This is a genomic window from Paenibacillus sp. NPDC058898 (assembly GCF_049316025.1).
Classification (GTDB): Bacteria; Bacillota; Bacilli; order Paenibacillales; family Paenibacillaceae; genus Paenibacillus_AQ.
This window is the reverse complement of sequence record NZ_JBMOSM010000002.1, coordinates 692057-749727: the sequence shown is the minus strand read 5'-3', so window position 1 is coordinate 749727 and position 57671 is coordinate 692057. Positions and strand designations below refer to the sequence as shown.

Sequence of the window (57671 nt, the reverse complement as noted above, 5' to 3'; positions counted from 1 at the left end):
GAGCTGAATGAACTGGTTGTGACCGATTACGATCTGGGTCCGCTGTCGGATAAGATCGGGATTGATCTAAGGGGATATCCCCTGGAGGATCCGCTGCCGGATGTATCCGCTTCGGAAACGGCGTTGCACTGGGCCGACCTGGCGAGAAAGGCCAACGGACGCGAGGATATTACGATCAGGGATCTGTTCTATTTCTTCACCGTCACCGTCCGCGGGCATCTGCTTGTTGTCGGCAGCGCGACGCAAGTGGCGGATATCATCGAGGAATGGTTCCGGGATGAAGCGGCCGATGGATTCAATGTATGCCCGCCTTATATGCCGGGTGGACTGGATCTGTTCCTGGAGCTGGTTGTACCCGAGCTTCAGCGTCGGGGTTTATTTCGTACCGAATATGAAGGCAGCACCTTCCGGGAGCACTTGGGACTAAGCCGTCCGGGGAACCGCTATGATCTGATTGCAAAGGGGTGAGCCTGATGGGAACGAGGAAAGCCAAGAAATTTCGCGGCATCTGGGCGGGGCAGGCGATTTTGCTGCTGATCATACTGGGCATCTGCGAGCTTCTGGTTCGCACGGAGACCGTCAGCAGCTTGTATCTGCCTGCGCCCTCCAAGGTATTCCAAGAGCTGTTCAAACTGTTCGGTGACGGGGAGATTTGGAAGCATCTGTACGTTACGCTGGCCGAATTCGTTGCGGGCTATGGAATTGCGGCACTTGGAGGCCTGGCCGTGGGCATGGCTCTGGTGCTGATTCCTTGGGCGGAGCAGTTCTTCAGGCCCTATCTTTCGGCGCTGATGGCGATTCCAAAGGTGACGATTGTGCCGCTGCTTGCCCTCTGGCTCGGGATCGGGATCACGCATAAAATATCGATTGTGTTCCTATTCTGTTTCTTTACGATCACGGTCAATACGATGACAGGGATTAAGCAGACGGCGGACAACCATCTGAAGGTCGCCCAAGTATTCGAGGCCACGCAGTACCAGACCATCATGAAGGTGATTTTGCCATCGGCTGCGCCGACCATTTTTGCGGGTCTGCGCCTATCGGCTGCAACCGGACTGGTCGGGGCTCTGTTTGGGGAGATGCTGGCGTCGAAGGATGGTCTTGGAAATATTCTCGTGAAGGCAACATCGCTGTATAATACCGCGCAGGCCTTTGCTATTGTAGCGCTGGTTACTGTCGTATCCGTACTTATTATTTCATTAATCGATTTGTTGGAACGCAATGTGTTTTTGAAATGGAAATCATCATAGACCATTGGAAAAAGCGTCACTTACAGAGGAGAGATCCATATGACCAGAAGAGGAATACGTTCATACATGATTGCATTTGCAACGATATGGCTGATCGCCATGACGGCCGGCTGCGCAAGCGGCACGGATAGCGGCAAGGGAGCAGCTCCGTCCACAGTGGGCGGAGAAAACGCTGCGGGAAACCAGCTGGAGAAGATCCGATACGCACCGCTTAGCGGTGCCAGCGGATTGGCGGTGTCCTTCGGGGCGGAGAAGGGATTCTTCGAGGAAGAAGGACTCGACGTCGAGTTTATTACCACCAAGGACCCAATTGCCGGCTTGACTAGCAAAGACATCGATGTGGTCGACGTAGCCACAACGACAGCGATTGTAGCTGCGGGCAAGGGCGCCCCCGTCAAAATTGTCTCCTCCATGTTCCGGACCAAAGGCCCATTCTACCTGATTGCCTCGCCGGAGATCAAGACGGTGGAAGACCTGAAGGGCAAGAAGGTAGGCATCGCTGTGTTTGGCAGCGGGCTGGAGGTATATACACAGGTCATCCTGAAGGAGCATGGATTGAAGTCGGAGGATGTGACCTTCATTGCTAACAGTACGCATCAGGCGGCATACGCGAGTCTGGAAACAGGACAGGTTGATGCCACCATCATCCATGAGCCGTTCGCTTCTCTCGCGGAGAAGCAGGGAAAAGGAAATATCATTGCTACAGGCTGGGATTACCTACCGACCTTCCACACCGGGGTGCTGGCGGCGCGTGAGGGGGTTCTGAACGAGAAGCCGGAATTGGTCGAGAAGCTGCTGCGGGCCTATTTTAAATCGCAAGAATATGCGAAGAGCCATCCGGACGAGTATAAGGCTTACTATCTGAAGAACATCGAGATCGATCCCGAGGTGCTGGATCTGGCGCTGGAGCGCGAAGAAGTTCTGTGGGAGAACAACCCGGATGTGGACATCAACGCGCTGAATGACACCCAGCAGATCCAAAAGGAATTGGGCTTCCAGGATGAGATCTACAAGGTGGAGGACATTCTGGACCTACGGTTTATTCCGAAAAAATAAAGTGTGGCAGGAGGAGTTCATATGTCTGGCTTTACGGTGAAAAATGTCTCGATGGTATATGACGGTGATCTTCCTACGATCACGCTTCAAGATATAAGCATGCAAGTCCGAGATGGCGAATTCCTGTGCATCCTTGGGCCGAGCGGCTGCGGGAAAAGCACGCTGCTCGAACTGCTGGCGGGGTTGCAGCTCCCAACGGAAGGCGAGATTTGGCTGGATGACGCGAAGATTAAGGGACCCACCCGGAGCTCGGGGGTTGTATTCCAGGATGCATCCTTGTATCCATGGCGTACGATCTCGCAGAACGTCGGCCTTGGGCTGGAGCTCGGCGGCATGAAAAAAGCAGAGCGGCAAGCGCTCGTAGACAAATATTTGAATATGGTCGGTCTGCAGGGATTCGGTTCCAAATATCCCCATCATCTGTCGGGAGGCATGCGGCAGCGCGCCGGGATCGCACGGGCGCTTGTGAATAGTCCCAACATCCTCCTGATGGACGAGCCTTTCGGCGCGGTGGACCATCTTACCCGGCTCCAGCTACAGCAGGATCTGCTCCGCATATGGCAGGAGGAGAAGAAAACGGTGGTGTTTGTTACCCATGATGTATCCGAAGCCGTCTTTCTCGCAGACCGAGTCGTCCTGTTATCTCCGCGTCCTGGGCGTATTCACCATATTTTCGACGTTCCCTATGAGCGTCCGCGCAAGCGGGAGGATGCCAGTCTGCTGAAGATTCAGAACGATATCTACTCGGCGATTTATGACGTGAAGACAGAAGAGGATTTGGAATTTACGATTTAAGAACAGCCGCTTGAAAACAGAAGGGACGTGGAGTTATTGTCAAATCTCGTAAGCAAGGAATGGGTGCTGGAACAGCTGGAGTCGAAACCGGGTCAGCTGGTTATCGCAGATGTCCGATTCAGCCCGGGTGATGCCGGTTACGGCTTTGAGGCTTACCAGCGTGAGCATGTGCCTGGTGCGGTATTCGTTGATTTGAAAAAGCATCTGATGGATCTGCCAACCGAGCATGGCGGCCGGAGTCCGCTCCCGCATCCGGAGGAGCTTGCGCGGCGACTCGGCAAGCTCGGGATCGATGCAAATACGCCTGTCGTTGTCTATGACGGTGACCTCCGCCCGGAAGGAGCGCGGTTATGGTGGATTTTGAAATACTTGGGCCACGGGTCGGCATATATATTGGATGGAGGGTTCGCAAGCTGGAAAGCAGCCGGATATCCGCTTACTTCGGAGGAAAGCGAAGTGACGCCGCGTTCTTTCCAGACAAATGTCCAACAGGACTGGCTGGCTGATGTGAACGAGGTGAGGGTGAAGCTTGGCGCAGCCGGCGTGACCCTGCTCGATTCAAGGGACTGGAAGCAGTTCACGGGAGAAACCGCGCCGCTGGATCCGGTGGCCGGACATATTTCGGGAGCGGTGCATGCTTTTTGGAAGGACGGGATGAATGAAGACGGGACACTGAAGGGAGCAGAGCGGCAGCAGGAACGTTTTGCTGAAATTTCTCCCGAGGATGAAGTAATAGTGTACTGCGGCTCGGGGTTGTCGGCTTGTCCGAACGTACTGGCATTGCAGGAAGCTGGATACCGCAAGGTGAAGCTGTACGCAGGCAGCTGGAGCGACTGGATCAGCTACAAGGACAATCCGGTAGCCACTGGGAACGTGTAAAGCGGAAGAGCCTGCTTCTGATGTGGGTTCCGGTGATAAAGCGGTGCAGCACATATATGCCTTTGAACTCTCCTTATCTATTCTCCTGTTTTTTCTCCACTAGCGAAACACTATTCGGCGAAAATAAAACATCTTGTAAGAAACAGGAAAAAGGATTATTATATTTTTAATGACTGCATAATGTATTTATAGTCATTAAAAGGAGAGGGATTATGCCTAAAATTGTCACCGAACATGAAAAAGATATGGTGAGAGAAGCGATGTTTACACAAGGGATTGAACTGATTCGCAAGAAAGGCGTAAAGCGGATTACAGTAGAGGATATCACCAGTGCGACCCATATCGGCAAAGGTTCCTTTTACTCGTACTACAATTCCAAAGAAGAACTTCTCTATTCGATTATCAAAAAGAGCGAGAGCAGAATGTTTGAGAGAGTGGAGGCCGTATTATCTGAAAACGCAAATTTGAATGAAAGGCTTGCAAAAGTATTAAAGGAAATTTATCTGGCGGCTGACAGTATCGTGCTCTACGTTTCCCCATCGGATATAGAGCTGCTGCTTCGTAAGCTCCCAGCTGAGGTAGCGGACCGGGAAGCGTCAAAATCAAACAACTATTTTAGCAGGACGCTGTCGCTTTGCGGCATTGACGAATCGAGATGCGAAATGGATGTGCTTGCCTATTTAATGAATGCACTCCATTTTGTTGGGTCGACAGATATGTCTTTTGGTGAGCGGGGAAGAGAGAAGGCCTTGGATTTACTCGTCCATGCCATTGCCGACTATATGACGGGAGGAGCCGAGCAATGAGAGAATCCTTAGAGAAATACAAACCGTTGTATGGGATTGCCCCTAATGGCTCTGCTTCTGCTCTGCGTAACCCAGGTCCTAACGTTTACCGGAGGACACGATGAGCGTTATATGGATCGTATTAGCCGGGTTGCTCTTATTCACCGTCAGCTTCGTTATGTTTGCCCAGTACAAGAAAAAGAAGATTGCACATCAAATTCGGATCAATCCCATGAGTAATGGCATTGATTGCAGAGAATTCGTAACCATCGGCGGCATTTCGCAATATTTGCATCATCGGGGCAAGGACATGGATAATCCAGTGATGCTGTTTTTGCACGGCGGTCCAGGAGAGCCTATATTGCCGTTTGCCCAAGAGTTTCAGATCCCGTGGGAGAAGCATGTTACGATCGTACATTGGGATCAAAGAAACAGCGGCAAAACCTATTTTAACAATGATCCGAAACAAGTTGCCCCAACAGTTACGGTTGACCGTATCGTTCAGGATACATATGAAATTGTGAACTATTTGAAAGAAAAGTATCACAAAGAGAAGATTATCATTTTGGGGCATTCCTGGGGCTCAGTGTTAGGTAGCCTGTTCAGCAAACAATATCCGGAGCTTGTGCAGGCTTATATCGGCGTTGGGCAGGTTGTGAATATGATGGACAATGAACGCGTCGGCTATGAAAAAGTACTGGAAGCGGCGAAAATGGCCGGAAACGACAACGATTATCGGGATCTTCTTCGTTTGAAGCCTTATCCTCCGCCAGCATTCGATGACGGCATGATCAGCAACCTTATGAAGGTTCGAAAATTCCAAAGAAAATATAAGTTATCGGCTGGTCCAACAACAGAGCTTATCCTCAATGCGTTAAGTTCACCATTTTATACGCTTAAGGATATGAGATATTTTTTCATCTCCGGAGCATTTGGCGAAGGACAGCGCCCTATTTGGGAATATTTATGGGAATCGTTCGATCTGTCGTCTATGGGCGCTGCATTTGATATTCCAGTCTTTTATATTCATGGAGAGCGGGACTGGCAAACCCCCTATCCGCTGGCACAGGAATTTTTTTCGACGATCAAAGCCCCGCTCAAGCTGTTTTACTCCATTCCGGAAGCGGGCCATGTTCCCATGCTGGAGCGGAAGGGGCAATTCAACGAGGCCTTATTTGATATTTTGGAGCGAACGAATGTTACGGCGAATGGCAAGTGAGTCTCTGTACAGGGCTGCCGTTGATACATGCGGATAGCCAAGCCAGCTTGTGCAACTGGATCAGCTGCAGGGACAATAAGGGAGCAGGGGATAGATAAATACGAAGGTTTGTCGACCAGATCACTGGAGGCACAGCTATGGGGCTGTGTCTTTTTGTTGTTTTTTATCTGATAAAGTCAGGCGCAACAATACCAGGATTCTGCGGCAGCAGGAAACATTCTTTTTTTGTGAGGGAGGGATTTCATGTGAAGGGGATGGCATTCGAATATGCCGAAATGAAGTACTGCATACCTTCGGAGATGGAAAGAAAGGGCGGAATTTGGATTCTCCGCACAGGCCGCAGCATGGCGAAGCCCCATTATTACGTGGGCCCCAAAGTATCTGAAAACTATGCGCTGCATTTTGTTCTAAACGGAAAGATCACACTGGCTTATGGGGATGAGGAGGTCACCTTGTCGGAAGGGGATGTCTTTTGCCTGTTCCCTCATACGAGGTTCAGTTACTGGGAACCGAACCCCCATTCGGAGCCGACGCTGCGCACGCAGTGGGTCGTCCTGGATGGTGAATTAATCGACAATGCGTTGACCCGAATCGGGTTATCTCCGCGCAAGCCCTTTATGTTTGCCGGGATGAAGGGGGAGCTGCAGGCGGTGCTGAATCATATATACGGGTGCGTGGATGACGACACCGTTGGCAACGAATTTGGACGACAGAAATGGTTATATCAGCTGTTTGAGCTGCTGGCTGCCGCCACGGTCAGAAAAGGGAGCAAATCGAACTGGCTCGAGCAAAGCGTGTTTTATATGGATTCCCATTATATGGAGGGGATTACGGTTATGGATGTTGTCGAGTATGCCGGCGTACACCGGACGCATCTGTATTGTGAGTTTATCCGGGCGTATGGCATCAGTCCGAGTCATTATTTAATGAAGCTGCGGATGGAGCGGGCAGCGGTGCTGCTGACCGAAACCGATGTGTCCGTGACGGAGGCTGCTTTTTCGCTGGGATATTCCAACCTCCACACGTTCTCGAGAGCATTCGCGAAATATTACCGCATGTCGCCTACCTCGTATCGGCAGCAACATATGCCGGTGCCACTCTAAAGCGAGCTGCCTGGATTATATCCAGCATCGACCAACATCTCCCATAAGGAGCACCATATTAAGAGCAGCAAGAACAAGCCAGGAACTTCACATTCCAGGCTTGTTCCTGTGGCATCGACACCCCCTAGTCGGTTGTTGCATTTCGTATAAAGGACATGCTGGATTCCCTGACGATGAGCCTCGGTTCGAAGTGCACGCGTTCGTATTGGCCGGACTTTTGCTCGCGAAGCCGCTTGAGCAGCAATTCCGTAGCCAGCCGGGCTACTTCATCGCCCATGATAGACACCGAGCTGATCTGAGGCGTCGTGACGGTGGTCCATACATTGTTATCGATGCCGACGACGGCCACATCATCGGGAACCCGGATCTTCAGCTCTTTAAAACGGTTGACGATGCCGATAGCAACCATATCGTTTACCGCATAGATGGCGTCCGGCATATGTTTCAGGCCATAGAAATAGTCCGCTGCACGAACCCCTGTTTCAAACGAGAAATCCTCCCCGAAATAGACAAGCGACGGATCGACTTGCGTCAGCGATTGCTCATATGCCCAATACCGCTCTTCGATTTTATCCTTGGGCGCACCGGCATAGGCGATTCGGGTCCGTCCGATTTTCAGCAGATGCTCCATAACAAGCCTGCCCTCCTGACGTGCGAGGCCTACGATATCGGCTCTATACTCATCTCCCAGCTGTTTCCCGTAATTAATGATTGAGACGGGGAGGCTCGATTTGTTGATCAGGTCGCCCAGTGTTTTGGGATAGGCCAGCGGCATGATAATCAAGCCGTCTACGTGCAGCTTCTTGATATCTCTTACGATTTCAAGCTCGTTTCGGGCATTCCCGGCTGTATTGATCTGAACGACTCGATATCCGTGCTGCTTGGCGGTCTGTTCCACCGACCAGGCGATTTCTGGGATGATCGCATTTCGAATGTCAGGCACGGCCAAGGCAATTTGATTCGTCTGCCGCACCTTCAGGCTTTGAGCCGATGTATCCGGACTAAATCCGATTTCTTCGATCACCTGCAAGACCCGTGCTTTCGTTTTCGGACTGATTCCCTTGCTGTTGTTGATGGCTCGGGACACGGTTGCTATTCCAACGCCCGCTTGTTTGGCGACATCTTCAATCGTCACTTTTTTGGGATTCACCATATTCAAAAGTCCTCTCTATATCGGAAACGTTTCCTGTTCTTGTTCTGATTTGAGATCTTAATGAAGCAATATCTATATTATACCATTAAGAATACCTTTAAATCATAGAACACCTCGACGAAGAAAAGAGGTGCAGGGTGCGTTCTGTATACATTGCTGATAATCACTGAAAAAGAGGAGGAGCTTAGATCTCGGGTTGTCCATGATTTTTAGTACATTTTAGTCAATGGTGTTTGACATATTGTCGAAAATGTGACATATTTGATTTCGGAAACGTTTCCTGTTTTATTTTTATTTTTTTCGAACTCATAAGGAGATGAAGACAATGCAAGCATTGCGCTGGCATGGAGTAAAGGATCTGCGTTTGGAGACAATTGCAGAGCCGCAAGCAACGAGTGGAAAAGTGAAAATCAAGGTCGAATGGTGCGGGATTTGTGGCAGTGATCTCCACGAATACGTAGCTGGGCCTATATTTATACCTGAGAATACGCCTCATCCCCTTACCGGAGAACAGGCTCCGGTGGTAATGGGCCATGAATTTTCTGGCCAGGTGGTAGAGGTTGGCGAAGGCGTCACGAAATTCAAGGCTGGTGACCGCGTGGTTGTTGAGCCAGTATTTGCATGCGGAAAATGCGAAGCTTGCAGACAAGGCAAATACAATCTGTGCGAAAAAATGGGCTTTCTCGGCCTTGCCGGCGGGGGCGGCGGATTCTCCGAATATGTAGCTGCGGATGAGCATATGGTTCACAAAATTCCGGACAGCGTCTCCTATGAACAAGGGGCTTTGGTAGAGCCATCGGCAGTCGCCTTGTATGCCGTACGCCAAAGCCAGCTGAAAGCAGGGGATCGGGCAGTTGTATTCGGTGCGGGACCGATTGGTCTGCTCGTTATCGAAGCATTGAAGGCAGCAGGGGCGTCCGAGATTTACGCAGTAGAACTGTCTGCTGAGCGTAAACAGAAAGCCGAAGAATTGGGGGCTATCGTCATTGATCCCAAGGCTTACGATGTCGTAGAAGAACTTCATCGTCGCACCGGCACCGGGGTAGATGTGGCTTTCGAAGTAACGGGTGTTCCACCTGTACTGAATCAAGCCATCAATTCTACGAAGATCGGTGGTCAGATTATGATTGTCAGCATATTCGAAACCTCCGCTCCGATCGTGCCGAATGACATCGTGATGAAGGAGCGTAATATTACCGGAATCATCGGTTATCGCGACGTATTCCCGGCTGTCATCAGCCTGATGGAAAAAGGATTCTTCCCTGCGGATAAGCTGGTAACTCAGCGGATCAAACTGGATGAGATTATTGACCGGGGCTTTGAGGCCTTGCTCAAAGAGAAGAACCAGGTGAAAATCCTGGTGAGCGCTCACTAATAAAGCCGCTGCGTGACCGCAGTTGCACAGCTTATGAAAGACCGCGTAATGCGGTCTTTTTGTTTTGCGGAATAAAAAGGTTACCTCCGAGCTGAGTCAGAACAGTGCACAGCACTCGCTCATGTGCGCCAATCAAGCTTTTAGCGCATGACACAAAACAACGGCGATGACCTCCAAATGGATTCGGGAGGTCATCGCCGTCTTTTTTAAACTCATTCAATTAATCCTTGATCAACAAATAAATAAAGTAGGGTGCTCCGAGACATGAAACGACTAATCCTACAGGGATCTCGGAAGGGGCCATCAGGTTCTTGCCGATCATATCAGCCACAAGAAGTACAAGAGAGCCGAGAAGTGCAGAGACAGGCAGCATTCCCTGATGACGGGGACCCACCAGCTTACGCGCCAGATGCGGAGCAACCAGTCCAAGAAACGCGATGCCGCCGCCTACGGCCACGCAGGCGCCTGCCAGGGCAACAGAGATGAACAGGAGCGTTCTTCGCTCGCGTTCTACCGTGACCCCAAGTCCCGCTGCCGTGTGGTCCCCCAGGTTGAGCACATTCAAATGTTGCGATTTATACACCGCCCAGGGAATCAGCAGAAGAATCCACGGAAGGATCGCAACGACATATTCCCAGCTTGCTCCCCAGATGCTTCCGGACAGCCAGATGGTGGCCTGCATAAAATTGTTGGGGTCCATCATGAGCTGAAACACGATAATAAGCGCTCCGAAGGCCGCGTTGATGCCAATCCCCACTAAAACAAGCCGAATCGGCGTCACGCCTTGCTTCCAGGCTATTGAATATATGAGAAAGGCAGCGAGAAATGCCCCAAATAGCGCGGCAAAAGGCATGATATAGACGGACCATATGCCGGAACTGAACGAGCTGCCTTGAAAATAAAAGATATACAGCACGACAGCCAGTCCTGCTCCGGAATTAATGCCGAGAATGCCCGGATCTGCCAGCGCGTTCCGCGAAACACTCTGCAGAATAGCGCCGGAGACGGCGATTCCCGCACCGATCAGAATGGCAATGACCATGCGGGGTAAACGAAAGTGCATTAGAACGGTATAATTCTGCTCAGATCCTGTTCCTTTGAACGCTTTGATGACCTCAGCGAGCGGGATTTTCATCGTGCCCATATTCAGGCTGACCAGAAACACGGCTAATATGGCCAGCAGCAGGATCATCGACACGGACATCACTTTTCTTGTTGTATTCATCGTTACAGTCCCCTCCCTTCGCGTCGTGCAAGATAGAGGAAGAAGGGAACGCCGATGACCGCCGTAATCGCACCGACAGGCGTCTCGAACGGAGGGTTGATCATCCGCGCCCCCACATCGGCAAACACCAGCAAAAGTGCTCCCATGACAGCGGAGCAAGGGATGATCAGTCGATAGTCGGGACCTACGATGAAGCGAACGATATGCGGGATGACAAGCCCCACGAATCCGATCGTTCCGCCCACAGCTACCGCTGCGCCCGTGAGCAGCAGCACAACGAGTGTGCCCAGGAACTTCACGACTCCCGTTTTTTGGCCAAGCCCGGTAGCGACCTCTTCGCCCAGGCTCATGACGGTAATGGATCTGCTGAGCGCCAGCGCAATCAGCAGCCCGACAATCGCGACGGGGATCAGAAGCTTCACGTTTACCCATTGCACGCCCGATACGCCTCCGGCATACCAGAAGCTGATATCCTTGGCAACGTTAAAGCGGATGGCAATGGCCGAGGAAATCGAGCTGAGGAGCGCGGTTACGGCAGATCCGGCCAGCGCCAGCTTGACGGGCGTCAGGCCCCGTTTGGATAACGAGCCGATGAGAAGCACGAGTCCGGCCCCAAGGCCCGCACCGGCAAAAGATAGCAGCATGAGCACGGTGTTGGACGGCGACTCCATAAAGGCAAACCCAATCGACATCATGAAAGTGGCACCTGCGGTGACTCCCATAATGGAAGGGGAAGCGAGCGCGTTTCTTGTCATGCCCTGCATGATGGCTCCGGAAACGGCCAAGGAACCGCCGATCAGCGCAGCTGCCAAGGCCCTCGGCATGCGCAGTCTCTGGATAATCTGGTGCGAGGTGGAATGGGCATCGAAGTGGACAAAAGCCTCCCATATGGTGGACAATTGGATGTTCGACGCACCATAGATAATCGAGGATGCCATAGCGACAGCCAGGAGGCTAAGTCCCAACAGAATGACGACCGCGGCCGTCTTGGGGCGGTAGATGGATTTTGCGGTTGTTTTGTTCATGGGCTGATTTGCTTGCATAGTCACCTAAACCTTCATGTTGATAAAAAATTTTAAATAACGTATTGTAATTGAGAATGAATTTCATTATCATGGTTATTATTATATCACTTCATCCTAAGATTGCTAGTGATCTAGGCAGAAAAAATATACATAAAGGGGATCTGTAACAATGAATCGGTTCAAGAAAAAAATATGGATAATCGCAGGACTATTGGCAGCTTTCACGCTGCTTGCAGCTTGTGGAAATAGCAAGGAAGCAGCCGGGAACGAGCCAACGGAGGCCCAAGCGCCAAGTGACCAGAACAACAGCACCGAAGCCAAGTCGGACGAAGGAAGCACAGAAGCCAAGACAGAACGCACATTGACAGACGCTATGGGCCATGAGGTAAAAATTCCGGCGGAGCCGAAACGAGTGATAGCTTCTTACTTGGAGGATAACCTCGTGGCATTGGGTATTACTCCGATTGCGCAGTGGTCGGTCAAAGGCGGAAGCGTCCAGGATTATCTGCAGGACTCATTGAAGGATGTGCCTACGATTGAGCATGATCTTCCCTTTGAAGCGGTAGCGAGCTTCCAGCCGGATCTATTGATCATGGACTCGGCATCCATGGTCGAAGGCAACAAGTACAGCCAATACGAGAAGATTGCTCCAACCTACGTCATCGGCAATGAGGTCAATAACGATTGGCGCGAAGAGCTGAAGAAAGTGGGAGAAATTTTTGGCATGGAGGAGGAAGCGCAAGCGGCGCTCGATAAATACGAGCAGAAGGCCAAAGATGCCAAGGAGCAAATCCAGCAATCGATCGGCGGTGAATCTGCTGCAGCGATTTGGCTTGTCGGCGGTAAATTGTTCGTCGTTAGCGAGACGTTGTCCAGCGGAGCCGTTATGTACGGTGACTTGGGTCTCACGGTTCCGAGTGTGGTGAAGGAAATTTCGGCATCGGCTACGGGCAACTGGTCATCCATTTCCCTGGAAAAATTGGCGGAGCTCGACGCGGATCATCTGTTCTTCATTAATAGTGACGGCGAAGGGGCCGAAGTGCTTCAGGATCCGCTCTGGGCGAATATTCCGGCTGTTAAGAACGGCAACATCTATGAATATGGAAAAGATACGAGCTGGTTGTATACAGGCACGATTGCCAACAGCCAGATCATTGATAACGTGCTGGAGAGTTTGGTGAAATAAACGCTATCAGATTGAATGTGCAGCCGTCTTCCCGGTGTTGATCGGGGAGGCGGCTATTTTGTTTGGATACTTTAACCTGCGCTTTGTCACTCTTATAAAAAGAGCAGGATATAGCAATAGCAAAAAACACCCGTTACATTGCTAAGCAAGGATGGGTGTTTTTGCTGTTTAATTGTTTATGGAATGCGCATCGGCGATAACCCGCTATTCCTGATCTCGACAGTGCTCCTCGGCCGCCGAAGTAAACTCTTCCTCATTCTCGGAAGCAAGCTTGTCACCGTATTGGTCCAAACGTTCAGGACTGCTGGAAGGACCGTCGTTCTTTGGTTTGCTGTTTCTGCCTGTCATGCTGTACTCCTCCTTATGTGGGGTTCTCATCGATTGCGGACGTACGAATGATCGCAGTTTGCGAACGTTTATGTTGTTCCAGATTTGGCGCGGGATTATGCACGTAACCACAACTTCGCTTCATGCTTTGCGCAAGGACACTTGTGCCTTCAGTCATGAGTTGTTCATGAAGTTATGGTGAAAGCGCTCAAAGCTGCTTGTTCGTTTCAGCCGTGACATGATACCATAATAGAATTTAGAAGATTCATAGATTCAACACGCTAATACGATATGGATACCACGGAGGTTGCGTAAATGAAGTTAGTGTCATGGAACGTCAACGGATTGCGGGCCTGTGTAACGAAGGGCTTTATGGATTATTTTCAACAGGCGGATGCCGATATATTTTGCGTGCAGGAGACGAAGCTGCAAGCCGGGCAAATTGAGCTTGATTTGGGGCCGGAGTATCAACAATATTGGAATTATGCAGAGAAGAAGGGATATTCGGGAACGGCGGTATTTACGAAAATCGCACCACTGTCCGTACGCTATGGTCTGGAGGAGGACAGCGAGCCGGAGGGCAGAGTGATCACGCTGGAGTTTGAGGACTTCTATCTTGTGAACGTATATACGCCGAATGCGAAGCGTGACCTGAGCAGGCTGGATTATCGGCTGGAGTGGGAGGAACGGTTCCGTGCTTACTTGCTTCAGCTTGACGAACGCAAACCCGTGATCGCATGCGGCGACTTGAATGTGGCGCATCAGGAAATCGACCTGAAAAATGCCAAGTCCAATCATGGCAACTCAGGCTTCACGCTGGAAGAGCGGGGCAAAATGACCGACCTGCTGTCAGCCGGCTTTATCGATTCCTTCCGTTATTTCTACCCGGATCGCACGGATGTATACAGCTGGTGGTCGTATATGGCCAAGGTAAGGGAGCGGAATATCGGCTGGCGCATCGATTATTTTTTGACGTCTGCCCGTTTAACCGAGAAACTGAAGGATGCCGAGATCGACTGCCATGTGATGGGAAGCGATCATTGCCCGGTGAGTTTGACACTCAGCGAGTCATTACGTTAATACTGACTTTTTTAAAAAAAGCCAACCGAAGAGCAGGGGACGTGATAACGGTCACGCCCCTATTTGCCGGTTGGCTTTTATATTCGGGAGCAAAGGTGGCGTTTACCCAATCTGATGTTTCAGCTTGTCCAGGAAGATCGATGCCGGCTTCGACAGATGGTGCGTTCCGGGCTGTACCCACCCGAATGAGGAGGCAGCGTGGCCCGGGGGCATCTCCAGCTCCAGCGTTACGATGTTTCCCGAAGGTATGGGAGTGAAGCTGGAGAAGGACAAATCGACCCCCACCGTGACCGCTACATTCTCTTCGACGACCTTCTGTATGACCCTCGTCTGGTTGGTTGAGAAGAGCAGATCCATTTCCCCGTACTGCTCCTCGAATACATCCATCAGTTTGAACAGACTGTCATCCTTGTAGAGAACCAAGGGGTACTTACGCAGTTCTTCCGGCGTGATCGATTGCCGCATGGCGAGTGGAGATTGACGGCTGACTCCGACCACGAATTTGCTCTCCAGCAGCTTGCCGAAATGGAGGCCGCGGTGTTGATGAATGATGGAATCATCGACAAAAATCAAACCGATATCCGCATGATTTTGTTTGATATCCTCAATAATATCAAGAGTCGCTTTTTCCGTGATTTCGAGTTTGATTTGGGGAAAGTCTTTTTTGAACTGAATAATGGCATCGATGGACAGCGTTAAGGGTACCGGAACGGTAGCAATCCGCAAAGATCCGCTCAGCAGGTTGGAATATCCTTCGGCCTCCGATTTCAGCTCCTGAAATTGTTCCAAAATGGCATAGGCTTTCTGGAGAATTCGCTGGCCCTCGGCTGTGGGTACGGCACCAAGCCTTGATCGGGTAAACAAGGAGAAACCGAACTCGGCTTCCAGGCTGGACACCGCTTGGCTGACGGCAGAAAGGGTAACGTTGCAATTCTGGGCTGCTTTGGTTAATGATCCTGCCTTGGCCGCCTCCACGATATATTCCAGTTGTTCAAGATTCATATGACCTCATCCTTAATCTATAGTTAAGTAATATTAATTAGGTTTAAATTTACTTAAATATAACGCAGCGTTACAATGAACACAAGGACATTGACACACAATGTTCAAAGAATAACGCTATTTTGCCCTAGGAGGTCATTGATAATGTCAGAACAACGTGTAGCGGTAATTACCGGTGGAGCGAGCGGAATCGGTCGTCAGGTCTCCCTTAAATTTGCAAGAAAAGGCGATCGCGTCGTCGTAGCCGATTATAATGAGGCTGCCGGTCAAGAGACGGTGGACATGATTAAAAAAGAAGGCGGCGAAGCCACTTTCGTTCAAGTCGATGTTTCCAAACAAGAAAGCGTCGAGGCGCTTGTGGATAAAGCGGTTGAGCTTTACGGCCGCATCGATGTCATGCACAACAATGCGGGGATTGGCGGCGCTGGACCGGTTCTCGAGCAAAATATGGATCTCTACCATCGCACCATTAACGTGAATCAGCACGGGGTTGCCTACGGTATTATCGCGGCAGGCCGAAAGATGAAAGAGCTTGGCATTAAAGGTGTAATCATTAATACAGCATCCGTATTCGGATTCCTGGCTTCACCCGGAACGTTTGCTTATCACGCTACAAAAGGCGCCGTCATCATGATGAGCAAATCCGCTGCGCTTGAACTGGCACCATACGGCATTCGTGTCGTTGCCGTTGCTCCTGGAGCAGTTGATACACCGATTATCCAAGGCTATAAAGATTCAGGAATGCTGGATTCCATGAGAGCCAAAGTCATGGGCGGAGAATTAACACAGCCTGAAGTTGTAGCGGATACCGTGTATCTCGTGTCTCTGGATGAAGCTGCTGCGATTACAGGCAGCGTGGTCATGGCTGACCAAGGCTATGCTTCATTCAAATAATTCGTTCGGTATTTAATGGCAACGTATATAGAGCATTAAACATACAGAACCTCTCTTTGGAAGGAATGCAGGCTTAAGCCTCCGTTATTCCGAAGAGAGGTTTTCTTGGTTTTCCTGTCAAAAGATTTCCTCTCTCCACAAAAAACAGTTAAAATAGAAAGGAAATTTAAAAGACCATACATATGGTGTCAGACGACGAGTACTGGAAGAGAGGTATATAAATATGATCATTAAACCTAGAACACGCGGATTTATTTGCACAACGTCCCATCCTGTAGGCTGCGAAGCCCAGGTGCAGGAGCAGATTGATTATGTGTTAAAACAGCCTGGCATCGAGGGGCCGCGCAATGTGCTGGTCATCGGCGCTTCAACGGGCTACGGCTTGTCCGCCAGAATTGCTGCCGCATTCGGCTCCCGGGCGAATACTGTAGGTGTGTATCGTCCCAGCCAGGCAACCGAGAAGCGGACCGCTTCGGCGGGCTGGTACAATTCGGTCGCTTTCGAGAAGGCAGCGGAGGCCGCAGGCTTAAAATCGTTCAGTGTGACGGGAGATGCTTTCACGCAAGAGACCAAAGCCAAGACGGTTGAGCTTATCCGCCAAGAGCTGGGCCAGGTTGATCTTGTGGTGTACAGTGTTGCCTCGGCGCGCCGTACGCTGCCTGAGACGGGCGAGACGGTCAACTCCGTATTGAAGCCGATCGGACCAGCCTATACCAACAAGACGGTAAACTTCCATACAGGTGAAGTGACGGAGGTAACGATTGAGCCGGCCACGGAAGAGGAAGTGAAGAATACCGTTGAGGTGATGGGCGGCGACGATTGGGAATTATGGATGAATGAGCTGGCGGAAGGCGGCGTATTGGCTCCTAATGTGACCACGATTGCGTTCTCCTATATCGGCTCCGAGATTACCAAAGCCATTTACCGTGATGGGTCGATTGGACAAGCCAAGGATCATCTGGAGGCAACCGCGCTGAAATTGAACGAGAGGCTCGCTGCCGGAGGCGGACGGGCTTATGTAACGGTCAGCAAAGCGTTAGTGACCCAATCCAGCTCGGCGATCCCGGTCGTTCCGCTGTACGTATCGGCGCTGTACAAAGTCATGAAGGAGAAAGGGCTGCACGAGGGCTGCATCGAGCAGATCTATCGTCTGTTCTCCGATCGTCTCTATAAAGGGCAAGAAACGCCGGTGGATGAGAAGGGCCGTATCCGTATTGACGATTGGGAGCTTCGTGAAGATGTGCAAGCTGAAGTGGCCGAATTGTGGAGCAAGGTCACGAGCGAAAATATTGAAGAATTGACGGACCTTGCCGGTTACCGCCGCGAGTTCTTCCAACTGTTCGGCTTTGAAACCGACGGCGTGGATTACGATGCGGATGTGAATCCTGTAGTTGATAATCCGAAAGCCATTTAACGACTAAAAGCGAGTCCCGGACATGATCGGGGGCTCGCTTTTTTTTAGCTGGAATAAGACATTTGCTCCTGTGTAAGGTGTGACTTACCGAAGGATTGATGACGATTCGGGAAGTCTCTTATTCAATTAAAGGGATGTAGATTTGGGCTTTAGAGGCATGTATCGAGGTTCTCAGTTCCAAGCTGTAGAGCGTCGGGTTTGGCGTAAGGCTCCGTTGTTTCAACTGCTGGATAACATAGGTATAGGACTGGTCGGTATCCTCCCGGTCGGCATGCCCTTCATGGGTATACATGGCATATTCCTGTGTCGGCAGGGTTAAACTCACCATCCGCTTTGGCGTCTCACGAATCGTGGTTACCTCGACTCCGGCTACATAATGATAGATCTGCTGCCGGTTCAAAACAGCTGCAATATATAAGGGACTCGATGTTTTCTTGCGGATATATGGAATTTCCTCCATGCGGTCCTGGAGTTCCTGCCAGAGTTTTGGCTTGAGGGCTTGAGACATATAATAAGCCGTGAAAGGAAGCTTCATCTCCAGGCCGACGATCAGGGTCTGCGGTTTGATGATCCGCTGAATGGATTCATTCGTCTGCGCGGCTCGTTCTCGCATTTGCCGTGATGTCAGCATGGAATAACCGCCGTTTTTCCCCTCATTAGCGTATAAAGGAACACCTAGACGAGACAGCTCGTGAAGATAGCGGAGCATCGTACGGTACGAAACCGAGAATTCTTCGGCTAACTCGCCGACGGTGAAGTTTTGACGTTCATACACCCGCTGCATGACCTTAAGGATCCGTTCGGTTTTGGGCATGATTTCGCTCCTATGATTTTTTTATACTGTGACAGTTTCTGGCATAGTTCAAGTATATAATGAAATCAAATATAGGATAAAGGAGCATTTACGGATGACTAACGATCAACGAAACGAAGCAGCGGTTACGAGCAAGGAAGCTTTTCAGGCGATAGGATTAAAGTGGGAAGGCACATTTGCCGAAGCGGGTGCAGGCGGGATACGTGCGGTGCATCGGACGCTGCAAGAGCGGCTCGAGGAGATCCCCCATGCCTTACATACCGACTCGTTGTTGGGGTTATCTTATCACGCAGTTCCCGGCGGTGAGGGATTTATTCATTACGCGGTCGTGGAAGTGGAACGGATCGACGAAGTTCCGGAGGGGATGGTTACGATATCCGTTCCTGCTTTAACCTATGCCACTTGTATTCATCGGAAAGAGCAGAGCATCGATCAGTCCTATAACAATATCTATGCTTGGATCAAAGAACAAGGTTACTCGGAATATAACCCGGATCATTTAACGCATTTCGAAAAATATCCGATGAGTCAGGATCCTTATGCGGATGACCCCGAATTTATCATCATGATTCCCGTTCAGACCAAGTAGACGGATCAGGTAGGTACACCATATCCGATGACGATGGACTTTCTTCCTGCTGTACAGCTTAATACACAAAGAAGCCACCCGCTCTGATGAAGAGCGGCTTTTTCTTATGAAGGAGTCTTCGAATGGGCCAGGATTGCAAATTGGAGCTTACTGCCCTGTTCACGGAATGGTAGAATAGTACTGAAATGATGGATTAACGCGTCTGGGTGTTATGTTGTCAGGTTATGTCCCAGCGTAAAATTCGAAGTGAGACGGAGGCGTATGATGATAAATGGAACTGAACTCGGTGTACGCGAGCCGCTGCTGCACTCGAAATTAACCGTTCCCAGAACGGTGTCCACTCTAATCCCCCGGCCGCGTCTGGATGACCGGCTGATGGATGCGATGTCGGGAAATATGACCCTGGTCTGCGCGCCGGCGGGATACGGGAAAACGACGCTTGTCAGTGAATGGCTGCTGCAGCAGGAGAGACAGACTGCTTGGGTGTCACTGGATGTCGGCGATAATCAAGGCTCCCGCTTTTGGAGGTACATCACGGCGGCCATTGCTAAAGCGTTTCCGACGTATGAGGGTGAAGTCCAACCCGTGCTGCCGCTTCTGCATACGGAAGGTTATGATCAAGGGCTTATCGTGTGCCTGAACATGCTGGATAAACTGGATCAGGAGCTGATCCTGGTTCTTGATGATTTTCATGTGATTCAGAATGAAATTTTGCTGGCGTCATTCGCTTATTTTACGGACTATTTACCCAAGTGCATCCATGTTTGCCTCATCAGCCGTACCGAACCCGCTTTCTCTGTAGCTCGCATGGAAGCTAGGCAGCTTGCCAGCAGACTCAATGCCGAAGACATGCGGTTTACCGAGAAGGAGGGTGCGCAGTTTTTTGAACATACTGACTTGCCGCTGAACACGGAGCTCTCCTCCGTGCTCGTCAGAAAAACCGAGGGATGGATTACCGGGCTTAAGCTTGCATCCATTGCGATGCGGCGGCAGGAGAATAAAGAGTCGTTTATCCATAATTTTGCAGGGGATAGCCGAGAAGTGAAGCGGTATCTGTTCGAAGAGGTATTCTCCGCTCAGGGCGATCGGATGAAGCAATTTTTGCTTACATGCTCGATCCTGAAGCGTTGGAATGTTTCCTTAAGCATGGCTGTGTCCGGATTTGAGGATAGCCGCGAGCTAATCGAATCGATAGAACGTTCTCATCTGTTTGTCGTGGCACTGGATGATAAGGGAGAATGGTTCCGATTTCATCATTTGTTCTTGGAATTTTTGCTAAGACGCCTTGAACAGAACGAACAGGTTAATAAGAGACTGTTATATAAGGCAGCCGGCGATTGGTGTTGTGAACAGCGCCTTGAGGAGGAAGCCGTTGAGTATTACTTGCAAGGTCAATATTACGAACAGGCCGTATTGCTGTTAAGCGAGATGACTTCCCGCGTCGTGAATTGGGAATGGTCGAATCTGCAAAAATGGTTATCCGCGATTCCGAGCGACATTTTGCTTCAGCACCCGGTTCTCTTTTTCTCCTATGCCAATTCGTTGATTGCCGAGGAATCTGGGGAAATCTCTGAGGGAGAAGCGCTGCTGCATCAAGCGGACGCCTGGTATGCCGAAGCCTATGAGGGATTGAGCGAGGTGCAGCACCATGAATATTTGGCGATGTCACATTATGTACGCGGCACGTTAATGGTATTTGGGCGGAATGATCTGAAGCTGGCCAAGCAGGAGTATGAGCAGGTCGTGCGATACGCTCCGAATGGCATTAAAATCATATTCGGCCAACCGGAGAAGCCGCTGCAGCCGATCACGGTAAAAACCTATAAAATCGGTCGCGGCCATGCCTCAAGGTCGATTGCAGCGCCTTACACCATGCAGATGGCACAGGTGTATCAGGCTGTGAATCCGATTTTTCTAGGCAAGTTATATCTTAATCATGCGGAAGTACTCTACTATTGGAATGATCTATCGGCGGCTGCCGATTATGTTTCCAGGGCGATGACGTGGATCAGTCAAAATCCTAACCGGCCTGAGCATGATCTTGTAGCGAGCTGGATCCTCCAGGCGAAGCTCAAGGCGGCCGAAGGCCATATGTTTGAAGCCCTGGAGCTGCTTGAAGGCGGGCAGCGGCGGATGAAGTGGATGGACATTCCCCGAGGGATGGAAATTTTACATCTGGAGGGCATACGTCTCCAATTGCAATACGGTGATCCGGCGCCTGCACTGGCTTGGGGTGAACAGTGCCATTTATCCAGCCGGGACAGGGTATCTGTCTTTGAATTATTTGACTATCAGCTGCTTGCCCGCGTTCTTGTTCTACAGGGTAGATGGGAGGAGGCCGAAGAGCTGCTGGACCGGCTGTTGTACCTTGCGGAGAGTGAGATGAGGCCGATCGATGCGGCCGAAATCTTATGTATTACGGCCGTGATGCTGCAGTCCAGGGAGGAGCAGCGCAGAGCGCATATTCAGCTTGAAGAGGCGCTCCAGGTATCGGAGGCCAATGACTTCACCCGGATATTCCTCGATGAGGGCGCTCCGGTCATGGGAATGCTTCACGAATTGATCCGCGCCAAGCAGCGGGGACAACACCGTGGGAAGGATTCCGCCTCTCTTTCATTTGTCAGATCGATTCTGGCTGCAGCGGATGGAATGGCCGAATCGGTGGATTCCCCGCTGGAGGCTCTGTTAACGTCCAGGGAGATGGATGTTTTTCAAGGACTGCTCGATCATCTGAGCGGAAGGGAAATTGCAGAGAAACTGAATGTTACCTATGAAACGGTGAAGACGCATCGGAAGCGGATCTATAGCAAACTGAATGCGGCCAATCTGAGTGAGGCAATTGCGCAGGCCGAGAAGCTAAGCGATCCCAAGAGAACGAATAAACTTCAAATTTGATGTGATGTATCCATTTCCCACCTCCTCTATCCCCCCTTAGGGGGATTTTTTGTTTTACGCGTTGTCTTACAATGAATTCGGAGCACACCAATAAAGGACAGGTCTATTTCATGAACGGGAGGTTAGAAGTTGAAGTTGATGAACGGGAGGAGATGTATGAATATTCGAAAAGGTTATAAATTCATGATGGTACTGCTATGCAGCCTTTTGCTGCTGCAGCCGAGTGCCTTTGCGGCCGTGCCAGACTATGAGAATAAATTCGAGATCACCCAGCTTGGCGGTAAGGTGACAGATTTAAAGGCGGGTGATTTCAACCATGACGGTCATTTGGATTTTGCGGCCATAACGGATGATGGGTGGGTCCATGTATTCTATGGCCAGGGGGATGGAACATTTGGTCCTTCACCACAAAGCCTGCAGGTTCTGGGGGTGCCGCATTCACTAGAAATCGATGATTACGATCAGGACGGTCATTTGGACTTGCTGATCGGAACGCAAACAGGGACGTTCATATGGTACGGGGAAGGTGACGGTTCCTTTCGTGATATGAGGTTGCTTTCATTGCTGCTTTCTCAGGATATTGTGGCTGCGGACTTTGATTTGGATGGTAGGACAGACATTATGATTATTAATTTCAATCAGGTTACCATTGTTCACGTAGCCGCAGATAGAAGTTTTACTATGGTCCCCATCACTTTGACACCAGGCGGCAATAGAGCGACAACAATCACGAATGGAGCTATTGGCACGGTGGATTTGGTTGTCGCAAGCCCGATGCTGGGTCTGCAGCGGTATAAGGGAAATGATTATACGCGGAGCGAGAGCTTTCATCTAATACCGGGAAATATCGTGGATCTCGTTTCAACGGATATTAATGGTGACGGGCACATCGATATTCTGGCTCTGAATGATATGTTGGGTGTCTTCTTTTATATGAATCAAGGGGACAATACATACAATCTTCAGCAGAACTCTCTAGTCCCGGGCAATCAAAAGGTTTATGCAGAGGATGTAAACGGGGATGGTCAAGCGGAAATAATCGTTGCGACGGGAAAAGGCGTTGAATTGTATTCCAAGGAGTATGCGTCAGCCCAGTTGAATTTGCTGTGGCAGACCGAATTGGCGGCTCAGGGAAATGGAATACACCGGGCGCTTGTCGGGGATTATGCCGAGGACGGAATGCCGGATCTCATTGTATCTTCTGATCACAACCTGTATATCTATAAGGCAATTGTTGTGCAACCCGAACCGGGCACGCTAAGGCTGGAAGCGGCTGATTATGCGGTTTCGGAAGACGAGGCCGAGTTGCGGGTGAAGGTAATGCGTGAAGGAGGCAGCCACGGTGCTGTCGCTGTCACTTATAACACTGCGGATGGAAGCGCTAAGGCTGACAAGCATTATAAGCCAGCTTCGGGAACGCTCTCCTTTGCCGATGGAGAGCTTGAGAAATGGATTGAAGTCGAAATTCTAAATGATGATATCCATGAAGATGACCGTGAGTTTTATTTGAATATTGCTGCAGTGCCAGGTACAGCCGTTGGTACCCCAATCCAGGCGGTTATCACGATAACCGAGGATGATCCGCAGCCAGACACGGAAGAGCCGTTATGGCCTGCGGCTGCGGAGCTGCTTGCATCCGACATATCCACCGACTCCCTCAAGCTGTCTTGGCCTGAAGCCACGGACAATGACGAGGTTGCAGAATATCGCATTTTTAATGGGAATGATGCCACGCCGACAGCAACCGTGACGGGTGCCACCTATTCCTATGAGATGAACGGTTTGGAGGCCGACACATCGTATACGCTTAGCGTCCGTGCCTATGATCGGGCCGGCAATGCGAGCGTTCCGCTCCAGACGACGGCTCAGACGCTGGAAGATCCGAATTCAGGCCCTGATCCGGATCAGGAAGCCCCGGTATGGCCTGATTTCGGACAACTGATGATATCTGACATTAGCACTACATCGATGAGGTTATCCTGGCCGCAAGCCTCGGATGATGAAGAGGTTACAGGATATCGGGTATACCGCGAAGATACCGCAGATACTCCGGTAGCAACGGTAACTGGCAGCACGTATTCCTACGTAGTTGGTGGGTTAACGCCGAATACATCCTATACGTTTCGAGTAAAGGCGTATGACCATGCCGGGAACGAAAGCGCACCGCTCCAGGCAGCAGCGAGGACACTTCAGCTCCCTACGACGCCTCCAACTCCAAGTCCAGGAGGCGATCCTGATCCAGGACCGGCGAATCCGAACCCAACTACACCGATGATTCCTTCGGATAGTGCACAGCTTCATACATTCTCTATTGGAATTGGGGAAACCGGGGATGCTTTGAAGCTGAGTCCAGCCTTCTCGCCGAACGTGTTCGCGTATCGGGCCGAGACCGAGGCGTCAGAGATCCGATTCGATCTGACGGCCGCTCATAGCAAGGCAAGAATCACCGGACCTTGGGATAAAGATGGCCGGATCTCCTTAAAACCTGGGGAGAATGTCATAGAGATTAAGGTAACCGCCGAGAGTGGCAAGGTGAACACGTATACCCTGACCATTGTTCGCAGTGTGCCAAATCTTGAGCCGCCGATCAAACCTGAACCTCCTCAGGCTCTGGAAGCTTTTCGTGACACGAAAGGACACTGGGCTCAGGCAGCGATTGACGAGCTGGCCAGCACAGGGCTGGTCAAAGGCTACGCTAACAGCATATTTAAGCCGGATTCCTTGATTAGACGCGATGAATTTACGGTGATGCTGGTTAGAGCACTGGCTTTGCAGGGTGACAGCAAATACACGTTTAAAGATGAATCAGACATCCCAGGATGGTCTAGGGAAGCGGTAGGGCTTGCGGCAGAGGCAGGGATTATCCAGGGATATAAGGATGGGCGATTCCAGCCTGCAGGCGTTATCACAAGAGCGGAGTTAACCGTCATGCTTGCCAAAGCGCTAGGTTTAGTACCGCTTCAAGGACAGGATGCCAAGTTTGCAGACCTTGCGAGTTTTCCAGCCTGGGCCAAAGGCTATATCGCCGCCGCATACGCCGAAGGACTGGTTAGCGGTCGCAGCGGCGGGAAGTTCGAGCCGGATGCCCCAGCCACCCGAGCAGAGGCCGTGGTTGTGCTGCGACGCATGCTGAACAAGTAACGTCAAGATTACAGCCTTGATGCACAATTTCTATATAAGAGCCGCAAACTCTGTATTGCACAGAATTTGCGGCTTCTTTTATTATGATTTTTTGGCAAAAAAGTGCACGTCTTCAGCGGAAATGTACTATGCCTTTCTAACTACAGGAATCCATAACTCGTTCTTATGCTCGTCCGGAGGAAGATAGCATTCGATGGCAGGCAGCGGCGCGAGATCATAAGCATGGGATGGTATCCACTCCGTATAAAGACGTTTCCACATCTCCGCAATTCCGCTCGGATCTCCTTCCAGCTCGAATACGGCCCAAGTGGCGGCAGGGAAATGTCGCTGTATTATCGGTTCTTGAGGCGTATCCTTGGATACGACGGACATGATGTAGTCAAAATGCTCATTCCTCCCGTAGTCACCGTCTGCACAAACACCCAGTATTCCCCGGATCGAGTGGTCTTGCTCACGATAGTTCCATAGCTTCTCGAAAATGCCCTTCTCCTGAGCCTCCATCCAGAGGCGGGGAACGTCTTCATAGGCACGTTGTGTGTTTACTTGCTCCTTGAAACCGACAACGGAAAAAGCCTTTATTTCTTCGATTCTGTAATTCATTTCGGCAGCTCCTCGCATTGAGAATTGAAAGGAGATGCGGGGATAGGCCTTCAGTTTGGTGCCGGTCTGGCGTGCGGAAGTCGGCGTTGTGCCATGCATGTTCTGGAATGCACGCGCGAACGCCTCCGGGGAATCATAACCATATTTAAGGGCAAGGTCGATTACTTTGATTTCGCTGTTTTGCAGCTCGTAGGCGGCCAGTGTCAGCCGGCGTCTCCGTATGTATTCGGACAGCGAAACATCCGTAATGAACGGAAACATGCGTTGAAAATGGTACACGGAGCAGCATGCGATCTGAGCAGCTTCAGCGTAATCGATCTCCTCAGTTATGTGTCCTTCTATATAACCTATGGCCTCATTCATCCGCTGGACCCAATCCATCCGGTCATCATCCTTTCTAAAATCAATATATAAGAAGCTGCGCCCAAAAGACCTAGCCGTTGCTGCACGGATATCGCTAGCCCGGTTATCTTTAGTCGGACCCTCATGCCAATGCACGTACTTAGGGAAAAATACAGCTTAGCGGTTTGGTGTATACGGATACGAATGTCCATACTTTACGAGCACATGCCACAGCTGTTTGAAATGCTGGAAGGTTTCATCCAATGTTCCCCAATCGCTCCATTCGCTTGGATCATGGTGCAGTTGAGCAGCGGCTTTGCCAATAAGGGCTGCATTCAGCATGCCCAGCGAGCCTCCAAAGCGTTGATCGATCCGTTTGGCGAGCGGCGGCATGACGGGTCCACGGAAATCATCCGGAACATCCTGTACAGCAAGGCAGAAGCCTGGGTGCCAGAACAAAGTGAGGTTATACCGTTCACATAATGCATGGAGCAATTGGCCAATCGGGGTGTCCCGGTAGGACGGATCGGCCACTAGGGCCTCCACATCGCTGGACAAGTCGATGACACCATGGATTTGCGCTTCAATATAATCATCCAAGGAACGCCCAACGGGCCCGTAGGAGCCAGTATGCGATAAAGGCAGATGAAGAATCCGCTCCAGCATGGACGGAATGTCCACATTCGGGAAACCCAGGGCCGAGCCAGTGGTCTCAACTTGATGCAAGAGTGCAGCGAGAATCGAATCCCATTGACGGATGGTGCCCACAAATTCAGGACCTGCATGACTGTCACCGAATGTAAAGGTGCAGCGGTTCAATAGGTTAGGGGATAGCACCAAAAAACAGGAACCGAAGCGGGGAGATGCACCATCGGCATAATTCATGAGATTGAGTGCTCCGTATTTCGGCCGCTCGTCGTTACGCACATCAGGCTGCTGGTAGGCACCGCCAAACAGGAGCCGTTCCCATTGGTCGCGGTCACCGCCCGGGTAGGCGGTTCGGCTTCCATTCGTCACGCTCGTGATGAACTGGTTATGATATATGCCTTCTGCCAAGAGGGATTCGATGACAGCGTGTCCGGTGGGCATTATCCGATCCGGATGGAAATTTAACGTAACACGTGCAGATTTTCCGATATGGGTTAACAGCGAGCTGATCGTTACGGGGTCTTGTTCATATGTCCGCAAGATTTGTTCCGTCATTTCCAAAGCGACTTTTCGTTGGCCCGCCGCTGTTGATTCGACATGAAGAATCGCTTGTTGCTGCGCTTCAGATAATCGTTCGCTCATACTTGGATTTCCTCCATACTCTCCATACTCTCCATACTAGACAGCGATCGCTATAGTTCTCATCATTTCTAGCCCACGGGCAGAGATTCCTCTATTGCTGCTGCAAATTAACGTACTTTAGGCCTTAATCGGATAGGGGGGGCTGGGAACGATTGCGACTGACCAACCATCATGCTTTAATGAAACTACATAGAATCTAAGGTGATGGAGGTATTACATATGCAGCCTAATTTCAGCATTCAGGATAAAATCGCAATCGTGACGGGGGCCAGCAAAGGCATCGGTTATGGACTAGCCCAAGCGCTGGCAGCAGCAGGAGCCAAGGTTGCCGTCATGGCACGAAGCAAAGACTCGCTGGATCGATTGGTCGAGGAAATTTCTCAAGCAGGAGGTCAGGCCAAGGCCTATGAGCTGGACGTCCGGAATGTGGAGCAGATTCGAACCGTGTTTGGCCAGGTAGCCAAGGATTTCGGCCGGCTCGATATCGTGGTCAATAACGCCGGTCTGGGAGAGGGGATGCTTGCGGAAGATATCACCGAGGATTATTGGGATGAGATGATGGACGTGAATTTGAAGGGTGTATTTTTCTGCTGTCAGGCTGCTGGCCGCATCATGCTGGAGCAGGGGTACGGAAAAATCATTAACGTCAGCTCCCAGGTGAGTGTCGTTGGGATTACGGAAGGGGCTGCCTATTGCGCCTCCAAAGGCGGCGTGAATCAGCTGACAAAGGTGCTGGCGCTGGAGTGGTCCAGCCGTGGCGTGAACATCAATGCCGTCGGTCCTACGTTCATCCATACGCCGGGAACAGCCGAGCGACTGGACTCCCCCGATTTCCGCGACGGCGTCCTGGCACGGATCCCGGCAGGGCGGATCGGTACCATTGGCGATGTGGCTGGAGCCGTTATTTATCTCGCCTCTCCGGCATCAGATCTTGTGACAGGCACTTTGCTGCTTGTGGATGGCGGCTGGACGGCACAATAAAGCTGTGTTCATGGTAGCCCATGATTTTTAACTGAAGGAATACAAAAATGGAATTTCGAACGACGATACAGTTAGGCGGTAAGACGGCAACAGGGTTTCAGGTACCGGATGAAGTTGTGGAAGGTCTCGGTTTGGGCAGAAGACCCCCAGTTACAGTCACCATCGGCAAGCATACCTATCGCAGTACTATCGCCCCTATGGGCGGCGTATTCATGCTGCCGCTTAGCGAGAGAGAACCGGCAAGCAGCGGGAGTTGCAGCGGGTGACGAAGTGACCGTTCAGATTGAGCTTGATACCGAGCCACGCGAGATCACGGTACCCGGGGATTTTTCCGCGACGCTGGATCTGAACCCGGTGGCACGACAATACTTCGATAGTTTGTCCTACAGTAATAAACGCCGCTTGGTGCTGTCGATCGAGGGGGCTAAGGCGATGGAAACCCGTCAGCGGCGAATCGATAAGACCATCACGATGCTGAACGAGGGACGTTCACAGTAGAGATAGCCTGGCAATTGAAAAAAGAGTAGAGTAACATGGAGGCGCTTAAAAGGCGCCTCTTTTATACATAAAGGATCATTTAGTGGTCAAGAAAATTATATCTCAAATGTAAAATATATGATATTATTTAGAAATTACCGCCAAGAATCGACATCGTTAACGAATGGTCAATTTAGAAAGTCGGAGGTGCCTTTCCCGGCATGTTGTTTAATTCCTATCCCTTTATTTTTATATTCCTGCCGATCACGGTTATCGTATATTTTGGGTTGAATCGGTTTCGGTATAGCCTGGCAGCCAAGTGCTGGCTGGCGCTTTCTTCGTTATTTTTTTACAGCTGGTGGAATATCAGCTATCTTCCTCTTCTTCTCGGTTCGATTGCCTTCAACTATTTCATCGGACGGTTGCTGCAAGCCCGTCAAGTCAACTCCCAAGACTCTTCTTTCTCCCGGCGAGGCGCCAGAGGCATATTAATTTGTGGCATTGCAGGCAATGTGCTGCTGTTAATCTACTATAAATACGCCGATTTCTTTCTCGTTAATATAGGAGCTGCAACAGGGTGGGAAGTATCTCTCCTCAATCTGGCGCTGCCGCTTGGGATCAGCTTCTTTACCTTTACCCAAATCGCATATTTGGTAGATGCCTACAAAGGGAAGGCCAGTGAGTACAATATCGTCAATTATGTGCTGTTTGTGACCTTCTATCCTCATTTGATCGCGGGACCGATCCTGCATCATGGCGAGATGATGCCGCAGTTTGATCGGGTTCGGGGGAAGCTGTGGGATTGGGGAAACGCCGCTAACGGTGTTTTTATATTCTGCGTCGGCTTGTTTAAGAAGGTGGTCATCGCCGATACACTGGCGATCTATGCCAATGCGGGCTTTGACACAGCAGCAGGCTTCGTTGACTCTTGGATCGCTGCTTTGTCGTACACATTTCAACTCTACTTCGACTTCAGCGGTTACACCGACATGGCCATCGGTGCGGCGCTTCTGTTCAATATTCGGCTGCCGCAGAACTTCAATTCACCTTATAAGGCGCTGAACATACAGGATTTCTGGCGGCGCTGGCATATGACCCTAAGCCGTTTTTTGCGGGACTATATTTATATCCCGCTCGGAGGCAATCGCCGGGGTGAAGCGATCATGCTGCGGAACCTGGTGCTGACCTTCCTGATTGGCGGTTTGTGGCACGGTGCCGGCTGGACCTTTCTGTTCTGGGGCCTGCTGCACGGTGTGGGACAAGTCATTCACCGATTCTGGGGGAAGCTCGGTATTGCGATGCCGCGTCTTCTCGCTTGGACGATCACCTTTGTGTTCATTACGGTTACCTGGGTCTTTTTCCGTGCGGAAAGCTGGGCACAGGCTATGCGTTTATTGAAGGGAATGAGCGGTTTGTCAGGCATTCATCTCTATTTGAACGATGCCATATTAGAGCCGCTGGCCATCATTGTTGTTATCGCGCCGATTGTGCTGCTCTGCCGGAATTCCTCGGAATTGTCCGTTTCCTTCCGTCCGAATTTCAAACAAGCCGTCGTATGTGCGGTTCTGTTTGTCATCTCTCTGATGTACATCACCCGCATTAGCGAGTTTTTGTATTTTAATTTCTAGGAAAGGCGGTGTTCAACATGCCAACGACATCAACGGCCACCAAGTCGGCGTCTCCCAAGTCGAGCGCAGCCGCTGCTCCTCAATCCGTTCGTATTCATCGGAGGGCAGGGAGAAGGATGCTGATTCAGTTTGCGCTCGCTTCTCTCATTGTTGCACTGCTGGTCGGCTGCATGACATTTGTATTGGATCCCTTTCAGTTCTACCGCAAAGCGACCTGGTACGCACCGATCTTTACCAGCGAGCAGCGCTACCAGAACCCGGGACTAGCCCGCAATTACCCCTATGATACCATCATCCTCGGTACATCCATGACAGAGAATTTCCTGCCGTCCGAAGTGGGAAAGGCGATGGGAGGCCAAGCGCTAAAGTTATCCATGCGCGGATCGACAGCCGATGAGCAGTACAAGATTGGGTCTCTGGCGCTTCAGACTGGGAAGGTAAAGACCGTTTTGTGGGGACTGGACTATTTTGCACTGAAGAATCCGGATGAAGGCGCGGACGACTATTTTCCGGAATATCTGTATGACGATATCTGGTGGAATGACTATAAGTACTGGTTCAATTATTCAGCCTATGAAAACTTTGCGAGAGGGATCGTCAAAACACTCATGGGAGGCACTCCCCAAAATATCGAATATCTGTACAACTGGCACAACGAGGTGTCATACGGAAATGATCAAGTGATGAATGCCTATGATCGGGCCCGAAATACGGAATACTATTTCAGCGTGAATGAAGAGCCGATCGAGCAGGTTCAGCATCATTTCAATACATATGTGTTGTCGTTGGTAGAGGCATATCCCGACGTTGAATTTATTGTCTATTACCCACCATACAGCATCCTGCGGCAGAAGCTGTGGCAGGACACGAACCCGGCCCGTTACAGCAATCAACTGGAGATGAAGACGTGGATGTTCCAGCAACTGAACCGTTACGGCAACACGCAAGTATATGATTTCCAGGCCGAAGTGGACTGGACGTATGACTTCTCGCAGTTCAAGGATCTTTCTCATCATTCCCAGGACATAAACTCCCGGATTACTCAAGCGGTGAGCCTGCAGGATGCCCGCTATAAGATGACCCCCGAGAATGCCGCGACCTTCATGGAGCGGTTAACCAAACAGGTTGATACAGTGCTGATAGTCGGGAAGGAAGCCCGAAGCGTGGAGGTACGGATTACCGAAAACGGAGAACCCGTCCATTTTACAAGTCGGAAGATGCCGGATGAGACGGAATTGATGGTACCCGTGAAGGAAGCGGTTAAAGCGCTCGGGTTATCGGCGGCATATAACGCAGGAAAAATAACTTTATCGGGTAAAGGTTCTGTCGCCGAACTGACGGTAGATTCAACGAAAGCTTGGGGGTGGAGCAGCCAAGAGGATCGCAAGAAAGAAGCGGCCGCAGCCGAAATTACGCTTCGGCATGCTCCTTATATCTCGGAGGGCAAGACGATGATGCCCCTCCTGCAAACGGCAGATTTATTGGGGTATCAAGTAGAGGTGAAGAAGCTGGATCATTATACGTTACAGTTTGTACTCGAGGGTCCTGCATCTTAGAGATATTGTGATGGATAGGCTCCTTCGGTAATAGAAGAACCCGGTCTTGCTATAGGCAAGTTACCGGGTTCTTTGACGATTGTATTGGGTCAGGTTATTTTAATGGAACCTGCTTGGACAATGCTTCAAATTGCTCCAGGTGAGGAGCCACTTTGTTTTGAATGTTCTTGAAATATTGGATCGCGGCGTCATTTTGACGCTGTTCAGCCGCCGAGTTAGCAGGGAAAATCGAAGATTCTTTGTTGATGGTGCCGTTTTTATAATGAACGCTGAACATCGTTCCGGCGGCCCAGGCTTTCTTCATGTTTTGATTGAAGCCCATGATTTCGAGCGATTCCTGGCCTTTCTTGTAGATAAAGTTGTAGTCGGGATCCGCGATGGCATGAGTGACATCGTATCCGCTTTGGAAGGCACCTGCCTGGAATGTCCCTTTCTGGATCTGATTCCATCGGACGGACCCGTCAGGCAATTTCACCTTATGCGTCAGGATGCCTTCGCCATCCATTTTGTCGTTGCTCCAGCGGCCGGTGTATACCACCTTATGTGTTTCACCGTCTTCTTGGTATTCGTTAATGTATTTACCGTTTCCGGTGCGCTTCCCGTTAATGAATTCGCCGGAATATTGTTTGACATTTCCCCATTTGATCGTACCGCGTCCATTGGGCTGGCCGTTGGCTGCTTCACCGTAATAGGACGTCCTTTCGGAGATTTGTATCCATTCCTTGGCTGAGGCCGCATCGACGGAAACCGGCAGCGAAGTTAGTGAAGAGACCATAATTGAAGCTGAAAGTGTTAAGGTTACGGATAATGCCGTTATTTTTTTCATGAACATGTAGGCTCCTTCGTTGATATGGTTCTATTATACACTTCTCTGGAAACTTCTTCATTCCCCTATACGTCCTATATAATGGAGGTAAACGATAACGGGGGGAACAGGATATGACACATGAAGAAAACGCCGCAGGCTGGGACGCGATTGATGAGCAGCTGCTGAAACTGTATGGGGAGCAGGAGCCGAAACATTACGGGGCTCTAATTCCCTATGCCCTTGGAGGACCCGATCCGCTGAATGGAATCAGCGCTTATACGTCAAATGCCCCAAGTCCGCATTGGCATATGGTTACTTATGGCTTTAGCGAGCTGTATGACAAGGAATCGGACAATCAGGAGGAGAGCGGTTACGGATTCGAATTGACGTTCAGGCTGGCTAAGGGGGAGGAAGAGGAAGAGCCACCGGCGTGGGCGCTAAATCTGCTTCAGAACATGGGGAGATATGTGTTTAACAGCGGGAATGTTTTTCGCTCGGGAGATTATTTGGATGCCAATGGGCCGATCTGTCTGGGTGCCGATACGCAATTGACAGCACTCGCCTTCACCCTGGATCCCGAGCTGCCGGGGATGGATACGCCGAATGGTCGGGTAGAATTCCTGCAGATGGTTGGCATCACACGTGAAGAACTCGAGGCGATGCAGACATGGAATACGCTTGGCGTATTACAGGCTTGTGCAGATTATATGCCGCAATATATAACGGATCTGGATCGGGATTCGTTCCTGAATGTACCGTCGATTTCGGAAGCCGTTGACCGAGGGACAAAACAAGAGGGCTCCAACACCGGATTTCTCTACGTGAGCCAGCTGGCTTTTGAACCGGGGAAGAAGGGCTGGTTAAGTAAAACTCCGGCTACATTACAAATAGGTGCCAAGCAGGCCGAAATTATCGGGAAGCTGCTTCAGGGCCGAATTCTGAAGGATAAGAAACTGAGCCTTGTAGGTTCGGATGTTCGGGTCGTATTTGAGCCGGGAGAAGAGAGCCGCTGGACTGCGGAGGACGGAGATGTTACCCTGGTTTTGGACGATCGAACCGCGGGTGAATTCTCAAGCCGATTGCTGCCGCAGGTCAGCACCTTCGAGCTTTCTGGCTTGCAAGGAATCCGGATTGAGGTCCTGAAGACGGAAATCAAGGATCAAGAAGGAAATGTTGTACAAGTTATCGGATAGTACGGTGAAAAATAAGAATAACACAGATAGAAACAATTTCCTGTCCATATAAAATAGTTTACAATTTGAGTGATGTCTATATACTTATACTTTAAAGCGGTACATAAACATCATGCTACAGGGAAATGGTTCTGACAAAGGGAGGATTACATTGAAAGCATCTATTAAAGTAGGGATCGTAGGTTATGGTAACTTGGGCAAAGGCGTACAGAAAGCCATCGGGCAAAATCCGGATCTGGAGCTGGTAGCCATCTTCACGCGCAGAGACCCGCAGCAAATGCCGGCCAATTCCGGTGCTCGCTTCGAGCATATATCAGCGGCAGAGCAATACATCGGCAAGATTGACGTTATGATTCTGTGCGGCGGTTCGGCTACGGATTTGCCTGAGCAAACGCCACAGCTTGCCAGCATGTTCAATACGGTAGACAGCTTTGACACACACGCGAAAATCCCTGAGTTTTTCGAGGAAGTCAACAAAGCAGCGATGGGCGGAGGCCGTGTCAGCGTCATTTCGACGGGCTGGGATCCGGGCTTGTTCTCCATGAATCGTCTGCTTGCCGAAGCGATTTTGCCGGAAGGAAAAGATTATACCTTCTGGGGCAAAGGCGTGAGCCAGGGCCACTCGGATGCCATCCGTCGTGTTCCCGGGGTGAAGGCAGGCGTTCAATATACGGTTCCAGTAGAAGAGGTTATCAACCAAATCCGTGCTGGTGAAACACCGGAACTCGCCACGCGCGAGAAGCACCGGAGAGATTGCTTCATCGTAGCGGAAGAAGGTGCGGACCAAGAGCAGATCCGTCAAACGATTGTGTCGATGCCTAACTATTTTGCCGATTACGATACAACCGTAACTTTCATTACGCAAGAAGAGCTTGAGGCTGAGCATGCAGGCATGCCTCATGGCGGATTTGTCATTCGCAGCGGCGTAACCGGAAGCGGAAATAAACAAATTGTTGAATTTGGCCTGAAGCTTGACAGCAACCCGGAATTTACGGCCAGTGTGCTGGTGTCTTATGCAAGAGCTGCCCATCGTTTGAGCAGAGAGGGACAGAAAGGCGCCAAGACGGTGTTTGATATCCCGCTGGGATACTTATCTCCAAAATCGGCTGAAGAGCTCCGTAGCGAGCTTCTATAAGCTGTAAGAAGCCCTACCGCATATGCGGTAGGGCTTCTTTTTGTTTCTTATTTATACGATACCTTGTGCGATCATAGCATCAGCCACTTTGATAAACCCTGCGATGTTGGCACCAGCCACTAGATTGCCGGCTACGCCATACTCCTCTGCAGCATCTACGGCACTGCTGTAGATATTTTTCATGATCTGATGCAGCTTCGCATCCACTTCTTCAAAGGTCCATGACATTCTCATGCTGTTTTGGCTCATTTCCAGCGCGGATACGGCAACCCCGCCTGCATTGGCGGCTTTAGCCGGTCCGAACAGCACGCCGCTGTTGATGAACTGCTCAATCGCTTCCAGCGTGGAAGGCATATTGGCTCCCTCACCGATAGCTTTTACACCATTCATGATGAGTGTTTTCGCTGCTTCTTCATCCAGCTCATTCTGCGTGGCGCAAGGAAGTGCGATATCGCATGGAATGGTCCAGATGCCCGTGCAGCCTTCGGTATATTCGGCATGCGGGTGAATCTTGACGTATTCGCTGATCCGCAGGCGATCCCGTTCCTTCAGCAGCTTCACGGTTTCGAGGTTAATTCCGTCCGGATCGTACAGGTACCCGTTGGAATCACTGCAGGCGATGACGTGTGCACCGAGCTGCTGTGCTTTTTCAATCGCGTAGATGGAGACGTTGCCCGAGCCGGACACCACGACGCGGCTGTCTTTGAAGCTAAGGCCTTGCGAAGCCAGCATCTCCTGTACGAAGTAGACGCAACCGTAGCCGGTTGCTTCCGTACGTGCCAGGCTTCCGCCATAGATGACGCCTTTGCCTGTCAGAACGCCGGCCTCATGTCCGCCGCGGATCCGCTTGTATTGGCCGAACATATAACCGATCTCGCGAGCGCCGACACCGATATCGCCAGCAGGCACATCGGAATCAGGTCCGATATGACGGTAAAGCTCGGTCATGAAGCTCTGGGTAAAACGCATGACTTCCTGATCGGACTTGCCTTTCGGATCGAAATCCGAACCGCCCTTGCCGCCGCCGATGGGCTGGCCTGTGAGCGCATTTTTGAAGATTTGTTCAAAACCAAGGAATTTGACGATACCGGCATACACCGAAGGATGGAACCGGATGCCGCCTTTGTACGGACCCAGCGCGCTGTTAAATTGGACACGGAACCCGCGGTTTACTTGGGTTTTGCCTTGATCATCCACCCATGGAATACGGAAGGTGATCATTCGTTCAGGCTCCACAAGGCGTTCCAGAATACCGTGTTCCCGATATTTCGGATGCTGGGCTAAAACAGGGACGAGGGAATCTACAAATTCACGGACGGCTTGATGAAACTCTTGCTCATGCGGATCTCGAGCCACCACTTGGTTATAGATGGATTCCACATAGTCTTTCGCGGCAGTAAGGGGTGAAGAAACGGAAATATTCGTAGTCACTTTTGCGATGCACTCCTTCAAATCGTTAAAGTAGAATTGCGTGATAAATCGTCTGTTTTGCGGGAAAGGTAGCCTGTCTCGGACAATTTGTACTAAAACATTAAAAGTTTGCACTCAGCATTTTTAAGTTAAAAAGAATTGTATAGAATCTTGCCCCGTATTACCAATAAAATGTTTTTTGCGAACTCATTAAATATTTCTATAAAGTTGTCATTTGGTGTAAGTTAATAAGCCATAACTCCGTGTTTCGTGTAGCTAAAATGCAAAAAATAATCCGAATTTGTCATGGGAAAATACAAATAAAAGGAACATTGGCTTCAACTTTTTCGGAATGTTTAGCGTCTGAGGTTATGGAAGACTTGGAATCTTATTACAGGAGCTGAGGGCATGAAAAGGTTATCGGCAGCGATGTTTATTTTGGCAATAAGTACCTTGACGGCATGTGCGGATCCGGAGATGGAGCAGGCCCCCGCCCCACCCGTTTCGGACGTGAAGCCGGCGCCTAATATAAAGGATGAGCAGCCCTTGGTGGTCCAGGATGTGGCTGCTTTACAGGAAGGGACCTTCGCTTTTGCCGACGAGACGGGGCATAGGCTGTTGGCAGACCCGGATGCGGCTATTCAGGATGAGCAAGCCTCGCTGATTGCCGTGGGACAGGGAGGCGTGGTGCTTCCGGTTCAATATGCCGGCTCGCAGCCAGCGACGGAGGAAGATAACGGCAGGCAAACCGCACCGAATTTCAGCCATCAGGCTGGACAATTGTATGAGGTGAGCGAAGGGGCAGCAGAACCGAATGCCACCTATTTTATCATCCCTACGCGCCATCTTCCTACGGATGCCTTAATGACTATTCAACCAGCAAATCCGGAGGAGATCAATGAACAGGAGCTGCAGGACATCAAGAACAGCAAGGGGAGAGAAGTAGACAAGGCATGGCCCATTGTTCAACTTCCTGATGGGGAGTCCCTCTATCTGGTGCAATTCGTCAGACAGGGTGATGATATGCTGGCAAGCCTGGCGCTGAAACGTGAGAGCGGCTGGTTATATTATGATTATCCGGCGAAGTTTGATCCGAGCTCTACATGGAGAGTGGATGATCAAGGTGAGGTGCGGCCGGAGATGTTCTCATTTCTCTTTGCGGCAAAAACGGAGCTTGGCTTTGTGTTGGGCGTCCAATGGATGGGCTCGGAAGGAGAGAATGTTTCGCTTCTATCCGTGTCGGATGATGCTATTACAGATCTCGGGCTGGCGTATGGAAGATATATGTCTCCCTAATAAACCGAAGATGAAGCTGAGTATGATGAAAAAAAGATAAAAAAGATCGAAACCTGCCCAAACGGCTGTTTCGATCTTTTTTCGTATAAAAGGATAAGTCCGCTCTTATTTTGAAATATCAATAAATCCTTCGCCAAACACGTCGCGTACGTCATGGATCGTGACAAAAGCGTTTTTGTCTTCGGCCCGGACGATTTTTTTGAGCATGGAGACTTCCTGTTTACTGATGACGATGTAGAGCACATCTTTGGTCTGACCGGTGTAATATCCATAACCCCGGAGCACGGTCACCCCGCGATCCATAATCTCCGTAACCCGAATTGCGATGCGGTCATGATGAGTTGAGATGATGGTAACGGCCTTTTTGGGATTCAAGCCTTCAATAATGAACTCCATCGCCTTGGTGCCGATATAGAGGATGACCACGGTGAACATCACCTTCTCGATCCCGATTACAAAGACAGACAGTCCGGCCACGATCAGGTCAAAGAACAGCAGGGCATAACTGATATTCCAATCCCAATATTTATTAGCCAGGCGGGCCAATATCACCGTACCCGCCGTTGTGCCACCCACCCGGACGATGAGTCCAATCCCGACGCCGGCAAACAGTCCGGCAAATATGGCATTGATCACCGGCTCATCCGAAGCGATGCTCCAGTTCTCCGTCAAATGAAGGAACAGAGAGTGAAAGGCAACAACGATAATGGTATAGACCGTCGTTTTTTTATCCAGAAGCTTGTAGCCGATAATCAGCAAAATCCCGTTAATCACAATGCCGACCAGCGCCGGGGACCATTTCAGCACATAAAACAGAATGATCGAGATCCCGGTAACGCCGCCTTCGCCAAAATCGTTGGGAATGACGAATAAATTGACGGCCAGCGCAAAAATAAATGCCCCGATGAGCAGCATGATCATATCAAACGCTCTTTTTTTCATACGATATACCTCCATGACTTTCAACAAGCTCACAAAAAAAGCGACTAAAGGAAAAAATCATCCTTTAATCGCTTTATGCAAACACAGGTTGCGCAGCTCTTTTGATATTCTCATTATAATAATCATTACATGGAATGTAAATGATTTTTAATTCACTGAGCGCAGGAGACGACGCAAATGCCTACGTTCTAGCCCTTTCACAAGTGGGGCGTTTTTTATAGGGTAATCGAGAGGACGACGAGAATAGGAGCGCAATATTTCGAAATGGGGCCTGTGATAAAACTAAAAGTGAAAGAAGAAGAGGAGATGATGAGAACATGAATACATTGACGGGAAAAGTTGCTTTGGTTACAGGCTCCAGCCGAGGCATTGGACGTGCCATCGCGATACGATTGGCGAAGGAAGGAGCGTTGGTAGCCGTTCACTATGGCAAGAACCATGAGGCCGCGGAAGAGGTCGTGAGCGAGATAACCGAGGCCGGAGGCAAAGCTTTCTTGGTAGGGGCGGATCTTACTTCCATGGATGGAATAAGTGCCCTGTACGGGTCGCTGGATGAGACGTTGAAAGCACGAACCGGTGAAACATATTTTGATATTCTGGTTAACAACGCAGGGATCGGCTTAGTGGAAACCATCGAGGAGACCACGGAGGAAAGCTTTGATGAAGTGATACGAATGAACGTGAAGTCGCCATTCTTCATGATTCAGCAGGCTCTCCCACGCCTTCGAGACGATGGCCGCATTATCAATTTATCTTCTGCGGTAACCCGAATCTCCTTGCCCAATATTCCTGCGTATACGATGACGAAGGGGGGCATCAATTCGCTGACCCTCTCCCTGTCGAGCCAGCTAGGTTCCCGCGGAATCACGATCAATGCGATACAGCCTGGATTCGTTGCTACTGACATGAATGCCGCCATGCTTCAGGACCCGGCCTCGTTCCAATTCGGAGCCGGCTATTCAATCTTCGGAAGATGGGGTGAGCCTGGGGATATCGCAGATATTGCAGCATTTCTGGCTTCACCGGACAGCCGCTGGATCACCGGTCAATGCATCGATGCCAGTGGAGGATCCCATCTGTAATGACTGCTCCCTCTTTCCGATATTTCCATTATAATGATTGGAGAAGATCCAAGACAGGAAGTACCAGGATGGAGGAAGGCCAAGATGTGGAATATCAATTTTGAGCACCCGTATGACAAACGTTCCGGCGCGACCGGTGAACAAATGGCTCGTTTTGTTAAGGAGTGGAATACGGAGCTGTCTGCCCAAGAAATGGATGAAATCAAGGGAAGACAAGTGAATCCTTTTCACAAAACGTCTCCCTTTTACGATCAATATACGCCGCTCGATCCTGCAGGCTGGAAGCTGCCCCAGAGGAATTTCCCCGCAAGCTATTTGGACTTATTGAAGTATTCCAACGGAGGGGAATTTCAACAGGGAGAACGTCTTTTTCAGTTCTTTAGCACGGATGACCTGAGGGAGATGAACCTGGCTTACGAGCTGCCGGAGTATATGCCGAAGGCGGTGTCGTTTGCGATGGATGGAAGCGGAAACCATTATATGTTCGATATGAGGGAAGAGCCGGTAAACGGAGAATATCCGATTTTGTTTGCGCATTCCGGCAGCTTGGGCTATGAGGACTGCGAGCGGGTTGCGGATTCTTTCCCCGCATTATGCACGGAGACATGGGAGCTATATTAAGCCTGACATAACATAAGAGCCCACGCGTGATGCGTGGGCTTTTGCGTGTAGCGGATGAGGAATGGCGTTGTCCCATGTAACGATGATGATTAGGCCAGAACTTCAACAGTAAACCCGCCCGGGGCTTTAATGTAAAATGTCCATCCGTGGGCTCTTTGTGGCGGCTCGACATCGAACCCATCATCCTTTAGACGCTGATAGAGTTCATTTACCTTCGCTTCGCTTTCCTGAATAAAGCCAATATGAAACGTCTTGGGGTAGTTAACCTCGGTCCCCCGCATTAAGGTCAGCACCATCCCTTGATCGTCAAACATCGCTGCAAACGATTGGCCGCGCTCGCCTCCGATTTTGAGTCCGAAATAGGTTTGCAAAAATTCCTTTGCCGCAGTTACATCAGTGACAGTGAGATTAAGATGGTTCAGTATCATATCGTGCACACTTCCTTTCTGTGGAATGAGTGATTCTTAATTTAAGCGTAGCACATTTAAGCAAGTGGAGAGCTTATGCAGGTTTAGGGCAGGCATGGTCGGCGAAACCCGTCACACAAGTCGAATGTTTTAGATAGGGCTTCGCCATGATTGCTTGGAAGGAGGAAGCGTATAAAATGGATTTAACGTAACAGATGGAGCAAGCATCTGGTATAATAACATCACATTAATTGATAATGATTATCATAATCAAGGAGGTCGTTCCGTGTCACTACCCTCAACGAATAAACTTCCCACTCATTTTTTTCACGTGCCGATTCGTTTAATGGGATTGGATGAAGAGATTCCGAGCGCCAGCGGAAATCATCAAGAGCAAGGCTATTGCATCATGATCATCCAGGAGGGAGAGGGCCTACTGCATGTGGATGAGCGATCCTATCCGGTTTTCAGAGGAAGCGTATTTGGTTCCGGCAGCCTAACGGAACTCAAGCTGGAATCCATGAGATTAATGCCTTTACGGGGGCTTTACATGGAATATCGATGCTTATGTGTAGATGACAGCACATCTTACGGACTTGAATGTAATGTTCCGATTCATGATATTCCGTCCGAGATTTTACGGATGGCCGGAGAACTTGAGAGCATCTGGGGAGTTGCGGATCACGGGGAGCCTTTTCAGCTGCAGCATCTGTTCATTAAACTGCTGCAAGAGATCCATGCGGAGACGATATCCAGATCATCTTCACAGCAACAATCTTGGGTGGAACAAGCCCAGCAGTATATGGAAGAGAACTACTCTAAAGATCTGACAAGAGAGCAGATGGCTGCTAGGGCGGGTGTTAGTCCGGAGCATTTCTCGCGCAAGTTTCGCAAGCATACCGGACGTACCTTTAATGAATACTTGACCCTGTTTCGAATACGTAAAACGCAAGAACGACTGTTGACCGGGTCGCAAGATTTAAATACGCTGGCGCAGGAAGTAGGGTATAAGGAGGGCTTGTACCTCAGCCGTAAATTCAAGGAAGCTGTAGGCATGTCTCCTACGGCTTATAAACGTAAACCAAAGCGAATCGCCGCATTGAACCTAAACCATACGGCATCCTTGTTGGCGCTTGGGGTTACGCCTGAGATGGGGGTGTATACCCCTTGGCTTCAGCAGACTCCATACAGCAATCATCTGAGTGCAGACCATTGTTTCGACCCGTATGCTCTTGCATTCGATCATTATTATGAGACGATAGCTTCATCCAATCCGGATCTGATTATCAGCTACGATTCGGCAATTGAGAACAAGGCGCTGCTCGCTTTGGCGCCTGTCCTGGATCTGCCGTTCAAGACGATGAGCTGGCGCGAGCAATTCCGCTTCATCGCTTCCGTTATAGATAAAGATGCGGAAGCGGAGGAATGGCTGTCGCGTTACAACGAACGGGTCGATCACTCGAATGAGGTACTCAATGGAGTGCTTGGTAAGCGGGGAAGCGCCGTCGTTTGGGAATTTTGCGCGGATACAGCTTATTGCTTCAGCGGCAGTTTTGGCAGAGGGAGCCAGATTCTATACGACGATATTGGATTTCGTCCGCCTGTCGGGCTGGTGGATGAAGGGCTCCATCGCCGCGGATATGTGGAAGCGGCAATCGGCAAGGTCGCTTCTTACGCGGCCGATCATATATTCATAACGTCATTACCTAACCATCCCCACGGTCTGGAGCGAGTCAAAGCATTGTTCAGATCACCGGATTGGCGGCATTTGGATGCGGTACGGCACAATCGAGTCTATGTTCTGAATCAACCGGAATTATTCTTCGGATATGACCCTATCTCCTCGCAAGCACAGCTGAGCGAATTGATGAAAGTGCTGACAGGACATCATAAATTTGCATGAGTAGACATCATTTTAAGGCATAGCCATTGGAGGGGACAGGAGGTAATGTTTTATGTGAGAATGATTATCGTTATCGATATATAAGGGGGATATAAAGTGTTTTCTTTTCGTAGTTTAAGCAGAAGGCGTGTAACTCTTGTTACCGCAGTGCTCTTTCTGGCATTTATGCTCAGTGCCTGTGGAGCAGGAGAGACAAGTAAGGGAAATAACACGGAGACCGTATTGACCGCAGCTAATGATTCATCGCAAGCGCTGGATACGAATTCGGCGGAAGAATCCAAGGTGAAAACCGTTTCTACCGTCAATGGCGATATCGAAGTTCCGGTGAGTCCGAAGCGCATCGTCGCAGAAGAATATTTGGGCAGCCTGATTGCGCTTGATGTCATTCCGGTTGGAGCGCCGGGGCTTACCATCCAAAATTATTATTTTAAAGAATCCTTAAAAGGAATCGAGGATATCGGGGATTACGGAAAACCGTCGGTCGAGAAAGTCATGGCTTTAAACCCGGATCTCATCATTACTGGCAATGGGGAAACAACCTATGAGCAGCTAAGTAAAATCGCCCCCACTATCGTCATTCCATATGGAGATTTAAAGAATGCACATGAAGAGTTGACTTATTTCGGTGAGTTATTTGGTAAGGAAGAGGAAGCCAAAACTTGGCTGGAGGAGTATGATCGGCGCATTGCGGCAGCCAAAGCTAAAGTCGATGCAGCGATTCCGGCGGATGCGACCTTTAGCATTATGGAAGACGGCGAGAAGACAACCTGGGTGTACGGTGATAATTTCGGCCGTGGCGGTCAGCCTGTCTATCAGGCATTGGGAAGAAAGCCTCCGAGCGGGGTGGCTGCGGAAATATTGGAGAAGCAATGGGCTGAGTTAACGGCTGAAATGATAGGAAAATACGCGGGCGATTACATTATTATGACGTCTAATACGCGTACGATCGAAGATTTCCGAGCGGATCCGATTTGGGGCAGTCTCCCTGCGGTCAAGAAGGGAAACATGTATGTATGGCCCGAGGAGCGTTCCTGGTATTACGATCCGCTTGCCGTTCTTGCCCAGACGGAAGAATTGGCAGAATGGCTCTCTAAGAAGAATTGATACATAAAAGGTGCTCGTCAGAGTCTTGTCATTATACAGGGCGATGGTAGGGCACCCTTTTTTGATCGTGATGCAAGTACGAGCAATCAAATCCTCAAAAAAATAAACCTCCTTATTTTTCTGTTCTTGCTGTCCCTGGCTCAAAGTATAAGGCCTCCCGTGGGAGGAGAATCAAGAGCGCATTTTGCCTGCAATTCTGCTATAATTCTCGGTAGATATTACCCCCTTATTCAGAAAAAAAAGGTGACTTTTCATGCTTTCATTTACTAGACTAACGAAATGCAAACCCCCGATCCCGTAATTTCTTTGCCAGCCAACTAGAGATTTTTTGAAATGATAAGGGGGATGTTAGCTGTGCAAAGAAAAATCTCAAATCCATCCATATGGTTATTAATTATCCTTGTGGGTTTCCCACAAATTAGTGAAACGATATATACACCTTCATTACCGGACATTGCCCATCAATTGGGAGCAAGCAACAATGCAATCCAACTAACGCTCAGCATTTACTTCTTAGGCTTTGCCTTCGGAGTGTTTTGCTGGGGAAGGCTTTCGGATTCCATCGGACGTCGTCCTGCTATGCTGTGGGGCATCCTGGTTTATGGATTAGGCAGCTTAGGCTGCTATCTATCCGGTTCGGCCGAATGGTTATTGGTGAGCCGATTCATTCAGGCTTTTGGTGCCAGCACTGGCTCGGTCGTCACCCAAACCATTTTGCGTGAGAGTATCGATGGAGCCAAGCGTCATGCGGTGTTTGCCCAGATTTCGGCTGCGCTTGCGTTTACGCCCGCCATTGGGCCGCTCATTGGCGGATGGGTGGATCAATCTCTTGGTTTCAGAGCAGTGTTCTTGACGCTGGTTTTGATGAGCGCCGCCATTTTGTTGTATACCTGGACTTCTCTGCCTGAAACCAGGGTAAAGGCTGTCTCTAAGATTAACACCCTCTCCGTGGCCAAGCGCTTGGTCTCCGACCCCAGAATATGGGGATTCGGTTTTCTCATTGGAGCCACCAACGGCATATTGTTCAGTTACTATGCCGAGGCCCCGTTTATTTTTATTGAATTTTTTCAGATGAGCCCCGGCGGCTTTGGTTTCTTCGGTATCTTTGTTGCGATGTCATCCATCTTAGGTGCGATGCTGTCGAAGAAACTGCTGACCAGGCTCCAGGCTGAGCGCATTATCGTGATCGGCACGATCATTACGATGCTCGGGGCCCTTTGCCTTACCGTTCTTGCTGTTAGCGGAATTAACGCCACTTTAATGGATATGGTGTTAATGGTAGCGTGTATTTTTATTCTGCTGCTCGGCATCGGAATGGCGATTCCGAATTGCCTTAGTCTGGCGCTGAACCAATATGGAGATGTGCTCGGAACGGCAGGAGCGATCTTCGGATTGGGTTACTACATTGTTGTCAGCCTGATTACCAGCGGCATGAGTCTTCTTCACAATGGCTCGTTAATCGTGATGCCCTTGTATTTTCTTGGCCTTGCGGCAGTCATGGTCTGCGTGAGCAAGAAACTTGCTGGATATGCGCGGAGGTAGTTTGGCATCTTGTTTAAGTTTCATATAGGATTGAAAAGAAGCTGTCCCTTTTCTAGCAGGAGGGGCAGTTTCTTCTTGCCACTGGATTAATAGAGCGGCGGTGGTACGCCTATCAATAAAAGATTCCCCGTCGTAGTGGAATATTTATCCATGATTTGGTACCATTTTAACTAGATTTACGAGGAGGGGGTCCGAATGAAAGAGCTGGGAATCGACAACCCGGACTTGGAAAATGAGATTGTAGCGACCGTTGAGTCGGGGAATGAGCTTGAAGAGGAGTGGAAGTTGGACGAGGCTCTTACATATTATGAGAAAGCGTGGTCCATGCTGCCTGAGCCCAAGTTAAGCTGGGAGATTGCGAGTTGGATCGCATCTTGTTGTTCCAGTGTTTACTTTGCGAGGGGAGAGTTCGAGCAAGCCAAACCCTGGAGCGAAATTTCATTGCAAACCAGAGGCTCCAGTATCGACACCGGACCGCTCATTGATCTCGGCATGGTCTGTTTGGAACTGAAGCAGCATGATGAAGCCTTCCAATATTTTGACCGAGCCTATCAATACGGGAAGAATAGGGCTTTCCAGGGAAGACCGAAGAAATATCTTGATTATTATCTGGGTCGAATCAAAGGGTAGAACGTGGATGCGGGACAGACTTCGAATTCAGAGCGTTTATCTGGCTGGAAAATCAGCGGATAAGGCGAATTATCTGCCGGATTTTATTCGTGTCCTGGAGGACGAAGAGGTACGTGTCCAGCATACCGCACTACAGGCACTGAGGGAGGTCACCGATCCCGGATTGCTGGAAATCTATGAACGGCTGCTGCGCCAGCATAAGACTAACAAGGATTACATCCGCTCCAATATCAAGGCGCGGCTTGAGGAATTCGCTTTAACCTCATTAGAGCAGATCAATAAAGAGATTCCGGCAGACTGGACGCATGTGCGGGGCATGTTGAAGAAGATTGTGGTTCCTTCATGATGGCTGGAGACTAGAATCGACCTGTTCATATACAATTCCCATCTCATTTTCAAAGAACGGAGGCGAGCGGTATGAGCGAACCGTGGACAGCATCGATGAGCGGGGTTCCCTGGAGCACGGACAAGATGGACAGTGCCGTTAAACAGCTGAGGCACCGTGCAACCATTGGTTTTGTTGTTGGGGCAGACAAAGCGGAAGATCTGCTGAAGCTGGATGAACAGGTGTTCTCCAAGCGTCCGGACTTGATATTGCATATCTATCATGCAGAGGCGAAAGGTCGTTATAGGGAGGAATTTTTGGAGACACTTTCAGGATTGAAATTTGTTGCTGCTTTGCACCTGGATCTCAAACAGCAACAGGATTTGAATAGGCTGGCTGCAATGGATCGAATGGAATTTCTAAAGATACGCTCGCCCAAAACGCAAAATCTCGACTTTATCCGGAATTACAAGTTTTTAAAATACCTTGAGCTTAGTGGCAAATTTGATGATCTATCGGCGATAGCGGACTGCATTCGGCTGGATACGCTGGTCCTGAACTGCCCGATCGACCAGCTGGATTTTGTCGTGGATTTGCCGCTGATCAAGTATCTGGCCATAGACAGCTGTACTTTGAACGGTTCGCTGGAAGTGCTGGCTAGCTCCAATATAAGTATGCTGAGGCTCTCTGCCGTCCGAAATCTGACGAATATCGATGCCCTGGCGGTATTGGATCATTTGGTTTTCCTTCACTTGTCGCTGCCGAAAGTTGAGCGCCTGTGCGATTTCTCGCATATGCGAAATCTCCGGCAGCTTGAGCTGGATTACATGAAATCCTTGCAGGAGATCGGGAACTTATGGACCGCGGATCGGTTGGAGGTTCTGATGTTAAAGGAGATTCCTACAAGGATCAAAGCGGAAGCCTTGGACGGCTTGGCGGATATGGATTGCCTGCGGCAGGTAGACTTCCGGTTTATCGATACCGGAAGAGGCCGCATTGCCGCCATGCGCAAGCGAATGGCTGAAGCGGGCAAAGAGCATCTTCTCTATGAGAATATCGCCGAGGAGAAGCGGATACAATCGATGGCTCTTGAGCATCTGTCGGGGATCCTGATGTAAAAGTGCAGATGCCATAAAATTAGAAAAAAGCCCGTTATAGTTGCGGGCTTTTTTCCAATTTTAATCTTTTTACGCGTCCCCAGTCCACCGGGTTCCCCACATAACAAATCCAATCGCTCGAGCTGCCGGCATACAGCTATCATATGGTATAGTTAGATATTCGTATCCATTAGCGCCGGAATATTGATTTCTTTGACGCAGGCTGCTTTAGACAAGCTGACCACACATTTTACTAAGGAAACTATATCCTGGAGCGGAATACGTGTCCCATTATAGGCAGAAAGGGCACGATCAACCCCTTCTTCATATGGAATTTCAGCAGCCAATTCACCAGGATTAATACATGTGACAGCAATACCATCTTCTCTCGTGTGCTCTCTAAGAGCCTCTGTAATTCCTCGAATAGCGAATTTTGAGGCAACAAAAGAAACTTGACTGCTGTTCGCATTATTCAGGCCTGCTGTCGAACCAATAAGAATCATTTTTCCTGCATTAGATTTACGAAGATGAGGCAATAACGCTTGAATGCATACAATGGCAGCAGTAATATTCACTTGTATAAGATTACTGATGTCAGCAGGCTCATCGTGATCGAAGGTATAATGATCCTCAAAACCTTCTTTTTCCCAAATTCCTACATTATATATGAGAACATCCAATGTTTCGTTCTGCAGCATATCCTTAATCAGTGTCGATGAATGGAGCTCAGACAAATCTGCTGGTATCCATTCCCGTTCAATGCCATCCTCTAAATCTAAACTTTCAGGCCTGCTGCGAGCAACCACCCAAACTTTATCACCTCGCTGAGGCACACCCCTAACAAAAGCATCTCCCAATCCCTTACTAGCACCAAATACAATATATGTTTTCATCTACATTCTCCTTATTACATCGCCCAAAGCATACAACCTTAGTGGCGATGTAATCATCATTCATATCTGTCTTAGCTCCTACTCCTCTCCAGTCGCCACCGGATTCTCCTGATAGCTGATCCAGTCACTCCAGCTGCCCGCATACAGCTTCACGTTGCCGTAACCTGCTTCTTCCAGGGCAAGCACGTTCGGACAAGCGGTGACGCCGGAGCCGCAGTATACGATAATCTCGGCATCTTGCGGGATATCGGTAAAATGCTCGCGAAGCGCGCCAGCATCCTTCCAATGTCCAGAGGTGTCCAGGACCCCCTTCCAGAAGTAGTTCACCGCCCCCGGAATATGTCCGGCCTTGGTGTCCAAAGGCTCCTGGGCTCCGGCATATCTACGTGGTTCGCGTGAATCGATGAGCGTTTTGTTACCATGCTGCGAAGCCTCGCGCACCTCATCTACGAGGACCAATTTATCGGGCTTAAGGTTGATTTCATATGGTACCGGAATGACGATCGGTTGTTCACCCGTTATAGGATACGAGGCATTCTTCCAAGCTGTAAAGCCTTCATCCATCACATAAGCCTGTTCATGCCCGGTATATTTCAGCAGCCACCATAGACGGCTGGCCATGGCTCCGCCCTGGTCGTCATAGATGACGACGCGGCTGCGCTCCTGAATACCGGACTGGCCGAGACGCTGTGCAAGCTGATCCAGGTCCGGTAGAGGATGGCGTCCGCCATGTTGGGTGATAGGAGAGGAGAGGTCCTTCTCCAAGTCAAGGTAAACGGCACGGGGAATATGCGATTCCTCGTAAGCGGTTCGGCCGCTTTCCGGCTTGCCGAGGGCAAAACGGCAGTCAACGATGACCAGATCCGGTTCATAGAGTCTCGCCAGCAGCCATTTCATTGTCACGATATTGTTCATATACCAGGACACCGCCTTCTATTAAGAAATAATGAGATTAAGTAACCGAATTATATCATATTGCTGCTTTTCGATTACGTATATAACTAAAAAGTCGACCTGTCTCATAGAAGGATGAGATCAGGTCGACAATATGAGAATGAATGATGGCAAGAATCAGGATAAACGCTTTATTTCTTGATAGCTTGAAGCAGCATGGACGTGTAGGCCTCGGCACCTTCCGGCTCCAGATGGACGCCGTCAGACCGGAAGTATTCCGGATGATCCTTACTGGCTGAATACCAATCCACCAACGTAACCTTCGGGTTCTGGGCAGCCGCTTTTGCCAGCATGCCGTTTACGTTCTGTTCCCAATCACGTGGAACCCGTGTGTTGATAAGCAGAATTTGCTTAGCTGAATCCAGCGGACGCAGAAGAGAATCCAGATCCTTTTTCGAGAAAGCGCCGTTGGTTCCCAGCCCGATGACGATAATGCCGCCATCTATCCGGTTCTGGGCTTTCATAACGGGAATCAGGTCATCGGCCTGACGCATTTGGCGGCCTATCACTGCATCGATGTGAATGCCAGGCAGCGATTTTTCCAGATAAGGGGAGACCCCGAGCATGACCGAATCCCCAATGGCCGTGATGGCGGACTTGGATACCGGAGGATTTTGAGGCTTACTCGTTGGCTTCGTAGGATTGCTCTTTCCGCCTGTCGTTTTGCCTGCCGAGTCCTTGGATTGAACTGGCTTATCAGCCTTATCCTCACCAGGTTTATCAGCTTTATCTTCATTCGGTTGATCCGGGATTGTTTTCCCGGAATCAGCCTTATCGGAGCTTCCGTTCCCTGCGTCGGTTGGCTCATCTTTGTTGTCAACGTCATTTCCAACAGGATGGTCCGGCTCTTCGTCCCCGCCAGCATCGTCATTGCCAGACCCTGTTGCTCCATCCGGAATCGGCAGTTGATCCGCTTCTTCATCGGAGTTTGGCTTCTTCACAACACCAGGCTGCTTCGCGTCGGTAGGAGGCGGGGGGACTTTCCCGTTCGTGTCTGCAGGAAGCGGCGATTGTCCTTGTGGTGGCTCCATCGCTCCGGCCTCTCCACCTTCAGTCTGGTCCGGTTCTTCCGGGGCAGGATCATCGAGGTTTAGCATGGCAGCGATATCACCTACCGTTCTCGCAGAGGATACACTGCTCATCATCCCCGAGCAAAAAACGCCGATTAGAATTAGCGAGCTTATCGAAACGACCCAGCCTCTTAACGAAATCGAAGTCGAACGGCGCCGAATGGATCGGGCCTTAAACCATAATTTCTTCAGTCCGCCATGTCGTATCGGCTCTTCAACATACTTCCAGGATAGGGCGGCCAGCAGAACGCTTGCCGCGATTTGCAGTGCAACCTGAGGCAAACTCAGATCGGCTGCACCGGATGCAGGTGAGGTCAGGATCATCACCGGGTAATGCCATAAGTAAATTCCATAGGATCGAACGCCTATCCATAACAGGGGCTTCCAGCTTAACAAGCGGCTGATCGAAGCTCCTGGGTGCGCCAACACCGCAACGAGGACGGCGGCAGCAAGAGAGAAGAGAAACATGCCTCCTTGATACAGGAACGAATCGTAACGGTCCACCTGCCACATCATGGAGAGTATGATAAGCATTGCCGCGGCGCCTGTCACATTGAGTCTGCGCCGGGTAGCCCTTGATACAGGGGTGGACAGCTTCCAACTGGGCCATACGACAGCCAGCCCAGCTCCAATGAGCAGACCAAACGCTCGGGTATCCGTTCCATAATAGACCCGGCTAGGATCATCTCCCGGCTGATAGATCACCGCCATGGCCAAAGCCGAAATCGCGGCTCCGGCAGCAATGAAAGTGAACAGCTGTCCCCTGCGGGGGAATAGCTTGAGAACCGCTAACATGATCAAAGGCCACAGTAAGTAAAACTGCTCTTCCACGGCAAGCGACCAGAAATGCCCCAGTGGAGAAGGTGGGCCAAATGATTCGAAATAAGATTGCTGCTGAAAAATAAACTGCCAGTTGCTTATGTATGTAACGGCGCCGAGCACCTCACTTCGGAGCGTAGCCAGTCGCGATCGGTCAAACAGCGTAACCCATACCACAAGGATGAATAGCATGAGCAGCATGGCCGGCAGGAGCCGCCGGAACCTTCGTATCCAGAAATCTTTCAGATCGATCCGGCGCTGGTGATGCCATTGCGATGCGAGAATATCCGTAATGAGATACCCGGACAGTACGAAGAATAAACTTACTCCGAGAAAACCACCGCCTGCAAAACCAAAACTCCAGTGGTATCCCATCACTCCGATCAAGGCGAGGGCTCTAAGCCCATCGAGACCGGGCATGTAGCGTGAACGTGGCTTATCTGATGCTGGCACGGGAGATCGCTCCTTTCGAAGGATCTGCGCTTATGCCGCCCTGTAACAGCTGCTGCGATAATATGTAGGACATATTCTCAAACGTCTGGGTGCTGAATAATGAATGTGTCATTTGGAACATGGTAAACCTTCCCTTTCCTTTATAGGAGGATATCTTAAATTAAGGAGACGCATATCGAATCCTGTAATATCCTGCAACAAGATGTCATAGCTAATACTACCATCCTTGGAAAAACAGAAGGTGACAAAAAAATGAACCTACGGCTACATTGTGATGTCAATAATAAGACAGATTTTTCATTTGAAATGACAAGCCTTTATGTTTGGTATATCCTTTCTTCGGTAACGAACTGTTAGCTGTATCGTTGCAGGCCATAAGAAAGAGGAGGTCCCAACCTCCTCCGATGTCTGGATGATTAAATATCCATGATTTTCCTTTGAATAATATAGTACATGGATTAGATGGCGGCTCCTTGCCGTTTACGAAAAAAGGTTTTGAGTGCTTCGTACACTTCCCCTTTGTCTTTGATGACATGGTACATGAATTGGTCCAGCTTAATATTCTTATAGGCTGACATCAGCGTGCTGCTGCGATTGTATTGATTGACCTCACCGTAACCGAACATGTTGCTTACCTTCAGCAGCTCGCCGATGAGTTTGACGCAGCGTTCATTATCGGACGTGAGATTATCGCCGTCGGAGAAGTGGAAGGGATAAATGTTGTATTGGGAAGGGGGATAACGGTGATGGATAATATCAAGCGCCTTCTGATAAGCGGATGAACATATGGTTCCGCCGCTTTCACCTCGCGTGAAGAACTCTTCCTCGGTCACTTCTTTTGCTTCGGTATGGTGGGCGATAAACACGATTTCTACTTTCTCGTACTGTTTGCGGAGGAAACGGGTCATCCAGAAGAAAAAGCTGCGCGCGCAGTATTTCTCAAAGGAGCCCATGGACCCGGACGTATCCATCATGGCGATAATAACCGCATTGGACTCCGGAATGACGGTATCGTCCCAAGTCTTGTAACGCAGGTCGTCCGGACTGATGCCGTGGATGCCGGGTTTGCCGTCTTTGGCATTGCGGCGCAGATTCTCCAGGATGGTGCGCTTCTTGTCAATGTTGGACATGATGCCCTTTTTGCGGATGTCGTTGAAAACGATGGATTCTGTTTCGATCTGCTCTTTATCCTTAGGCTGCAGCAGCGGGAGCTCCAGTTCCTCAAACAGCATATTCTCCAGTTCTTCCAGGCTGACCTCGGTTTCCACGATGTCCTGCCCTGCCTGATCGCCGGCCGATTCCCCCTTACCGGGCTGGGCTGACGAAGGGTCGCGTCCCAGGACGTCCCCAACCTGACTGTCACCGTCGCCCTGACCGACATGCTTTTGCTTTTGGTAGTTATAGATGAAACGGTATTCGTCAAGGCTCCGGATCGGAACTTTAATGATCTGCTTTCCGTCGGACAGAATAATGTTTTCCTCGGTAATAAGGTCGGGCAGGTTGCGTTTGATGACTTCACGGATTTTATGCTGATGACGTACCTGATCCTGATAGCCTTTGCGGTGCAGCGACCAGTCTTCACGGGATACGACAAACGACAGAGCGTCTTCATTTTGCATGGACAGTCACCTCCCAAGTGCAGCCTTGACTCGGTTGCCGTCTTTTCGGCTGTAGTAATTCATTATATTCGGGAGAAAGAGCGATATGTGAGTAATGAATCCGGGTTTGTCATGAAAAAGACACTTAACCTAAAGATGAATCAGGCAAGTGTCTCGAAGTGGTGCTCCTTAAGCACTTAATACGAATAGGAAAAGGGCTCCGATGGTGATAATGACTACGCCGTTCACAATGGTAGCAATGACGGCGACGACACGCTTGCGCGTTTTGGAGAAGCAGCCTACAATGCCAAGCACCAAGCCGACGATATTAATGACCATGACGAGGATGAACACGGCCGCCAGCGTGGTCATCGCTTCCAGCGTTTCCTGAGTCGGTTCAAGGATTGGTCCATTCTCCGTCATGTAAGGCTCAATCATCGTTGTGCCGAGTGCGCCGAGTAGAATATACCCGAGCAGCGTCACGATCGACAGTATGAATGAGGCGATGCCGAAGCGAGAGTTTTTTCTGTCCTCGGGTGGAATAAATGTGGTTTTAGGTCGTTTGGGTGAACCTTGGTCCTCGGATGGGGAGGAAGGTGATTGTTGATCCATGTGTTTAATCGCTCCTAACTTAAGAATTCATTCTCTAATAGGTACATGTGGGTCTTCAATAAAAAGACATCCTTATTAATCTTTCACAAAATGGCCCTGAAATCAAGTCCAAAGCGCTTGCATGCCGGTGGAAAAGCTTCTTCGAATCCGTTAAACTTAATTTGATTACATAAGGACACGGGTGTCCACTGACAAAAGGGGTTGAAAAGGCATGAGTCGTAGATTCATTGTATGGGGTTCGATCCTGATGGCATTGTCTGTCGCTATCGGGGCATTCGGTGCCCATATGCTGAAGGATAAGATTACGCCGGACGAACTTGCCATTTATGAGACCGGAGTTCATTATCATATGATTCACGGACTTGCGGTGCTGATTGCGGGGATTGTGGCGAAGGTTCTGGGCGAATCCCGGAAGCTGTTCTGGGCAGGGACTTTATTCATCGCGGGAACCGTCATATTTTCCGGAAGTCTCTACGTGTTAAGTATATCCGGCATCAAGTGGCTTGGGGCGATCACGCCGATCGGCGGTGTCTCCTTTATCGTGGGCTGGCTGATGCTGATGTCTTCGGCGCTCTCCCGAAAAAATGCCTGATGTTAAAAAAACGGCTTCACCGATCCCTTCTTATGGGGCGGCGAAGCCGTTTTTTTAAAAATGGATTCCGTTGATGTGATACCGACTCAGCTGACGCTGAATTCGTCAATTTCATTGAGCTTGAAGGTATACACCTGTTTCTCATCGACATGATAAACGTTGACCAGGAAATTGCTTTCATCATAGTTGAGAATCCGGCAGGGCAGACTTGTCTGCTTACCGTGGCGGTTGGTTGTCAGGCGAACAAGGCGATTGTCCTTACTGTATACTTTAATCCATTCGAAAGGATCACTTCCGGTGAGTGGAGTTTGGACAGGGGGTACGCTTGCAGCGATCTTTTTTTCCGGCGAGGATGTCGCAGGTGGCACAGGTTTCTCTTTCTGAGAAGCGGCAGAAGCCATCTTCCCGGAAGCTTTGCTAATAACGGAATCTTTCTTGGCTTGAACCAAGGTGTTGATAATTTCTCCAAGTTCCATTCCGGACTTAACCCGGAAATCGACGACTTCAGCCTTGTCGTTCAGCATTTCTAGCAAATATTGCAAAGCCAGTGCGTTGGAGGAACTCTTGACCAGAATATCAACGTTGAATAAAAAGCCGTTATCATCGGTGACAGGAATTGTGTTCATAGCTTTTATCATTCACCAGCTTTCACATGTTTTCTACTGAATCAAATATACCATAATTTTCGAATAATAATAGTCCTAATGTCATATGTATTTCATCTTTATTCTATTGACTTACGAGTCATTCGCACCATATACGTAGGTTGGAATGCATAATATCAGAGACATTCGCACCATGTCGGTTGCAAAAGAATAAACATAATTCTAAGCCGACGCGAGGGGAGGTTTGTTGATATTGGTGACTTTACTGCCGATCGATATTGAAGGACATATTGTTATGGGCGTCGAGGTACAGCTTCCGAAAACAACGCTGCTGGCCGTATACACTTCCCGCGGCTATATTATGTGCGGTGCACTCGATGTGGGCCTTCTTAACGAAAAGCTTGCGGACCGCAAGATTATCGCAGGAAGAGCCGTAGGGGTTCGCACATTGGAGCAGCTACTGGAGGCGCCGCTGGAATCGGTAACCCTGGAGGCGGAGAAATGGGGCATTCATCCTGGCTTGGCTGGCAAGGATGCGATCCTACGCATGTTATGAGTCATGTATGCCTTACGTTACAAGAGTGATTCCCGTGCGGATCGCTCTTTTTTTAGAGATAAGAAAGTATCAACTCTAAATGCACTAACATGCAAACCGCAAAAAAACACGGACAATACGGCTGGAGGGCCGTTTGTCCGTTTTATGATGCCATAAAACATTCGGATATGGCGGCTATTCGAACAAGCTTTTTAAGCTCTCATGATAAGGAGCCTGCACGACGCCTTTTTCCGTAATGATTGCTGTCACATATTCATTCGGCGTAATGTCGAAGGCAGGGTTGTACACTTTCACGCCTTGCGGCGCTGTGCGCTTGCCGAAACCTTCCGTGATCTCTTCCGCAGGACGCTCCTCAATCGGAATATCGGCGCCTGTCTTCGTATTCAGATCAATCGTCGACAGCGGGCACGCCACGTAGAAAGGAATGCCGTGAGCTTTAGCAAGTACCGCTACTCCATACGTTCCGATCTTATTGGCGACATCGCCGTTTGCGGCAACGCGATCCGTACCGACGATCACCGCTTGTATCCACCCTTTGGACATGACCATGGCGGCCATGTTATCCGCCAGCAGTGTCACGTCGATCCCCGCCTGCTGGAGTTCAAAAGCAGTTAAACGCGCGCCTTGCAGGACAGGTCTTGTCTCATCGGCGAACACCTTGATGTTCATCCCTTGCTCATGAGCGAGGTACATCGGTGCCAGTGCGGTCCCGTACTTGGCAGTCGCCAGTCCGCCCGCGTTGCAGTGGGTAAGCACACCCATACCCTCTTTGAAGAACGGCAGCGCGTTTTCGCCGATGCGGCGGCATACATCCTCGTCCTCGGCCCGAATAGCCTCGGCTTCGGCGAGCAGCGATGCATTCAGTCCGGCCGTATCCAGTTTCGATTCTGCCAGCTTCTCAGCCGCAAGCTTGATACGGTCCAGCGCCCAGAACAGATTGACGGCCGTCGGTCTGGAAGTGGCGAGATAAGCGCAAGTTTTTACGACTTGCTGCAGCCATCCCTCGTTATCGCTGGCTTCAACCTGCATGCCGCCAAGGACCGCGCCGAATGCTGCCGCGATGCCGATAGCCGGCGCGCCGCGGACTTTCATGGAGTGAATGCCTTCCCAGACTTCCTCCGGTGTGAAGAGCTGGAGATAGACAATCTCTTCCGGGAGTAAACGCTGGTCCAGTAGGACCAGATGGTCTCCTCCCCAATAAACCGAGCTTAGCGGTTCGTAGGTGCTGGCATTGCTGGTAGTCATACCGCTCATATCGATACCTCATTTCCTGTAGTTGCTTGTGTGATCAAAGTTAAAATGTCCTCAAAGGACTTGATGCTGCGATGATGACGCACGAGATTTTTGCCGATAGCAAGCGCTTTGCGCTGCGCAGCTTCTCTGGCTTTATCATCGGTTATGGTGTCAATGTCCGCAACATGGGACAATCCGACGATGCGCCGGATCATTTTACAGCCTGCGAATCCTGCGGTGTCCTTCAAGATCTGTGATACATAATGGTCCTGATAACCTGGTGTCCGGGACATTTCGTCCAAGAGATCATCGTTCCACAGCATGCGGAAGTTGTTCTCGAAGTGGGTCCACACGTCGCTTGCCATCTCGAGGAGTCTGGCTTCCCGGGCCGCCATCGTATGCTCGTCCTGACTCCAGCCCGGCTGCGCCGCATAGTTGAGCAGCAGATTGCCGATGACCGCACCGATATCGAATCCCATCGGGCCGAAATAAGCAAATTCCGGGTCGATGACCTTGGTCGATTCCGGCGTGACGAAGATGCTGCCTGTATGCAGATCCCCGTGCAGCAGAGCCTGTGCGTGAGTCAGAAACTTCTCCCGAAGCAGCGCGACTTCAAAGTGAAGCGGCAGGTCGGCACGGAGGGCTTCGGCTTCATCGGCGATGCTCTGCGCATAATTGTTATTGGTGGATTCGCGGTATGGATCTTCGAA

General features: G+C 50.1%; 54 protein-coding genes (2 of these 54 running past the window's edge). 34 read left to right on the top strand and 20 right to left on the bottom strand.

Annotated features, from left to right (window positions below):
• The 8 genes from ACOZB4_RS07700 to ACOZB4_RS07665 form a co-directional block, all read left to right on the top strand.
• Window positions 1-468 carry the 3' portion of an LLM class flavin-dependent oxidoreductase gene (locus ACOZB4_RS07700; protein WP_379407836.1) on the top strand. It extends 873 nt beyond the left edge of the window, so 468 of the gene's 1341 nt are visible here — the last part of the coding sequence; its start codon lies beyond the left edge, outside the window; its stop codon occupies window positions 466-468.
• Between the two features lie 5 nt (window positions 469-473).
• On the top strand, window positions 474-1250 hold the full coding sequence (locus ACOZB4_RS07695) for an ABC transporter permease (RefSeq protein ID WP_076324419.1): 777 nt from the start codon (window positions 474-476) through the stop codon (window positions 1248-1250).
• A 39-nt stretch (window positions 1251-1289) separates the two neighbouring features.
• Entirely contained in the window at window positions 1290-2306 is a 1017-nt protein-coding gene (locus ACOZB4_RS07690; protein WP_379407841.1) for an ABC transporter substrate-binding protein, read from the top strand.
• Window positions 2307-2327: 21 nt separating this feature from the next.
• Window positions 2328-3101 (top strand): ABC transporter ATP-binding protein, encoded by a 774-nt coding sequence (locus ACOZB4_RS07685; protein WP_076324417.1) that lies wholly within the window; start codon window positions 2328-2330, stop codon window positions 3099-3101.
• Between the two features lie 36 nt (window positions 3102-3137).
• Window positions 3138-3980: a sulfurtransferase gene (locus tag ACOZB4_RS07680; protein WP_379408033.1), complete on the top strand. Its 843-nt coding sequence runs from the start codon at window positions 3138-3140 to the stop codon at window positions 3978-3980.
• Between the two features lie 212 nt (window positions 3981-4192).
• Window positions 4193-4786 (top strand): TetR/AcrR family transcriptional regulator, encoded by a 594-nt coding sequence (locus tag ACOZB4_RS07675; protein ID WP_379407845.1) that lies wholly within the window; start codon window positions 4193-4195, stop codon window positions 4784-4786.
• Between the two features lie 100 nt (window positions 4787-4886).
• Entirely contained in the window at window positions 4887-5984 is a 1098-nt protein-coding gene (locus ACOZB4_RS07670) for an alpha/beta fold hydrolase (RefSeq protein ID WP_422759516.1), read from the top strand.
• A 254-nt stretch (window positions 5985-6238) separates the two neighbouring features.
• On the top strand, window positions 6239-7087 hold the full coding sequence (locus ACOZB4_RS07665; protein ID WP_379408037.1) for an AraC family transcriptional regulator: 849 nt from the start codon (window positions 6239-6241) through the stop codon (window positions 7085-7087).
• A gap of 124 nt (window positions 7088-7211) precedes the next feature.
• Here the strand turns inward: ACOZB4_RS07665 and ACOZB4_RS07660 are convergent, their stop codons facing one another.
• Window positions 7212-8240, bottom strand: coding sequence for a LacI family DNA-binding transcriptional regulator (locus tag ACOZB4_RS07660; RefSeq protein WP_379407854.1), 1029 nt, complete (start codon window positions 8238-8240; stop codon window positions 7212-7214).
• A gap of 325 nt (window positions 8241-8565) precedes the next feature.
• On the opposite strand from ACOZB4_RS07660, the gene ACOZB4_RS07655 reads away from it, so the two are divergent.
• Window positions 8566-9615 carry a 2,3-butanediol dehydrogenase gene (locus tag ACOZB4_RS07655; protein ID WP_076324413.1) on the top strand — a complete coding sequence of 350 codons (1050 nt, stop codon included), beginning with the start codon at window positions 8566-8568 and terminating at the stop codon, window positions 9613-9615.
• Between the two features lie 220 nt (window positions 9616-9835).
• Here the strand turns inward: ACOZB4_RS07655 and ACOZB4_RS07650 are convergent, their stop codons facing one another.
• Together ACOZB4_RS07650 and ACOZB4_RS07645 are read right to left on the bottom strand one after the other, a co-directional pair.
• Complete coding sequence (locus ACOZB4_RS07650; protein WP_379407861.1) at window positions 9836-10840, bottom strand: FecCD family ABC transporter permease; 1005 nt, start codon at window positions 10838-10840, stop codon at window positions 9836-9838.
• Between the two features lie 2 nt (window positions 10841-10842).
• Window positions 10843-11883: a FecCD family ABC transporter permease gene (locus ACOZB4_RS07645; RefSeq protein WP_379408041.1), complete on the bottom strand. Its 1041-nt coding sequence runs from the start codon at window positions 11881-11883 to the stop codon at window positions 10843-10845.
• Window positions 11884-12034: 151 nt separating this feature from the next.
• Between ACOZB4_RS07645 and ACOZB4_RS07640 the strand changes: the two genes are divergently transcribed.
• Window positions 12035-13051, top strand: coding sequence for an iron-hydroxamate ABC transporter substrate-binding protein (locus ACOZB4_RS07640; protein WP_379407865.1), 1017 nt, complete (start codon window positions 12035-12037; stop codon window positions 13049-13051).
• 204 nt (window positions 13052-13255) lie between these two features.
• On the opposite strand, the gene ACOZB4_RS07635 is transcribed toward ACOZB4_RS07640, so the two are convergent.
• Complete coding sequence (locus ACOZB4_RS07635) at window positions 13256-13399, bottom strand: hypothetical protein (protein WP_009595787.1); 144 nt, start codon at window positions 13397-13399, stop codon at window positions 13256-13258.
• A 294-nt stretch (window positions 13400-13693) separates the two neighbouring features.
• On the opposite strand from ACOZB4_RS07635, the gene ACOZB4_RS07630 reads away from it, so the two are divergent.
• Entirely contained in the window at window positions 13694-14458 is a 765-nt protein-coding gene (locus ACOZB4_RS07630; protein ID WP_379407874.1) for an exodeoxyribonuclease III, read from the top strand.
• 102 nt (window positions 14459-14560) lie between these two features.
• Here the strand turns inward: ACOZB4_RS07630 and ACOZB4_RS07625 are convergent, their stop codons facing one another.
• Window positions 14561-15460 (bottom strand): LysR family transcriptional regulator, encoded by a 900-nt coding sequence (locus ACOZB4_RS07625; RefSeq protein WP_379407878.1) that lies wholly within the window; start codon window positions 15458-15460, stop codon window positions 14561-14563.
• Between the two features lie 144 nt (window positions 15461-15604).
• On the opposite strand from ACOZB4_RS07625, the gene ACOZB4_RS07620 reads away from it, so the two are divergent.
• Both ACOZB4_RS07620 and fabV read left to right on the top strand, forming a co-directional pair.
• The gene (locus tag ACOZB4_RS07620) at window positions 15605-16354 is read left to right on the top strand and encodes an SDR family NAD(P)-dependent oxidoreductase (protein ID WP_076324406.1); all 750 of its coding nucleotides are present in this window, start codon (window positions 15605-15607) and stop codon (window positions 16352-16354) included.
• Between the two features lie 223 nt (window positions 16355-16577).
• The gene (gene fabV / locus ACOZB4_RS07615; RefSeq protein ID WP_379407889.1) at window positions 16578-17768 is read left to right on the top strand and encodes an enoyl-ACP reductase FabV; all 1191 of its coding nucleotides are present in this window, start codon (window positions 16578-16580) and stop codon (window positions 17766-17768) included.
• Between the two features lie 118 nt (window positions 17769-17886).
• Here the strand turns inward: fabV and ACOZB4_RS07610 are convergent, their stop codons facing one another.
• Window positions 17887-18582 carry a helix-turn-helix transcriptional regulator gene (locus ACOZB4_RS07610; RefSeq protein WP_379407893.1) on the bottom strand — a complete coding sequence of 232 codons (696 nt, stop codon included), beginning with the start codon at window positions 18580-18582 and terminating at the stop codon, window positions 17887-17889.
• A gap of 94 nt (window positions 18583-18676) precedes the next feature.
• Here ACOZB4_RS07610 and ACOZB4_RS07605 point away from each other — a divergent pair, with 94 nt between their 5' ends.
• The 3 genes from ACOZB4_RS07605 (at window position 18677) to ACOZB4_RS07595 (ending at window position 25207) form a co-directional block, all read left to right on the top strand.
• Entirely contained in the window at window positions 18677-19171 is a 495-nt protein-coding gene (locus tag ACOZB4_RS07605) for a GyrI-like domain-containing protein (protein ID WP_379407896.1), read from the top strand.
• Between the two features lie 264 nt (window positions 19172-19435).
• Complete coding sequence (locus ACOZB4_RS07600; protein WP_422759515.1) at window positions 19436-22066, top strand: LuxR C-terminal-related transcriptional regulator; 2631 nt, start codon at window positions 19436-19438, stop codon at window positions 22064-22066.
• A gap of 156 nt (window positions 22067-22222) precedes the next feature.
• The gene (locus ACOZB4_RS07595) at window positions 22223-25207 is read left to right on the top strand and encodes an S-layer homology domain-containing protein (RefSeq protein WP_379407905.1); all 2985 of its coding nucleotides are present in this window, start codon (window positions 22223-22225) and stop codon (window positions 25205-25207) included.
• Window positions 25208-25333: 126 nt separating this feature from the next.
• Here the strand turns inward: ACOZB4_RS07595 and ACOZB4_RS07590 are convergent, their stop codons facing one another.
• Together ACOZB4_RS07590 and ACOZB4_RS07585 are read right to left on the bottom strand one after the other, a co-directional pair.
• Complete coding sequence (locus ACOZB4_RS07590) at window positions 25334-26188, bottom strand: AraC family transcriptional regulator (protein ID WP_379407909.1); 855 nt, start codon at window positions 26186-26188, stop codon at window positions 25334-25336.
• A gap of 138 nt (window positions 26189-26326) precedes the next feature.
• A complete protein-coding gene (locus ACOZB4_RS07585; RefSeq protein WP_379407912.1) occupies window positions 26327-27439 on the bottom strand; it encodes a DUF3626 domain-containing protein in 1113 nt (370 codons plus the stop codon).
• 219 nt (window positions 27440-27658) lie between these two features.
• Here ACOZB4_RS07585 and ACOZB4_RS07580 point away from each other — a divergent pair, with 219 nt between their 5' ends.
• The 5 genes from ACOZB4_RS07580 to ACOZB4_RS07560 all read left to right on the top strand — a co-directional run bounded on the left by ACOZB4_RS07580 (window position 27659) and on the right by ACOZB4_RS07560 (window position 32081).
• On the top strand, window positions 27659-28420 hold the full coding sequence (locus ACOZB4_RS07580) for an SDR family NAD(P)-dependent oxidoreductase (protein WP_379407918.1): 762 nt from the start codon (window positions 27659-27661) through the stop codon (window positions 28418-28420).
• Window positions 28421-28467: 47 nt separating this feature from the next.
• The gene (locus tag ACOZB4_RS07575) at window positions 28468-28686 is read left to right on the top strand and encodes a DUF1905 domain-containing protein (protein WP_379407920.1); all 219 of its coding nucleotides are present in this window, start codon (window positions 28468-28470) and stop codon (window positions 28684-28686) included.
• A 4-nt stretch (window positions 28687-28690) separates the two neighbouring features.
• Complete coding sequence (locus tag ACOZB4_RS07570) at window positions 28691-28918, top strand: YdeI/OmpD-associated family protein (protein ID WP_379407923.1); 228 nt, start codon at window positions 28691-28693, stop codon at window positions 28916-28918.
• Window positions 28919-29118: 200 nt separating this feature from the next.
• Entirely contained in the window at window positions 29119-30525 is a 1407-nt protein-coding gene (locus ACOZB4_RS07565; protein WP_379407925.1) for an MBOAT family O-acyltransferase, read from the top strand.
• Window positions 30526-30542: 17 nt separating this feature from the next.
• Window positions 30543-32081 carry a stalk domain-containing protein gene (locus tag ACOZB4_RS07560; protein WP_379407931.1) on the top strand — a complete coding sequence of 513 codons (1539 nt, stop codon included), beginning with the start codon at window positions 30543-30545 and terminating at the stop codon, window positions 32079-32081.
• A 94-nt stretch (window positions 32082-32175) separates the two neighbouring features.
• Here ACOZB4_RS07560 and ACOZB4_RS07555 read toward each other — a convergent pair whose 3' ends face one another.
• Window positions 32176-32907, bottom strand: coding sequence for a hypothetical protein (locus tag ACOZB4_RS07555; RefSeq protein WP_379407937.1), 732 nt, complete (start codon window positions 32905-32907; stop codon window positions 32176-32178).
• 113 nt (window positions 32908-33020) lie between these two features.
• Between ACOZB4_RS07555 and ACOZB4_RS07550 the strand changes: the two genes are divergently transcribed.
• Window positions 33021-34082 carry a suppressor of fused domain protein gene (locus tag ACOZB4_RS07550; RefSeq protein WP_379407943.1) on the top strand — a complete coding sequence of 354 codons (1062 nt, stop codon included), beginning with the start codon at window positions 33021-33023 and terminating at the stop codon, window positions 34080-34082.
• Window positions 34083-34233: 151 nt separating this feature from the next.
• Entirely contained in the window at window positions 34234-35217 is a 984-nt protein-coding gene (locus tag ACOZB4_RS07545) for a diaminopimelate dehydrogenase (RefSeq protein WP_379407946.1), read from the top strand.
• Window positions 35218-35268: 51 nt separating this feature from the next.
• Here the strand turns inward: ACOZB4_RS07545 and gdhA are convergent, their stop codons facing one another.
• The gene (gene gdhA / locus ACOZB4_RS07540) at window positions 35269-36648 is read right to left on the bottom strand and encodes an NADP-specific glutamate dehydrogenase (RefSeq protein WP_098748466.1); all 1380 of its coding nucleotides are present in this window, start codon (window positions 36646-36648) and stop codon (window positions 35269-35271) included.
• 387 nt (window positions 36649-37035) lie between these two features.
• On the opposite strand from gdhA, the gene ACOZB4_RS07535 reads away from it, so the two are divergent.
• Window positions 37036-37923, top strand: coding sequence for a hypothetical protein (locus ACOZB4_RS07535; protein WP_379407951.1), 888 nt, complete (start codon window positions 37036-37038; stop codon window positions 37921-37923).
• 105 nt (window positions 37924-38028) lie between these two features.
• Here the strand turns inward: ACOZB4_RS07535 and ACOZB4_RS07530 are convergent, their stop codons facing one another.
• The gene (locus tag ACOZB4_RS07530; protein ID WP_076324391.1) at window positions 38029-38865 is read right to left on the bottom strand and encodes a YitT family protein; all 837 of its coding nucleotides are present in this window, start codon (window positions 38863-38865) and stop codon (window positions 38029-38031) included.
• Window positions 38866-39182: 317 nt separating this feature from the next.
• On the opposite strand from ACOZB4_RS07530, the gene ACOZB4_RS07525 reads away from it, so the two are divergent.
• Both ACOZB4_RS07525 and ACOZB4_RS07520 read left to right on the top strand, forming a co-directional pair.
• A complete protein-coding gene (locus tag ACOZB4_RS07525; protein WP_379407958.1) occupies window positions 39183-39947 on the top strand; it encodes an SDR family oxidoreductase in 765 nt (254 codons plus the stop codon).
• Between the two features lie 84 nt (window positions 39948-40031).
• Entirely contained in the window at window positions 40032-40568 is a 537-nt protein-coding gene (locus ACOZB4_RS07520; RefSeq protein WP_379407963.1) for an SMI1/KNR4 family protein, read from the top strand.
• Between the two features lie 89 nt (window positions 40569-40657).
• Here ACOZB4_RS07520 and ACOZB4_RS07515 read toward each other — a convergent pair whose 3' ends face one another.
• Window positions 40658-40996, bottom strand: coding sequence for a VOC family protein (locus ACOZB4_RS07515; protein WP_339267334.1), 339 nt, complete (start codon window positions 40994-40996; stop codon window positions 40658-40660).
• Between the two features lie 265 nt (window positions 40997-41261).
• Between ACOZB4_RS07515 and ACOZB4_RS07510 the strand changes: the two genes are divergently transcribed.
• The 6 genes from ACOZB4_RS07510 to ACOZB4_RS07485 all read left to right on the top strand — a co-directional run bounded on the left by ACOZB4_RS07510 (window position 41262) and on the right by ACOZB4_RS07485 (window position 47597).
• A complete protein-coding gene (locus tag ACOZB4_RS07510; RefSeq protein WP_379407970.1) occupies window positions 41262-42878 on the top strand; it encodes a helix-turn-helix domain-containing protein in 1617 nt (538 codons plus the stop codon).
• Window positions 42879-42974: 96 nt separating this feature from the next.
• Complete coding sequence (locus tag ACOZB4_RS07505; protein ID WP_379407975.1) at window positions 42975-43982, top strand: ABC transporter substrate-binding protein; 1008 nt, start codon at window positions 42975-42977, stop codon at window positions 43980-43982.
• Window positions 43983-44336: 354 nt separating this feature from the next.
• Window positions 44337-45524, top strand: a complete 1188-nt coding sequence (locus tag ACOZB4_RS07500; protein ID WP_379407978.1) for a multidrug effflux MFS transporter — start codon at window positions 44337-44339, stop codon at window positions 45522-45524.
• 195 nt (window positions 45525-45719) lie between these two features.
• Entirely contained in the window at window positions 45720-46154 is a 435-nt protein-coding gene (locus ACOZB4_RS07495; protein WP_076324385.1) for a tetratricopeptide repeat protein, read from the top strand.
• A gap of 7 nt (window positions 46155-46161) precedes the next feature.
• Window positions 46162-46500, top strand: coding sequence for a hypothetical protein (locus ACOZB4_RS07490; RefSeq protein WP_076324384.1), 339 nt, complete (start codon window positions 46162-46164; stop codon window positions 46498-46500).
• 71 nt (window positions 46501-46571) lie between these two features.
• Window positions 46572-47597, top strand: coding sequence for a hypothetical protein (locus tag ACOZB4_RS07485; RefSeq protein WP_379407985.1), 1026 nt, complete (start codon window positions 46572-46574; stop codon window positions 47595-47597).
• Between the two features lie 152 nt (window positions 47598-47749).
• Here the strand turns inward: ACOZB4_RS07485 and ACOZB4_RS07480 are convergent, their stop codons facing one another.
• The 5 genes from ACOZB4_RS07480 to ACOZB4_RS07460 form a co-directional block, all read right to left on the bottom strand.
• Window positions 47750-48469 carry an SDR family NAD(P)-dependent oxidoreductase gene (locus ACOZB4_RS07480; protein WP_379407989.1) on the bottom strand — a complete coding sequence of 240 codons (720 nt, stop codon included), beginning with the start codon at window positions 48467-48469 and terminating at the stop codon, window positions 47750-47752.
• A gap of 78 nt (window positions 48470-48547) precedes the next feature.
• Entirely contained in the window at window positions 48548-49384 is an 837-nt protein-coding gene (locus ACOZB4_RS07475; protein ID WP_379407993.1) for a sulfurtransferase, read from the bottom strand.
• A gap of 170 nt (window positions 49385-49554) precedes the next feature.
• The gene (locus ACOZB4_RS07470; protein ID WP_379408001.1) at window positions 49555-51765 is read right to left on the bottom strand and encodes an acyltransferase family protein; all 2211 of its coding nucleotides are present in this window, start codon (window positions 51763-51765) and stop codon (window positions 49555-49557) included.
• A gap of 458 nt (window positions 51766-52223) precedes the next feature.
• Entirely contained in the window at window positions 52224-53384 is a 1161-nt protein-coding gene (gene yhbH, locus ACOZB4_RS07465) for a sporulation protein YhbH (RefSeq protein ID WP_339291605.1), read from the bottom strand.
• A 168-nt stretch (window positions 53385-53552) separates the two neighbouring features.
• Complete coding sequence (locus tag ACOZB4_RS07460; protein WP_076324378.1) at window positions 53553-53975, bottom strand: hypothetical protein; 423 nt, start codon at window positions 53973-53975, stop codon at window positions 53553-53555.
• Window positions 53976-54186: 211 nt separating this feature from the next.
• On the opposite strand from ACOZB4_RS07460, the gene ACOZB4_RS07455 reads away from it, so the two are divergent.
• Window positions 54187-54567, top strand: coding sequence for a DUF423 domain-containing protein (locus ACOZB4_RS07455; protein ID WP_379406166.1), 381 nt, complete (start codon window positions 54187-54189; stop codon window positions 54565-54567).
• Between the two features lie 86 nt (window positions 54568-54653).
• Here ACOZB4_RS07455 and ACOZB4_RS07450 read toward each other — a convergent pair whose 3' ends face one another.
• Window positions 54654-55205, bottom strand: a complete 552-nt coding sequence (locus ACOZB4_RS07450) for a hypothetical protein (RefSeq protein WP_076324376.1) — start codon at window positions 55203-55205, stop codon at window positions 54654-54656.
• A gap of 220 nt (window positions 55206-55425) precedes the next feature.
• Here ACOZB4_RS07450 and ACOZB4_RS07445 point away from each other — a divergent pair, with 220 nt between their 5' ends.
• Window positions 55426-55728, top strand: a complete 303-nt coding sequence (locus ACOZB4_RS07445) for a YunC family protein (RefSeq protein ID WP_076324375.1) — start codon at window positions 55426-55428, stop codon at window positions 55726-55728.
• Between the two features lie 174 nt (window positions 55729-55902).
• On the opposite strand, the gene mtnA is transcribed toward ACOZB4_RS07445, so the two are convergent.
• Complete coding sequence (gene mtnA, locus ACOZB4_RS07440) at window positions 55903-56982, bottom strand: S-methyl-5-thioribose-1-phosphate isomerase (RefSeq protein WP_379406167.1); 1080 nt, start codon at window positions 56980-56982, stop codon at window positions 55903-55905.
• Window positions 56979-57671, bottom strand: partial view of an S-methyl-5-thioribose kinase gene (mtnK, locus tag ACOZB4_RS07435; protein ID WP_379406168.1) — the 3' portion only. Its footprint extends 531 nt past the window's final position; the window shows 693 of its 1224 coding nt (coding positions 532-1224); its start codon lies beyond the right edge, outside the window — the gene reads right to left on this strand; it ends in the stop codon at window positions 56979-56981. Before mtnK ends, mtnA begins: the two co-directional genes overlap by 4 nt.

Excerpts from the sequence above, each read along its gene's own strand:
- ACOZB4_RS07665 (WP_379408037.1), top strand. The coding sequence starts at position 6,239 with ATGGCATTCGAATATGCCGAAATGAAGTACTGCATACCTTCGGAGATG.
- fabV (WP_379407889.1), top strand. The coding sequence starts at position 16,578 with ATGATCATTAAACCTAGAACACGCGGATTTATTTGCACAACGTCCCAT.
- ACOZB4_RS07450 (WP_076324376.1), bottom strand. The coding sequence starts at position 55,205 with ATGATAAAAGCTATGAACACAATTCCTGTCACCGATGATAACGGCTTT.
- ACOZB4_RS07600 (WP_422759515.1), top strand. The coding sequence starts at position 19,436 with ATGATAAATGGAACTGAACTCGGTGTACGCGAGCCGCTGCTGCACTCG.
- ACOZB4_RS07480 (WP_379407989.1), bottom strand. The coding sequence starts at position 48,469 with ATGAAAACATATATTGTATTTGGTGCTAGTAAGGGATTGGGAGATGCT.
- ACOZB4_RS07610 (WP_379407893.1), bottom strand. The coding sequence starts at position 18,582 with ATGCCCAAAACCGAACGGATCCTTAAGGTCATGCAGCGGGTGTATGAA.
- ACOZB4_RS07530 (WP_076324391.1), bottom strand. The coding sequence starts at position 38,865 with ATGAAAAAAAGAGCGTTTGATATGATCATGCTGCTCATCGGGGCATTT.
- ACOZB4_RS07635 (WP_009595787.1), bottom strand. The coding sequence starts at position 13,399 with ATGACAGGCAGAAACAGCAAACCAAAGAACGACGGTCCTTCCAGCAGT.
- ACOZB4_RS07580 (WP_379407918.1), top strand. The coding sequence starts at position 27,659 with ATGCAGCCTAATTTCAGCATTCAGGATAAAATCGCAATCGTGACGGGG.
- ACOZB4_RS07695 (WP_076324419.1), top strand. The coding sequence starts at position 474 with ATGGGAACGAGGAAAGCCAAGAAATTTCGCGGCATCTGGGCGGGGCAG.
- ACOZB4_RS07620 (WP_076324406.1), top strand. The coding sequence starts at position 15,605 with ATGTCAGAACAACGTGTAGCGGTAATTACCGGTGGAGCGAGCGGAATC.
- ACOZB4_RS07555 (WP_379407937.1), bottom strand. The coding sequence starts at position 32,907 with ATGAAAAAAATAACGGCATTATCCGTAACCTTAACACTTTCAGCTTCA.
- ACOZB4_RS07460 (WP_076324378.1), bottom strand. The coding sequence starts at position 53,975 with ATGGATCAACAATCACCTTCCTCCCCATCCGAGGACCAAGGTTCACCC.
- ACOZB4_RS07560 (WP_379407931.1), top strand. The coding sequence starts at position 30,543 with ATGCCAACGACATCAACGGCCACCAAGTCGGCGTCTCCCAAGTCGAGC.
- ACOZB4_RS07535 (WP_379407951.1), top strand. The coding sequence starts at position 37,036 with ATGAAAAGGTTATCGGCAGCGATGTTTATTTTGGCAATAAGTACCTTG.
- ACOZB4_RS07585 (WP_379407912.1), bottom strand. The coding sequence starts at position 27,439 with ATGAGCGAACGATTATCTGAAGCGCAGCAACAAGCGATTCTTCATGTC.
- ACOZB4_RS07645 (WP_379408041.1), bottom strand. The coding sequence starts at position 11,883 with ATGCAAGCAAATCAGCCCATGAACAAAACAACCGCAAAATCCATCTAC.
- ACOZB4_RS07485 (WP_379407985.1), top strand. The coding sequence starts at position 46,572 with ATGAGCGAACCGTGGACAGCATCGATGAGCGGGGTTCCCTGGAGCACG.
- ACOZB4_RS07595 (WP_379407905.1), top strand. The coding sequence starts at position 22,223 with ATGAATATTCGAAAAGGTTATAAATTCATGATGGTACTGCTATGCAGC.
- ACOZB4_RS07525 (WP_379407958.1), top strand. The coding sequence starts at position 39,183 with ATGAATACATTGACGGGAAAAGTTGCTTTGGTTACAGGCTCCAGCCGA.
- ACOZB4_RS07605 (WP_379407896.1), top strand. The coding sequence starts at position 18,677 with ATGACTAACGATCAACGAAACGAAGCAGCGGTTACGAGCAAGGAAGCT.
- ACOZB4_RS07625 (WP_379407878.1), bottom strand. The coding sequence starts at position 15,460 with ATGAATCTTGAACAACTGGAATATATCGTGGAGGCGGCCAAGGCAGGA.
- ACOZB4_RS07550 (WP_379407943.1), top strand. The coding sequence starts at position 33,021 with ATGACACATGAAGAAAACGCCGCAGGCTGGGACGCGATTGATGAGCAG.
- ACOZB4_RS07685 (WP_076324417.1), top strand. The coding sequence starts at position 2,328 with ATGTCTGGCTTTACGGTGAAAAATGTCTCGATGGTATATGACGGTGAT.
- ACOZB4_RS07650 (WP_379407861.1), bottom strand. The coding sequence starts at position 10,840 with ATGAATACAACAAGAAAAGTGATGTCCGTGTCGATGATCCTGCTGCTG.
- ACOZB4_RS07575 (WP_379407920.1), top strand. The coding sequence starts at position 28,468 with ATGGAATTTCGAACGACGATACAGTTAGGCGGTAAGACGGCAACAGGG.
- ACOZB4_RS07690 (WP_379407841.1), top strand. The coding sequence starts at position 1,290 with ATGACCAGAAGAGGAATACGTTCATACATGATTGCATTTGCAACGATA.
- ACOZB4_RS07495 (WP_076324385.1), top strand. The coding sequence starts at position 45,720 with ATGAAAGAGCTGGGAATCGACAACCCGGACTTGGAAAATGAGATTGTA.
- ACOZB4_RS07630 (WP_379407874.1), top strand. The coding sequence starts at position 13,694 with ATGAAGTTAGTGTCATGGAACGTCAACGGATTGCGGGCCTGTGTAACG.
- ACOZB4_RS07675 (WP_379407845.1), top strand. The coding sequence starts at position 4,193 with ATGCCTAAAATTGTCACCGAACATGAAAAAGATATGGTGAGAGAAGCG.
- ACOZB4_RS07640 (WP_379407865.1), top strand. The coding sequence starts at position 12,035 with ATGAATCGGTTCAAGAAAAAAATATGGATAATCGCAGGACTATTGGCA.
- ACOZB4_RS07655 (WP_076324413.1), top strand. The coding sequence starts at position 8,566 with ATGCAAGCATTGCGCTGGCATGGAGTAAAGGATCTGCGTTTGGAGACA.
- ACOZB4_RS07490 (WP_076324384.1), top strand. The coding sequence starts at position 46,162 with ATGCGGGACAGACTTCGAATTCAGAGCGTTTATCTGGCTGGAAAATCA.
- ACOZB4_RS07565 (WP_379407925.1), top strand. The coding sequence starts at position 29,119 with ATGTTGTTTAATTCCTATCCCTTTATTTTTATATTCCTGCCGATCACG.
- ACOZB4_RS07520 (WP_379407963.1), top strand. The coding sequence starts at position 40,032 with ATGTGGAATATCAATTTTGAGCACCCGTATGACAAACGTTCCGGCGCG.
- ACOZB4_RS07660 (WP_379407854.1), bottom strand. The coding sequence starts at position 8,240 with ATGGTGAATCCCAAAAAAGTGACGATTGAAGATGTCGCCAAACAAGCG.
- yhbH (WP_339291605.1), bottom strand. The coding sequence starts at position 53,384 with ATGCAAAATGAAGACGCTCTGTCGTTTGTCGTATCCCGTGAAGACTGG.
- ACOZB4_RS07670 (WP_422759516.1), top strand. The coding sequence starts at position 4,887 with ATGAGCGTTATATGGATCGTATTAGCCGGGTTGCTCTTATTCACCGTC.
- ACOZB4_RS07590 (WP_379407909.1), bottom strand. The coding sequence starts at position 26,188 with ATGGATTGGGTCCAGCGGATGAATGAGGCCATAGGTTATATAGAAGGA.
- mtnA (WP_379406167.1), bottom strand. The coding sequence starts at position 56,982 with ATGAGCGGTATGACTACCAGCAATGCCAGCACCTACGAACCGCTAAGC.
- ACOZB4_RS07475 (WP_379407993.1), bottom strand. The coding sequence starts at position 49,384 with ATGAACAATATCGTGACAATGAAATGGCTGCTGGCGAGACTCTATGAA.
- ACOZB4_RS07455 (WP_379406166.1), top strand. The coding sequence starts at position 54,187 with ATGAGTCGTAGATTCATTGTATGGGGTTCGATCCTGATGGCATTGTCT.
- ACOZB4_RS07515 (WP_339267334.1), bottom strand. The coding sequence starts at position 40,996 with ATGATACTGAACCATCTTAATCTCACTGTCACTGATGTAACTGCGGCA.